At 68.2% G+C, this 56,197-nt stretch carries 56 protein-coding genes (2 of these 56 cut by a window edge); 27 read left to right on the top strand and 29 right to left on the bottom strand.

Translation table 11 applies throughout. From position 1 onward, the window contains the following. A protein-coding gene (locus EV653_RS12160; RefSeq protein WP_134101668.1) for a glycosyltransferase family 4 protein crosses the window boundary here: on the top strand, positions 1–915 show its 3' portion. It extends 186 nt beyond the left edge of the window; the window shows 915 of its 1,101 coding nt (coding positions 187–1,101); the start codon falls outside the window, past its left edge; it ends in the stop codon at positions 913–915. Here the strand turns inward: EV653_RS12160 and EV653_RS12155 are convergent. Both EV653_RS12155 and EV653_RS12150 read right to left on the bottom strand, forming a co-directional pair. Further along, positions 888–1,565, bottom strand: coding sequence for a response regulator transcription factor (locus tag EV653_RS12155; RefSeq protein WP_134101665.1), 678 nt, complete (start codon positions 1,563–1,565; stop codon positions 888–890). The genes EV653_RS12160 and EV653_RS12155 overlap by 28 nt on opposite strands. Positions 1,566–1,628: 63 nt before the next feature. Then, positions 1,629–2,585 carry a cyclase family protein gene (locus EV653_RS12150; RefSeq protein WP_202871562.1) on the bottom strand — a complete coding sequence of 319 codons (957 nt, stop codon included), beginning with the start codon at positions 2,583–2,585 and terminating at the stop codon, positions 1,629–1,631. Between the two features lie 148 nt (positions 2,586–2,733). Between EV653_RS12150 and EV653_RS12145 the strand changes: the two genes are divergently transcribed. The 9 genes from EV653_RS12145 to EV653_RS12105 all read left to right on the top strand — a co-directional run bounded on the left by EV653_RS12145 (position 2,734) and on the right by EV653_RS12105 (position 7,565). Further along, entirely contained in the window at positions 2,734–3,237 is a 504-nt protein-coding gene (locus EV653_RS12145) for a Dps family protein (protein WP_134101662.1), read from the top strand. After that, positions 3,237–3,833, top strand: a complete 597-nt coding sequence (locus EV653_RS12140) for a sulfite oxidase-like oxidoreductase (protein WP_238159683.1) — start codon at positions 3,237–3,239, stop codon at positions 3,831–3,833. The genes EV653_RS12145 and EV653_RS12140 overlap by 1 nt, the downstream gene beginning before the upstream one ends. Then, positions 3,803–4,552 (top strand): ferredoxin reductase, encoded by a 750-nt coding sequence (locus EV653_RS12135; protein ID WP_134101656.1) that lies wholly within the window; start codon positions 3,803–3,805, stop codon positions 4,550–4,552. The genes EV653_RS12140 and EV653_RS12135 overlap by 31 nt, the downstream gene beginning before the upstream one ends. 5 nt (positions 4,553–4,557) lie before the next feature. Then, positions 4,558–4,815, top strand: coding sequence for a DUF6510 family protein (locus EV653_RS12130; protein WP_238159814.1), 258 nt, complete (start codon positions 4,558–4,560; stop codon positions 4,813–4,815). A 52-nt stretch (positions 4,816–4,867) separates the two neighbouring features. Further along, positions 4,868–5,248: a nuclear transport factor 2 family protein gene (locus EV653_RS12125; RefSeq protein ID WP_134101651.1), complete on the top strand. Its 381-nt coding sequence runs from the start codon at positions 4,868–4,870 to the stop codon at positions 5,246–5,248. 138 nt (positions 5,249–5,386) lie between these two features. Further along, positions 5,387–5,632: a hypothetical protein gene (locus tag EV653_RS12120; protein ID WP_134101648.1), complete on the top strand. Its 246-nt coding sequence runs from the start codon at positions 5,387–5,389 to the stop codon at positions 5,630–5,632. A 15-nt stretch (positions 5,633–5,647) separates the two neighbouring features. After that, complete coding sequence (locus EV653_RS12115) at positions 5,648–5,977, top strand: hypothetical protein (RefSeq protein ID WP_134101645.1); 330 nt, start codon at positions 5,648–5,650, stop codon at positions 5,975–5,977. A 268-nt stretch (positions 5,978–6,245) separates the two neighbouring features. Continuing rightward, positions 6,246–6,914 carry an RNA polymerase sigma factor gene (locus EV653_RS12110; protein ID WP_134101642.1) on the top strand — a complete coding sequence of 223 codons (669 nt, stop codon included), beginning with the start codon at positions 6,246–6,248 and terminating at the stop codon, positions 6,912–6,914. A 51-nt stretch (positions 6,915–6,965) separates the two neighbouring features. Further along, positions 6,966–7,565, top strand: a complete 600-nt coding sequence (locus EV653_RS12105; protein WP_134101640.1) for a molybdopterin-dependent oxidoreductase — start codon at positions 6,966–6,968, stop codon at positions 7,563–7,565. Between the two features lie 9 nt (positions 7,566–7,574). Here EV653_RS12105 and EV653_RS12100 read toward each other — a convergent pair whose 3' ends face one another. The 3 genes from EV653_RS12100 to EV653_RS12090 form a co-directional block, all read right to left on the bottom strand. Further along, on the bottom strand, positions 7,575–8,438 hold the full coding sequence (locus EV653_RS12100) for an alpha/beta fold hydrolase (protein ID WP_134101636.1): 864 nt from the start codon (positions 8,436–8,438) through the stop codon (positions 7,575–7,577). 149 nt (positions 8,439–8,587) lie between these two features. Then, complete coding sequence (locus EV653_RS12095; protein WP_134101633.1) at positions 8,588–9,361, bottom strand: SDR family NAD(P)-dependent oxidoreductase; 774 nt, start codon at positions 9,359–9,361, stop codon at positions 8,588–8,590. A 76-nt stretch (positions 9,362–9,437) separates the two neighbouring features. Then, the gene (locus EV653_RS12090; protein WP_134101630.1) at positions 9,438–10,487 is read right to left on the bottom strand and encodes a GNAT family N-acetyltransferase; all 1,050 of its coding nucleotides are present in this window, start codon (positions 10,485–10,487) and stop codon (positions 9,438–9,440) included. A 164-nt stretch (positions 10,488–10,651) separates the two neighbouring features. Between EV653_RS12090 and EV653_RS12085 the strand changes: the two genes are divergently transcribed. Next, complete coding sequence (locus EV653_RS12085; RefSeq protein ID WP_202871561.1) at positions 10,652–11,290, top strand: TetR/AcrR family transcriptional regulator; 639 nt, start codon at positions 10,652–10,654, stop codon at positions 11,288–11,290. Between the two features lie 50 nt (positions 11,291–11,340). Here the strand turns inward: EV653_RS12085 and EV653_RS12080 are convergent, their stop codons facing one another. From EV653_RS12080 to EV653_RS12070, 3 genes are all read right to left on the bottom strand, one after another. Next, the gene (locus EV653_RS12080) at positions 11,341–12,570 is read right to left on the bottom strand and encodes an MFS transporter (RefSeq protein ID WP_134101627.1); all 1,230 of its coding nucleotides are present in this window, start codon (positions 12,568–12,570) and stop codon (positions 11,341–11,343) included. Positions 12,571–12,736: 166 nt separating this feature from the next. Then, complete coding sequence (locus EV653_RS12075; RefSeq protein WP_134101624.1) at positions 12,737–15,760, bottom strand: ATP-binding protein; 3,024 nt, start codon at positions 15,758–15,760, stop codon at positions 12,737–12,739. Between the two features lie 17 nt (positions 15,761–15,777). Continuing rightward, positions 15,778–16,917 (bottom strand): class I SAM-dependent methyltransferase, encoded by a 1,140-nt coding sequence (locus EV653_RS12070; RefSeq protein WP_166679369.1) that lies wholly within the window; start codon positions 16,915–16,917, stop codon positions 15,778–15,780. Between the two features lie 124 nt (positions 16,918–17,041). On the opposite strand from EV653_RS12070, the gene EV653_RS12065 reads away from it, so the two are divergent. From EV653_RS12065 to EV653_RS12025, 9 genes are all read left to right on the top strand, one after another. Beyond that, entirely contained in the window at positions 17,042–18,520 is a 1,479-nt protein-coding gene (locus EV653_RS12065) for an amidase (RefSeq protein WP_134101619.1), read from the top strand. Between the two features lie 62 nt (positions 18,521–18,582). Further along, complete coding sequence (locus tag EV653_RS12060) at positions 18,583–19,635, top strand: Acg family FMN-binding oxidoreductase (protein ID WP_134101616.1); 1,053 nt, start codon at positions 18,583–18,585, stop codon at positions 19,633–19,635. A gap of 72 nt (positions 19,636–19,707) precedes the next feature. Then, positions 19,708–20,463: an FAD:protein FMN transferase gene (locus tag EV653_RS12055; RefSeq protein WP_134101614.1), complete on the top strand. Its 756-nt coding sequence runs from the start codon at positions 19,708–19,710 to the stop codon at positions 20,461–20,463. Then, on the top strand, positions 20,463–21,119 hold the full coding sequence (locus tag EV653_RS12050) for a response regulator transcription factor (RefSeq protein WP_134101611.1): 657 nt from the start codon (positions 20,463–20,465) through the stop codon (positions 21,117–21,119). The genes EV653_RS12055 and EV653_RS12050 overlap by 1 nt, the downstream gene beginning before the upstream one ends. Further along, positions 21,116–22,348, top strand: coding sequence for a sensor histidine kinase (locus EV653_RS12045; RefSeq protein ID WP_134101608.1), 1,233 nt, complete (start codon positions 21,116–21,118; stop codon positions 22,346–22,348). Before EV653_RS12050 ends, EV653_RS12045 begins: the two co-directional genes overlap by 4 nt. 23 nt (positions 22,349–22,371) lie before the next feature. Then, complete coding sequence (locus EV653_RS12040; protein ID WP_134101606.1) at positions 22,372–23,793, top strand: ferredoxin reductase family protein; 1,422 nt, start codon at positions 22,372–22,374, stop codon at positions 23,791–23,793. A 13-nt stretch (positions 23,794–23,806) separates the two neighbouring features. Further along, entirely contained in the window at positions 23,807–24,343 is a 537-nt protein-coding gene (locus tag EV653_RS12035) for an FMN-binding protein (RefSeq protein ID WP_238159682.1), read from the top strand. Then, the gene (locus tag EV653_RS12030; protein WP_134101603.1) at positions 24,340–24,792 is read left to right on the top strand and encodes an FMN-binding protein; all 453 of its coding nucleotides are present in this window, start codon (positions 24,340–24,342) and stop codon (positions 24,790–24,792) included. Before EV653_RS12035 ends, EV653_RS12030 begins: the two co-directional genes overlap by 4 nt. A 73-nt stretch (positions 24,793–24,865) precedes the next feature. Beyond that, a complete protein-coding gene (locus tag EV653_RS12025; protein ID WP_134101600.1) occupies positions 24,866–25,360 on the top strand; it encodes a DUF2231 domain-containing protein in 495 nt (164 codons plus the stop codon). 14 nt (positions 25,361–25,374) lie between these two features. On the opposite strand, the gene EV653_RS12020 is transcribed toward EV653_RS12025, so the two are convergent. Further along, positions 25,375–26,241 (bottom strand): universal stress protein, encoded by an 867-nt coding sequence (locus EV653_RS12020; protein WP_166679368.1) that lies wholly within the window; start codon positions 26,239–26,241, stop codon positions 25,375–25,377. Between the two features lie 302 nt (positions 26,242–26,543). Here EV653_RS12020 and EV653_RS12015 point away from each other — a divergent pair, with 302 nt between their 5' ends. From EV653_RS12015 to EV653_RS12000, 4 genes are all read left to right on the top strand, one after another. Further along, positions 26,544–27,455, top strand: a complete 912-nt coding sequence (locus tag EV653_RS12015; RefSeq protein ID WP_134101595.1) for a universal stress protein — start codon at positions 26,544–26,546, stop codon at positions 27,453–27,455. Positions 27,456–27,469: 14 nt separating this feature from the next. Next, on the top strand, positions 27,470–28,009 hold the full coding sequence (locus EV653_RS12010; RefSeq protein ID WP_202871560.1) for a flavodoxin family protein: 540 nt from the start codon (positions 27,470–27,472) through the stop codon (positions 28,007–28,009). Beyond that, positions 28,009–28,260 carry an SHOCT domain-containing protein gene (locus EV653_RS12005; RefSeq protein WP_134101593.1) on the top strand — a complete coding sequence of 84 codons (252 nt, stop codon included), beginning with the start codon at positions 28,009–28,011 and terminating at the stop codon, positions 28,258–28,260. The genes EV653_RS12010 and EV653_RS12005 overlap by 1 nt, the downstream gene beginning before the upstream one ends. Before the next feature lie 201 nt (positions 28,261–28,461). After that, positions 28,462–29,115 (top strand): response regulator, encoded by a 654-nt coding sequence (locus EV653_RS12000; RefSeq protein ID WP_134101590.1) that lies wholly within the window; start codon positions 28,462–28,464, stop codon positions 29,113–29,115. 1 nt (position 29,116) lies between these two features. On the opposite strand, the gene EV653_RS11995 is transcribed toward EV653_RS12000, so the two are convergent. The 9 genes from EV653_RS11995 to EV653_RS11955 all read right to left on the bottom strand — a co-directional run bounded on the left by EV653_RS11995 (position 29,117) and on the right by EV653_RS11955 (position 39,880). Beyond that, positions 29,117–29,671: a flavodoxin domain-containing protein gene (locus EV653_RS11995; protein ID WP_134101587.1), complete on the bottom strand. Its 555-nt coding sequence runs from the start codon at positions 29,669–29,671 to the stop codon at positions 29,117–29,119. Further along, the gene (locus tag EV653_RS11990; protein WP_134101584.1) at positions 29,671–30,006 is read right to left on the bottom strand and encodes a hypothetical protein; all 336 of its coding nucleotides are present in this window, start codon (positions 30,004–30,006) and stop codon (positions 29,671–29,673) included. Before EV653_RS11990 ends, EV653_RS11995 begins: the two co-directional genes overlap by 1 nt. Then, on the bottom strand, positions 30,003–30,974 hold the full coding sequence (locus EV653_RS11985; protein ID WP_166679367.1) for an Acg family FMN-binding oxidoreductase: 972 nt from the start codon (positions 30,972–30,974) through the stop codon (positions 30,003–30,005). The genes EV653_RS11990 and EV653_RS11985 overlap by 4 nt, the downstream gene beginning before the upstream one ends. Before the next feature lie 88 nt (positions 30,975–31,062). Continuing rightward, positions 31,063–32,802 (bottom strand): GAF domain-containing sensor histidine kinase, encoded by a 1,740-nt coding sequence (locus tag EV653_RS11980; protein WP_202871559.1) that lies wholly within the window; start codon positions 32,800–32,802, stop codon positions 31,063–31,065. A gap of 36 nt (positions 32,803–32,838) precedes the next feature. After that, on the bottom strand, positions 32,839–33,282 hold the full coding sequence (locus EV653_RS11975; protein WP_134101579.1) for a pyridoxamine 5'-phosphate oxidase family protein: 444 nt from the start codon (positions 33,280–33,282) through the stop codon (positions 32,839–32,841). Positions 33,283–33,411: 129 nt separating this feature from the next. Beyond that, positions 33,412–35,103, bottom strand: coding sequence for a SulP family inorganic anion transporter (locus EV653_RS11970; RefSeq protein WP_134101577.1), 1,692 nt, complete (start codon positions 35,101–35,103; stop codon positions 33,412–33,414). A gap of 368 nt (positions 35,104–35,471) precedes the next feature. Further along, positions 35,472–35,732 carry a hypothetical protein gene (locus tag EV653_RS11965; RefSeq protein ID WP_134101574.1) on the bottom strand — a complete coding sequence of 87 codons (261 nt, stop codon included), beginning with the start codon at positions 35,730–35,732 and terminating at the stop codon, positions 35,472–35,474. Positions 35,733–35,848: 116 nt separating this feature from the next. Further along, positions 35,849–37,156 carry a cation:proton antiporter gene (locus EV653_RS11960; protein WP_134101571.1) on the bottom strand — a complete coding sequence of 436 codons (1,308 nt, stop codon included), beginning with the start codon at positions 37,154–37,156 and terminating at the stop codon, positions 35,849–35,851. 99 nt (positions 37,157–37,255) lie between these two features. After that, positions 37,256–39,880, bottom strand: a complete 2,625-nt coding sequence (locus tag EV653_RS11955) for a helix-turn-helix transcriptional regulator (protein WP_238159681.1) — start codon at positions 39,878–39,880, stop codon at positions 37,256–37,258. 464 nt (positions 39,881–40,344) lie between these two features. Here EV653_RS11955 and EV653_RS11950 point away from each other — a divergent pair, with 464 nt between their 5' ends. Then, positions 40,345–40,914 carry a hypothetical protein gene (locus EV653_RS11950; RefSeq protein ID WP_134101566.1) on the top strand — a complete coding sequence of 190 codons (570 nt, stop codon included), beginning with the start codon at positions 40,345–40,347 and terminating at the stop codon, positions 40,912–40,914. A gap of 125 nt (positions 40,915–41,039) precedes the next feature. Here the strand turns inward: EV653_RS11950 and EV653_RS11945 are convergent, their stop codons facing one another. The 5 genes from EV653_RS11945 to EV653_RS11930 form a co-directional block, all read right to left on the bottom strand. Further along, entirely contained in the window at positions 41,040–41,489 is a 450-nt protein-coding gene (locus EV653_RS11945) for a DUF7144 family membrane protein (RefSeq protein ID WP_202871558.1), read from the bottom strand. Between the two features lie 104 nt (positions 41,490–41,593). Further along, entirely contained in the window at positions 41,594–42,091 is a 498-nt protein-coding gene (locus tag EV653_RS11940) for a hypothetical protein (RefSeq protein WP_134101563.1), read from the bottom strand. 135 nt (positions 42,092–42,226) lie between these two features. Beyond that, entirely contained in the window at positions 42,227–43,051 is an 825-nt protein-coding gene (locus EV653_RS11935; RefSeq protein WP_166679366.1) for a bestrophin-like domain, read from the bottom strand. Between the two features lie 32 nt (positions 43,052–43,083). Beyond that, positions 43,084–44,388 carry a hypothetical protein gene (locus EV653_RS41090; protein WP_166679365.1) on the bottom strand — a complete coding sequence of 435 codons (1,305 nt, stop codon included), beginning with the start codon at positions 44,386–44,388 and terminating at the stop codon, positions 43,084–43,086. Between the two features lie 88 nt (positions 44,389–44,476). Next, complete coding sequence (locus EV653_RS11930; protein WP_134101557.1) at positions 44,477–44,776, bottom strand: hypothetical protein; 300 nt, start codon at positions 44,774–44,776, stop codon at positions 44,477–44,479. Between the two features lie 236 nt (positions 44,777–45,012). Here EV653_RS11930 and EV653_RS11925 point away from each other — a divergent pair, with 236 nt between their 5' ends. Then, positions 45,013–45,513: a DUF1269 domain-containing protein gene (locus EV653_RS11925; RefSeq protein WP_166679364.1), complete on the top strand. Its 501-nt coding sequence runs from the start codon at positions 45,013–45,015 to the stop codon at positions 45,511–45,513. A gap of 111 nt (positions 45,514–45,624) precedes the next feature. After that, the gene (locus EV653_RS11920) at positions 45,625–46,296 is read left to right on the top strand and encodes a GAP family protein (RefSeq protein ID WP_134101552.1); all 672 of its coding nucleotides are present in this window, start codon (positions 45,625–45,627) and stop codon (positions 46,294–46,296) included. Here EV653_RS11920 and EV653_RS11915 read toward each other — a convergent pair. The 6 genes from EV653_RS11915 to EV653_RS11890 form a co-directional block, all read right to left on the bottom strand. After that, the gene (locus tag EV653_RS11915) at positions 46,293–47,282 is read right to left on the bottom strand and encodes an HAD family hydrolase (RefSeq protein ID WP_202871557.1); all 990 of its coding nucleotides are present in this window, start codon (positions 47,280–47,282) and stop codon (positions 46,293–46,295) included. The genes EV653_RS11920 and EV653_RS11915 overlap by 4 nt on opposite strands. A gap of 10 nt (positions 47,283–47,292) precedes the next feature. After that, a complete protein-coding gene (locus EV653_RS11910) occupies positions 47,293–49,647 on the bottom strand; it encodes an arylsulfatase (RefSeq protein ID WP_134101549.1) in 2,355 nt (784 codons plus the stop codon). Positions 49,648–49,787: 140 nt separating this feature from the next. Next, the gene (locus tag EV653_RS11905; protein WP_238159680.1) at positions 49,788–51,560 is read right to left on the bottom strand and encodes a SulP family inorganic anion transporter; all 1,773 of its coding nucleotides are present in this window, start codon (positions 51,558–51,560) and stop codon (positions 49,788–49,790) included. Between the two features lie 18 nt (positions 51,561–51,578). Further along, on the bottom strand, positions 51,579–52,511 hold the full coding sequence (locus EV653_RS11900) for a polyphosphate kinase 2 family protein (protein WP_134101547.1): 933 nt from the start codon (positions 52,509–52,511) through the stop codon (positions 51,579–51,581). Between the two features lie 99 nt (positions 52,512–52,610). Further along, positions 52,611–55,397 (bottom strand): cation-translocating P-type ATPase, encoded by a 2,787-nt coding sequence (locus tag EV653_RS11895; protein ID WP_134101544.1) that lies wholly within the window; start codon positions 55,395–55,397, stop codon positions 52,611–52,613. 36 nt (positions 55,398–55,433) lie between these two features. Continuing rightward, positions 55,434–56,197, bottom strand: partial view of a SulP family inorganic anion transporter gene (locus EV653_RS11890; RefSeq protein WP_134101541.1) — the 3' portion only. The gene runs 970 nt beyond the window's last position; 764 of the gene's 1,734 nt are visible here — the last part of the coding sequence; the start codon falls outside the window, past its right edge; the stop codon is at positions 55,434–55,436.

Here is a 56,197-nt window from a genome sequence, read left to right as displayed (position 1 = left end):
CTCGGCGCCGCGGTCGATCGGCTGCGGTCCTCGTTGCCGGGCTTCGATGTCGTGCATTGCCACAGTTCGTTGGTGTCGCCATTGGCCTGGCAGGCGGCGCGGCTGGCTCACCGGCCGTTCCTGACGCTGCACTCGTTGCCCAGCGCCTCGACGCCCTGGCCGTTGGCGCGCATCGACCGGTACGTCGGCAACGCGCAATGGTCCGCTGTCAGCGAGGCGGTCGCGGAGGTGTTGAGGCAGCTCCTTCCCGAGCGGCCGATCGGCGTACTGCACAACGGCGTCGACCCGGCGCTGTGGCGTCAATATCGTCGTACCGCTCATCCGTTGACGATCGTGAGCACGATGAGGCTGGTGCGCCGCAAGCGACCGCTGGCGACCTTGCGGATCCTCGAGCAGATCCGCGCGGCCGTGCCGTCCGCGGTTGAGCTTCGCGCCGTCGTCGTCGGCGACGGACCACAGACGGCCGCCGCCGCACGAGCTGTACGGCGGCGTGGTCTCAGCGGATGGGTCGACCTGCCGGGGCGGATGACCCGCTGCGAGATCCAGCAGCTGTATGCCTCGGCGGACGTGTACCTCGCGCCCGCGGAGCTCGAGTCGTTCGGGGTGGCAGCGCTCGAAGCCCGATGCGCCGGTCTCGCGGTGGTGGCGATGGCTTCGGGCGGGGTCGGAGAGTTCGTCCGGCCTGGGATCGAGGGCCAGTTGGTGCACAGCGACGCCGAGATGGCCGCAGCCGCAGCCGCCTTGCTGAGCGACCCGGCGGAGCTCTCGCGAATCCAGTCCTTCAACCACGACAACAATCCGGCGATGACGTGGACGAACGTGCTGGCCCAGCACCTGACGGCGTACTCGACGTCAACCTGGTCCCGGCCTGTTGAGGTGCGTGAGACTCAGCCGCCATCGGCGTCGAGGCGGTAGCCCATGCCGCGGATGGTTTCGAAGGCGTTGCGGCCGAACGGGGCGTCCAGTTTCAGGCGGAGGTAGCGGATGTAGACCTCGACGACGTTCGGGTCGCCGTCGAAGGCCGGGTCCCAGACGTTCTCCAGGATCTGGGCCTTGCTGACCGTCTCGCCCCGGTGACGCATCAGGTAGGCGAGCAGGCCGTACTCGCGCGGCGTCAGCACGACCTCCTGGCCGGCGCGTTCCACGCGACGCTTGACCGGGTCGAGGGTGAGGTCGCCGGCGGTCATGACGACCGGTCGTTCGGGGGCTCCACGCCGGATCAGCGCGCGGAGACGGGCGACCAGAATCAGGAAACTGAACGGCTTGGTGAGGTAGTCGTCGGCTCCGAGGTCGAAGGCGTCGGTCTGGTCGTACTCACCGTCCTTGGCGGTCAGCATCAGCACCGGCGCCCAGACGCCGCGTTCGCGGATCTCTTCGAGCACCTTGTAGCCGTTGAGCTTGGGCAACATGATGTCCAGCACGATGACGTCGTACGCGTTCTCGGTGGCGGCCCAGACGGCGTCCTCTCCGTTGTGAACCACCTCCACCACGAAGCCGTCCTCAGTCAACCCGTGCCGAACCGTCTCGGCCAGGGGGACCTCGTCCTCGACAATCAGTACCCGCATCGTCCCAGTGTCGAGCATCGTTACTGAGAGCAAGCTGAGCACATCCCGTTCAGCCAGGGACCGTTAGAACGTGGCGATTGGGTTGACCGGGCTGCCGGAGGTGCCGGCGAAGCGGATCGGGGCGACTGTTAGGTGGAAGTCCCACTGGTTGAGCTCGGTGGCTGTGGTGGCGCATGCCTCGAGGTCGCAGTTGTCGAGGAGCCACAGGCCCATCGCGGCGAGGCCTACGGTGTGGACCGGCATCGCCAAATCGTCGTACCCCGACGGCTGGACGTCCTGAGGAGTGTCGGCGCCGATCAGAGCGACCTCCCGGTCCTGCAGCCACGGCAGGCAGGACGCGTGCCAGCCGGCCTGGGTGAAATCGCCGGTCGGACCGGTCTCGTGCCGGGCTCGGCCGTAGCCGGTGCGCAGGAGGACCGCGTCGCCGGGCCGCACTCGCACGCCCTGCCGGCGCTCGGCCTCCTCGAGATCCTCCGGATACACGCCCTGGCCGGCCTCCAGCCACGGCACCTCGCGCACCTTCGCGATGTCCAGCAGGACGCCGCGGGTAACGATCCCGTTCGCGGCCGCCGTGACGGCCGCCCAGGCCGATCCCGTCGTGGCGTCGACCAACGAGTGCGACCGCCCGTTGTACATCTGGCCGTCCCAGAAGATGTGGCAGGGCGAGTCGAGGTGGGTGATCGTGTTGCCGTGGAAGAGGATGCCGAGCCGCTCGTTCGAATAGCCCCAGTGCCGGTCGTTGCGGAATCCGGGCAACGGCATGTTCTCGGCGCCTGGCAAGTCGGCGAAGCACGGGCACGACGTCGTCGACCGCTCCATCTCTTCCGGTACGGCGACCTCCCACGCGCACGAGACGCTCCGGCCGTGGCGCACAGCGCGCGCCGCCGCCAGCCGGACGTCGTCGGTGATGTGGTTCAGAGTGCCGAGCTCGTCGTCGTCGCCCCACCGGCCCCAGTTCGACAGCGTGTCGAAGTACCCGAGCACGTCGTCCTGAGTTGGCATCGGTTCCGCTGCCGTCATCGCACCTCCGGTCACACCCGTCCGAGCACCGACGCTCGCTGACTGGCATAACACCAGATCAGCAGGTCAGGCCAGACAGCTCGTGAAATCGATCGATTGGTCCGGGTAGCGAGGAAAGGTCGGGCGGCGGCTCCGACACTGGAGAAGTATGACTACGGAATCTGTTGCTAATTCGGTGCAGTTGCCGCCCCTGGACAATCCCCACGAGCGGGCGGCGGTCGGTGCAGAGCTGCAGGTGCTCCTGCAGGATCTGATCGATCTGTCGCTGATCGGGAAGCAGTTGCACTGGAGTGTGGTCGGACCGGTCGCGCGAAGCGTGCATCTGTTCATCGATGAGCTGGTCGGGGAGTGGCGCGAGCTCGCCGATGTCGTCGCCGAGCGTGCGGTGACGTTGGGTTCGGTCCCGGACGGCCAGAGCTCGGCGGTCGCGGCTGGGTCACGTGTCGAGCCTGTCGTGGTGCGGTCGATGCCGGATCACGCGGTGGTCTGGGAGCTGGGCCGTCGGGCGGCGGCAGTGGCGGAGCGGATTCGCGCGCGGCTCGGGTCGATCGGCGCCGCGGATCTGGTGACGCAGGACGTACTGATCAAGGTGGTCGGGACTTTGGAGAAGCAGCAGTGGCTGCTGCGTGTGCAGCTCGGTGAGAAGGCCTGATGGCTGTCACCAGGGGTTTCATAGGCCGACGGGCCGCAGAGTCTTCGCGGGTGCCGCCCGGCCAGTACGTCACGCGCGATTTTCCGGTGTTGTCGGCCGGCCCGACGCCGTACACGCCCCTGGACACGTGGGACTTCACGATCCGTGGAGCGGTAGACAAGCCGGTGTCGTGGTCGTGGGCCGAATTCCAGCAGCTGCCGCATGAGAAGTTCACCGTCGACATCCACTGCGTGACGAAGTGGACCAGGCTGGACATGGCCTGGTCGGGCGTGCCTCTCGACACCTTCCTCGATGCGGTGCCGACACAGGCGACGTATGCGCTGGCCTTCTCCGACGGCGGCTACACCACCAACATCCCGCTGGCGGACCTACGAGGCGGAAAGGCCTGGATTGTCGACGAGTACGACGGGCGGCCGCTCGAGCCCGAGCACGGCGGGCCGGCACGCCTGCTGGTGCCGCATCTGTACTTCTGGAAGAGCGCGAAATGGATCCGTGGCGTGGAGCTGCGGACCACAGATCAGCCGGGGTTCTGGGAGATGTTCGGCTATCACAACTATGGAGACCCGTGGAAAGAGCAGCGCTACTACGGCGACTGACGTGGCAGACCGGCACGGTGATCTCGACGATTTCGGAGACCCCGCGGGTGAAGACCATCGTCCTCGCCGTAGCCGATTGGTCCGGGCACCGTGCAGGTCAGCACATCGATGTGCGATTGACGGCACCCGACGGGTATCAGACAGAGCGGAGCTATTCGATCGCGTCGGCGCCGGAGGACGACCACCTGTCGATCACGGTCGAGCGACTCGACGATGGTGAGGTGTCGCCGTACCTGGTGGACGAGCTGCGAGAAGGCGATGAACTCGAGTTCCGTGGTCCGGTCGGGGGACATTTCGTCTGGGACGACGACCTCGGTGGTCCGTTGTTCTTGGTCGCCGGGGGATCTGGCGTGGTCCCCTTGCGGGCGATGCTTAGGCATCACCAGGCCATCGGTAGCAAGGTGCCTGTTCGTGTGCTCTGCTCGGCCCGCTCGCTCGAGCTGCTGATCTATCGGGACGAACTGAAGGAGCTGGCGGCCGACGATCTCATCGACATCTCGATCACGTTGACCCGTGAGCCCCCGAGGAGCTGGCGCGGTTATCGTAGGCGGATCGACCCGGCGATGTTGTCCACGACCGGATGGGCAACCAGAAAAGAGCCGCTCACCTATATCTGTGGACCGACCGCATTCGTCGAGACGGCAGCGGCCGGCCTGGTGGCACTGGGCCACGACGCACGACGGATCCGGACCGAACGCTTCGGCGGGACAGGGGTGTGACGAAGATGGAACCTCTCGATGGCAATGCCATGGCGGGCGTCCTGCGCGACCTCTTCGGGCGCGACATGACCACGATGGGCTACGAGTGCCCGGGTTGCCGTCGCACCGGGGTCGTGGCGGAGATGGCGGTGTACATGTCAGGACCGGGCACGGTGGCCCGTTGCAGGGACTGCGACACCATCCTCCTGATGCTCACCGAACGCCGCGGAATGTACTGCATCGACCTGCCCGGAATGCCACAGCCGGTTCTTCCGCCGGTCTGATGCCGGCGTCGCCCTGTGACACGACCTTCACCCTCACCTTGAAAGGCCCCTGATGACCATCCAGACCCCGCCCGACCCGACCGCCGCCGAGCTGGCGAAGCACCTGCCGGCGGCGATCACGAGGTACCTGCGTGAGGCCGATCCGCAGCACAAGGCGAATGCTCACGACCTCCTGTCGGCGTTCGCGGCCGACGCCACCGTGGTCGACAACGGCAACACCTACACCGGTCACGACGAGATCCACCGCTGGCGCGAGACCGAGGCCAGCGAATACACCTACACCGTCGAGATCAGCCACGTCGAGAAGCTGAACGACACCCAGTACGCGGTCGCCAACCATCTGGAGGGCGACTTCCCCGGTGGCGTCGTCGACGTCATCTACCGCTTCACCCTCGCCGACGGCCTCATCACCAGGCTGGAGATCGCTCCCTGAGTCCTCAGCTTCGTCGATAGGTCTGCCGGACGGACTTCGAACCGGCGAGTAAGATCCGCGGCCATCCGGGCACTAACGGATATCCAGCAGGGGCCGACGGCGCCCGGGACTACTGATCACAGGTAGAGGTGGAAGGTCATGACGGGGTGGCCTGAGGGGCTGGAGCGGTTGCTGACCACCGATCCGCGGGACGTCGGGTGTGACACGGCGAGGGCTGTTCTGCACGTCTATGTCGAGCTACTCGCCGCCGGAATCGACGCTGCCGAGCACTATCCCGGAGTGGCGTCGCACCTTGCCGCCTGTGATGCCTGCGCGGAAGCTGCCGACGGACTGTTGGCCGCCGTGCAGGACGAGGGCCTTCACGGCGGCCCCCAACCAGGATGAGAGGTCGTGGACGCGATGAACGAACTGTTACGGGGAATCCAGGCTGAGGACGGCGCAGCGGTGGCTGTAGCCGACATCCCCAAGGCGGTGACTGCCGCTCGGCTGGTGTACGGCGACGGCGCGACTCAGCTCTTCACCGTCGACGGGCGGACCACCTACTCCGAGCGAGGCGGTGACAGCGCGGGGGAGTGGTACGTCGACGACGACGGCCGGTTCTGTTCGTTCTGGCCGCCTTCGTACCGAGCCTGCTACGTACTTCGCTGGATGGTCGAGGACGGCCGCATCGTCGGGCTCAGATTCACCGGCCTTCGTGACGGCGTGACGTTCGACGGCCGCTATCAGTAACTCCTGAGCAAATCGGACTATATAGACCAATTGGTGCCCCAGTGCTCCGACCTTGAGGCCGAGATCAACGTGCTGTTGATCGGGCTCTGGCCGGGATGGTCTGTGGTGGTAATCACCTTCTACCGTTGATGATTGCCACTGGTATCGACTTGACCAGGGGATACGTGTGTCCGTCGGAGGGGGTCGCTCGGATGCCGAGTGGACGGAGTACAAAATGGACTGTATCGTCCATATTGTTGTTTCACCGTCCGATGATCGCCGGAGATCCATGAAGAGCGAAGGTTCCGAGTCGTTGCCGCAGGTGCGGGTTGTCTCCCCGGAGGTGGCGCGAGAGAACCGTGCCTGGGTCGACGACCTGAGCAGCAACGGGGACCGGCGTGAGTTCGCGAGCCGACGGTTGTACGAGGTTCTCCTGCGCGCCGCACGGGCGGAGGTCGGGCGGCGGGCGGCGAGGTTGCGACTCGTCGGTCCGGAGGTGGACGACATCGCGCACCAAGCAGCCGCTGATGCCTTGCTGGCGATCTGCGGCAAGGTCGAGACGTTCCGCGGTGATTGCAAGTTCACTACTTGGGCGTACAAGTTCGTGATCTTCGACGTGGCGGCGAAGGTGAACCGGCACTTCTGGCAGCGCTCCGGCGTTGCCTTCGACGACGACGACTGGGACCGTCTGCCGGCGCGGCTGGGGATCGAGCCGGAGGCGCATGCCGAGAGCCGGGAGCTGATGCAGGCCGTGCATCGGGCCGTCGACGAGAATCTGACCGCGAAGCAGCGGATCGTCTTCGTCGCGCTGGTGCTGAACGGGATGCCTACCGACGTACTGGCCGATCAGCTCGGCGCGACCCAGAATGCAATTTACAAGATGATGTTCGATGCCCGCCGTAAGCTGCGCACCGCCTTGGTCGATGCCGGCTATCTGGCGGAGCAGCAGATCGCCTGAGCAACCTCGGCCGACGGGCGGGATCAGAGATCTGCAGGCGAGGAGGGTGAGATGGGAATCGTCAACCGCGGATTCCACGGCAGAGGGGGAGCCGATGAGCCCAGACTTCCACCTGGCCAGCACCTCACCGACGACTTCCCGGTGCTGTCAGCGAGCGTGACTCCGCTGATCCCCAAGGACAAGTGGGAGTTCACGGTCACCTCCGAGACCGGCGTGCAACGGACCTGGCGGTGGCAGGATCTGCTCGCACTGCCCTCTGAATCGGTGGTCGCCGACATCCACTGCGTCACAAGGTGGTCCAAGTTCGGCACACGCTGGGAAGGCGTTCCCGTCGATGCGTTCCTGGACGACGTCATCACCGCGGCGACCCATGTCACGGCGACCTCGTACGGCGGCTACACGACCAACCTGCCGTTGGCCGAGCTCCGCGACGGGAAGGCATGGATCGTCTATCGGTACGACGGACAGGACCTCGCGGCGCTGCATGGCGGTCCTGCCCGGCTGCTGGTCCCGCACCTGTACTTCTGGAAGTCGGCCAAATGGCTGAACGGACTGCAGCTGTCGTTGCGGGACGAGCCGGGCTTCTGGGAGCGAGCCGGCTACCACAATCACGGCGATCCCTGGCGCGAGCAACGCTACGAATTCGACTGACCGTGCCGGCTATCCAAAGGTTGCGTCGTAGAAACTGTTGATCCCGTCAACGATCTCTTGCAGGCAGTCCTCCGTCGCAAAGTGTCCGGAGTTCAGGCGGATCAGCTTCGCGTCGGGGAGATCGCGCAGGTACGCCTCTCCACCGGCTGGGGTGAAGAAGATGTCTCCCTGCCCCCAGAAGATCAGCGTTCTCGGCTGTTCGCGGCGCAGTCGCCGCTGCCAAGCGGCGTAGCGGGCGGTGTTCGTCCGGTAGTCGTAGAAGAGATCCAGTTGCACTCTGCGTGCGTCCGGCCGGGCCAGGAAATGCAGATCCAGGTTCCAGTTGTCCGGGCTGATCTTCGTCGGATCGGCGTGGCCGGTCAGATAGATGGCTTTCACTGCTTCCGGTTCGAGCAACGCCTCGAGCCGCGCTTCGGTCTCGGTATTGCGGTTGGCCCAGAGGCCGTCACGCATCCCGTCCCAGATCTCGGTGAGACCCGCCTCGTACACGTTGGCATTCTGGATGACCTGCCACCGCAGCCAGTCCGGATGAAGCGAGATCAGCCGGTTCCCGATCGGGCCACCGTGGCCGTGCATGTACAGCCCCATCGGTCCGGTGAAGTCGATGGCGAGCAATGCCTCGTCGACGATCTCTGTGAGGTGGTCGAAGGTGTAGTCCCAGTCGTCCGGATCAGGCATCTCCGTATTCCCGAATCCGGGGTAGTCGATCGAGACCAGGTGGAACCTGTCGGCGAGTGCCGGCATCAAGTTCCGGAACTGGTGGGACGACGAGGGGAATCCGCCCAGCAGCAGGAGTTTCGGTGCTCCTGGCTTCCCCGCCTCGCGGTAGAAGACCTCCAGCCCACCGGCCGACACGGTCCGAAAACTCGTCATGGGTGTTCCACCCTCATTCGACAGGGACGGGAGCGAGCGCTCGCTCGTCGGCAAGATCGGTCTGCAATCACCGTCGGCCCCCGGCCGGCCCCGTAGGTGCTCCTGCAGATCTCAAGAGCAACCACCGGCCAGGTTCGCCTATTCGGCCGTCAGTTGCGCCCGGCCATCACGCCGCCGTCGACGTTCAGAATCGCGCCGGTGATCCAGCTGGCTTCCGGCGAGAGGAGGAAGACGATCGACGAGGCAATGTCCTGGGCTGTGCCGACCCGTCCCAGGGGGTGGAAGCTGTCGAACCCCTTCACGGCTTCCTCGAGCTGGTCAGCAGGGATGAAGCCCTCGTACAACGGCGTGGCCACCACCGCCGGCGCCACCGCGTTGACGCGAATGCCGTCGGCCGCGAGTTCCATGGCCAGGTTGTGGGTCAGGGCGTGCAATCCGGCTTTCGCCATCGAGTACCCGGTCGCCGGCGTCGCCGCCACCGCCTGATGGGCCCACATGCTGCCGATGTTGACGATCGCACCACCGGAGCCCGCCGCCTTCATGCCTCGTACGACGGTCTGGGTCAGGAAGAAGGTTGCCCGATTGAGCTCCAGATACGCGTCGTAGTTCTCGGGGCTGTAGTCGAGGAAATCCTTGGGGATGAAGAACCCGGCCGCGTTGACCAGCAGCGTCGCGTCGCCATGCTCGGCGGCGAGTTGCCCCTGCACATCGTCGACCTGCTTGCGATCTGCGAGGTCGGCGGTGATTCCCCAGGCCTTGCTCTTCTCGCCGAGTTCGGCGACCGTCTGATCGACCCTGTCCTGCTGACGCCCGACGATGACGACGTTGCCTCCCTGCCCGGCGACGTCAACCGCGGTCTGTTTACCCATGCCGCTGCTCCCACCGATGACGATGAGCTTGCGGCCTTCGAAGTACCCGGTCATGAGCTTTCCCCTCGATCCGTGCCGGGCCGGAGTGGCCCGGACTGTCTCTGTTTGTGTGCCGATCGAGGGCCCGGCCTTACCGGTTCCGGGAATCTTGCGGAGTGTGAGATGTACCAGGCTTCGCTGCGGGGTCGGCGTCGTCAGTGGTCCCGAACAGGTAGTGAGACAAGGTCGAATGCTCGTTCGCGGGCATCATCGGCTCGGTAGGTAGCCCCCGTCCCTCCAGTTCGTCCCAGGTCGAGTCGGCGATGCGCCAGAGCTGACGCGCAATGTGTCCGGCGACGCCGGCATGGGGCGAGTTGGGGTGCGGTCGCGTCGGCGAACTCCATTGCCGAATCGCCAAGGCCCGAGCCAGCTCGGTGGTGCCCTCGGCGCCATGAACCTGCTCCAGGCCGGCCACGACCTTCGTCTCCCAGGACTCGTGCTCGGCCAGTAGCCGTTCGGCCTCTCGCCAGGTCTCGGCGGCGCTGAGATCCAGGAAGCGCGCATCGCCGTACGCTCGACCTTTGAGTACCCGCAGCGCCTGCTCGAACTGTCTCAGATTCTCGAGCAGGACCGCGGCGTCTTCACCGGACGATGCCCTGGCCGCGGTCAGCAAGACGTCAGCAACAGCTGCCGCATGCTGCGCGGCAACGGCCGCGAACTGGTCTGTGCTGCGACGTCTGTCGAATCCGTCCATGCTTGGATCCTGAGAACGCGCGGCGAGGTCTCTGAGCCTGCCGTGCTGCGCATGGACGAGCTGCTGCAGCGGGGCAGAGTGATCCGCCTGCTGTTTCCCGCCCGCCGGGGCACCGGAGCGCGGCTGGATCGGCGGGTGCAACGGATCGAGGACCACGACGTACTCCGGATGTCCCTGAAGGAATCGCTCGACAGCAGGGCAGTAGTTCGTGACCCGGACACCCGCGGCGATGAGGTCGTCGAGGACTGCCGTGATCAGAGTTGTGGCGAGGCCACGGCCCCGCTGATCTTCAGTGATCTCGGTATGACCGAGGACACGCCGGGACCCGAGTACACGGAAGTCGAGGGTCCCTACGGTCGTGCCTGCCTCCAGTAGTTCGTACCTTCGCAGTTCATCGTTCTCGACGACGACCAGGTCGTGCTCGGAGTCGTTCACCAGGGTTCTCATCGCTGTGGTTCCTTCCTGCCGACCGGGCGCCGGCGTGCCTGCACCTCACGAAGGTTGGTGTCGGCCCCGGCGCGGGTACTTACGCGTCGAGCGGGATCGGCGTCGCACATCCGGTGTCTCGACAAGCGGCAGCATTCGTTGCCCGGCCCCGATAAGCTCGTTGCGTGCCCGGGACAGTGAACGATCTCGATCGCCGCCTCACCGCACGCGGTGCGGCCACGAGAGCCCGGATCGTGTCCGCTGCCGACGAGCTCATGTCTCTGAAGGGCGCGGCGGCGACCACGCTCGACGAAGTGACCGCCGCGAGTGGGACGAGCAAGTCGCAGTTCTACCGGCATTTCGGCGACAAGAGCGCCTTGGTCCAGGCGGTCATCGCCTTGCGGGGCGAGCGTGTGCTCGAGCGTGAGGAGCAGTATCTCCGCAGGGTCGACTCGTTGAATGGCCTCGACCGGTGGTGCAGGGCGATCCTCCAGCGAGTGACCGCACGCCGCGGGACGCGAGGCTGCGAACTTGGCTCACTGTCGACCGAACTGTCCGACCAGGACGAGTCTGCACGCATCGATCTCGAGGCGCACCTCACGTCCTGGATCTCGCTGCTGACCGCGGCGCTGGAGCGGATGAAGTCCAACGGCACACTCTCCGAGGACGCCGATCCACAGACGCTGGCGACGGGGATCATGGCCGCACTCCAAGGTGGCTATGTTCTTGCCCAGGCGGCCCGCGATCCCGGACCGATGCAGATCGCACTCGACCTGGCGATGGGCTCGGTCCGGGCGCACGCGAAGTCGGCCGACGACAAGTAGGCAATGAGCTGCACATGCCCAGGGGTTTGGGCTTGCCGCTCAGTTCGCAATCACTGCCGTTCTTGGTCGCTGTCGGTGTGCGGGTTGCGCGCAGCAAAGGCAGTCAGCAGGGTGGCGATCATCGCAAGTCCGGCGTACCCGCGGGCGATCTCCGGGACGGTGAAGATGGTGGACAGACGGGCGGAGATGAGGCTGGGGACGGTCGCGCCGCTGTAGCTGAGGAGATAGATCACGGCGAAGATGGGGGCCCGGTCGGGCAGGGTACTGCCGAAGAGCAGGCCCCGGGTTGCGGCGCTGATGGCGATGCCTTGAGCGGCTCCCGCGACGATCGTTGCCGCGATGAACAACGGCAATGCGCCGGTGGTGATCGCTGTGATCAGGCCGATCCATCCGGCCAGGAAGGCGGTCATGCCGATGCGCTGACCTGCCGCCGATGAGAACCGGCCGCCAAGGGGAGCGCCCAAAGCGCTGGAGCCCATGTAGGCGGCGAAGACCAGTCCCAGGACGAGTGAGTTGCTGGTGTGCAGTTGATCCGCGACCAGTGCGGGGACGAAAGCCTGGTAGAAGGCCCCGGTTGCCCAGGTCGCCAGGAAGAGGCCGGCCGCGACGGGGAGTAGATGCCTGACTCGGACCGGAACGCGAACGCTGGGGCGCAATGAGTGCCACCCGCCCGGCGTCGGAGTCACTGTCTCAGGGCTGATGACGACGAGTGCGGCAGATAGCAGGAGCAGGCCGATGACGAGCAGATAGACGAGATCGCGTGGCCACGGGCCGAACTGGACCAAGGCCCCGGAGGTGATGGCGCCTACGGCGAGACCGAGCATCACTGTCTGGCTGGAAGCAACGGAGGCCAGCCAGGTCGGCCTGGTCGGTGCCGTGTCGACGATGTAGGCGGTGAGGCTGCTGCTGGCCAGCCCGGCGCCGAAGCCCATCAGGAGCCGGGCCGCGATAAGCATGCCGATGTCGTGCACGCTCAAGAGCAACAGGCATGCCACTGCGAGAAGTTCCAGGCTGGTGACGGCGACCGGCCGTCGGCCCAGGTGATTGGACAATCGGCCCAGGAACAAGAGTGTGCTGAGAGTAGCGGCGGAGTAGGCGACGACGGTCAGTGAGATGTCGGCGTTGGTGAACCCTTCCTGGGCTCGGTAGATGTTGAACAGCGGGATTGTCGAGCCCACCGCGGCAAATACTGCCGTGAGGGAGATCACCGCGGCGGCGAACGCCAGTCGGAGTGTTCTGTCGTGGCGGCCCAGGTTGATCACCGGTGCCAGGTTCTGCATCGAGCCGTGCCTCTCTCCAGTTCCGGGCACCGCAAAGATCCCGGCGGCTCCGGATCGTGTCTCTCCCCGAGAAGGCCCGATGAATGGCGTCCTCGTCCATCTCATCAGCGTCGATCTGTCGCGCCGTCTTACCGACTACGCACAAGCGAATGCGCGGGCACCCGGGTTAGCTCAGGCGCCAGGTGGTCGGGTGGGTGGGGGAGTAGGTGCAGGTTGTGCCGAGTTGGACCGAGGCGCGGAGGTGGGCGGCCAAGGCGGGGTGGCTTTGGTCGAGTTTGGTCAATGTGTCGCGGACCCGGGCGCTGACGGTTTTACGGGCTCGTTCCGTCTCATCGCCGAGGCGTCTGGCGCGTCCGCCCAGGCCGGTTGCCGCGCTGAGTTCATGGACAAGGGCGTCGCGCTCGGCGGACAACTTCTCGGCTCGAACAGCGTCGCCGTATGCGTCAGCCTGATCGAGTTGCTCGGCCAGATCGGCGAGCCGGGCCTTGTACTGCGCCCTGGCGGTCGCGTCGAGGACCGGATCGCCGCCGGTGTGGGGCACCTCCGACCCGACCAGGGTCGACACGTGTACGTCGTTGCCCTGAGCACCTATCAGGACGGCGAGGTCGCCCAGTCCCTTGGAGTCGGGCAGCTGGACGTGTACTCCGTCGTACGCGAGCTGCCAGATCCCATTCGTGGGCCGGAATTCGTTGTCTGAGGCAACGGAGCTGGCGAGTGCGGCGAGTTCCTGCTCGGTGATCCGGGCCCAGCCGGCGGCACCGAGCCGTTCGTGCAGGGCGAGGGCGGACTGGAAATGCTTCTCGGCCGAGTCGGTGTCGCCGAGCGCTGCGGCGAGTGTGCCGAGGTGGTGGTCGACAGCGGCGTGGTACGACGCGCAGCCGCCGACCACGACGTCGGTTCCGGCGTACGGGCGCAGCCGGTCGTAGGTCCAGACCCGCTGGGCGGTTGTGCCGATCGCGGAGAAGACAACCGCCGCAGCCGCGAGCCCTTCGAGGCCGGTCCAGACGGCGACATCGAGCACGCTGAAGTCGCCCAGCGCGTCGGCGGCGGCGTCGAGTTCGCCACGGACCGCGAGCGGCCAGGCCTTGAGGAGGGGGAACATGGGCCAGAGAGGATCGGCCGGATCGAGATCGCTCGGCGGTTCGGGGACGCCGAGGGCGACCAGCGCCCAGCGGGAGGTGCAGAAGCAGCCGATCGCGTCCGGTACGCCGATGGCGAGGCCCAGTTCGAGCGCTTCCTCGCCGAGTCTGGCTGCCTCGTCGGCGTGGCCGGCGAGCTGTGCGAAAGTGGCGCGCCTGGTCAGCGCGCCCCACCGGCCGCGGGCGTGGCCGAGCCGCTCCGCGAGCGTGATGTAAGTGAGGAGCTCGTCGCGTCCCGTTGGATCACCCAGCTCCAGGAGCGCCGCCGCACGTAACTGGTGGGCTTGGGCAACCAGATCTGCGTCGTGCGCCGCAGTCGCCGCGTCGAGCATGGCGTCGATCAGCGGCAGGCGTCGTCTCGCAGTGCCCGGAGTCCACTGCGAGTCGTGCTGCGCGAGTCTCGCCTCGGCAAGCGCCTGGCTGTCGCCTGCCGCCGCGGCCAGCTCGACAGCTCGCTCCGCCGCTGCGGCAACCGTCTCATCGGGTACTGCGATCGAGCCGTGGCGGAGCATGCGGGCTCTAGCGCCGTACACCCGCGATTGCAGACTCAGCGATCCGTCCACTGCTTCCAGCCGGGCAGCGGCCTCCTCGAGGAGATCCAACAAGTCGGCTCTGTGGGCACCAGATCTCTGACCCAGTGACTCGAGGCCGAGCGCGGCACGCGCGAGGACGATGGCATCATCCGCTGTTCGTGCGCTCACGGCCGCGGCGAGGTAGTGCGTCCGTGCCTCGTCCCCGCGCCCGGCGCGAGCGTGTGCGTCGGCCAGTTCGACGAGGAGGGCACCGCGCGAAGGATCCCACGGTACGTCGGCCCCCTCGGCGTCGATCATCTTGAGAGCGCGCCGATAGTGTCCGCAGGCGTCGTCGTGGCCGAGCCGCGCGGAAGCCTCCCGGGCCGCGAGGACGGAGTACTCGACGGCCTTTCGTCGGACCCGTGATCCGGCCGCCAGCAAATGGGCGGCCACTCGCGCCGCACTGCCGGGGCGTTCCTGCAGAGCCAGCCCGAGCGCCAGGTCGATCTCGGTTCGAGTCATGGCGCCGAGGCTGCCGAGGATCGTCTCGCGGTACAGATCGTGGGCAAGCCTCGGCCGCTCGTGTTCGCCGGCGACCACGCCGGCCCGGCGCGCTTCGTCCAGCAGGCTGTTCAGCTCGATCTCGTTGCCGGCAGCACCGATCCGGACGAGCAGCTCGGTGTCGACCTCGCCGCCGGCGACGGCCACACGTTCGAGCACGTGAATGCAATCGGTCGACAGTCGGGCCAGTCGACGGCGCAACGTCTCCGCGATGCCGGCCGGTATCGGCGGCCGCTGGTCCGGTGTGCCCTGGGCGACCATCAGCCGAGCCAGCTCGCCGACGAAGAACGGGTTGCCCCCGCTGCGTTCCCAGACCTGATCACCGAGCTCCGACCCGTCCGGTCCGACGATCGAAGTGACCAGTTCGCGGACCTGCTCGGCGCCGAGGCCACCGAGTCGTAGGTGCTGGGCGGTGGCTGATACCGCCAGCAGGTCGTCGGACGCCTCGGTGTCGCGGTACGCGCCGGCAAGTACCAGTCTGCTGCCGGCCAGGGCGCGCGCCAGGAACCCGAGCAACCGCAGCGAAGCTGCATCCGCCCAGTGCAGGTCGTCGAGGACCACCAGGATCGGCCGCTCGGCCGCCAGCGCCGACAGGCATTGCCCGACCGCCTCGAACACGCTGAACTCCGCGTCGGCGGCCGCGCCGGGATCCATCGCCGTGCCATGGCCGTCGGTCGCCGGAGGCTCGACGAGGCGGCGGGCCTCGCCGAGGTCGGCGGGCGGTACACAGGTGGCACGTAAGACCTGCGCCCACGGCCAGTACGGCGGGGCGCCGGGACGGTCCCAGCAGACACCGCGCAGGACGGTCCAGTCCGGCCCTGCCCGATCGGTCAGCTCGGCCAGGACCGCGGTCTTGCCGATCCCGGCCTCCCCGCTGATCATCAGGAACTGCCCGTGGCCGGAAGCCGCGTCCCGGAGTACGGCGGTGGCCGCGGCCAGCACCGGCCCCCGGCCGACCAGCCGGACCCGTGGGTTCATAACGTCATGATCGGTCGTCAGGGCCGTAGCTCCAACACCAGGTTCAGCGGCGCCGGCACCTCGAGCCTGCGGACTCGGGTGAATCCCGCGTCGGCGGCCAGGGCACGGAGCTTCTTCTCGCCAGCCTGGCCGCCGAGCGGCTCGGAGGATGTCGCACTCTCCTGCGAGACGGCGTTCGGGGTGCAGGCGAGCGTCGAAACCGCGTAGAACATCCGGCCGGTCGGGGTGAGATTGTCCTGTACGTCGTCGGCGCCCAGCGGCTCGAAGAGCAGGACGCTCCCGGAGGCGGCGACCGCGGACCTGGCCCGGACGAGTGCGCCGAGCGGGTCACCGATGTCGTGCAGGGAGTCGAAGAACGTGATCAGGCTGTAGTCGGAAACCGGTAGCTCAGCCGCGGCGGCGACCTCGAAGCGGACGTTGTCCGGACCGGCCTGCTCACGTGCGTGCGCGATGGACGCGTCATGGTAATCGATGCCGAGCACCTGCGCCGCCGGGTACAGCTTCGCGATTGCCGTCGTCGGGAAGCCGTAGCCACAGCCGACGTCGACCACGGTGCCACCGTGGGAGAGCGCCTCGACCGTCTCCGGCATCGCGCTGATCGTCGCCCCGATGAGCTCGTCGGGCAGCACGATCTGGGTGAAGGCGTCGGTACCGTGCCAGTGCTCAGCTGTGCGCTGGTGCCAGCCGAATCCCCGCCCGGAGGTGAAGGCCTCACTGAACGCGCCGAATCCTTCGCCCATCGACGACAGCATCGTGGCGCAGGCGTCGACGAGTGCGCCTCCGGGACCGTAGTGGATTGCTGCCGCGACGGGAGCGGGCAGGGTGAAGGTCTCGCCGGCGGCGTCGTACTCGAGGTAGCCACCGGCTGCCTGGGCCCGCAGCCATTCACGGACCAGCGCGGGGTGGACCCGGACCTTGGCCGCGACCTCGCGGTCGGTCAGCGGGCCGGCGTCGGCGAGTGCTGCCCAGAGCCCGCTGCGTGTGCCGAGAGCGGTGAGCAGGACCCCCAGCGCGGCACCGAGTTCGGTAACGATCTTGCCCATCTCGGCCTCGACCGCGGCGTCGTCGACGACCGCGGCCGTCCCATCCTGCGCCGTGCCATCCTGCGCCGTCCGGTCCTGTGCTGTCTCGTCCTGCACTGTACTGATGGTGCTCATGATGCGACTCCTGGTGTCCGCCGGTCGGGTGCCGGCTCCTACCTGGAGGGCGCGAGATCCCGTCTGGCGGCCCGCGAGCCGGGATCTCGCGCCTCCCGGGTAGGACCGTCGATGAGGAGCCGACATGATCACACCACTCGCGGACGAGCTCGGCGAGCTCGACGCTGTCGCCCAGGCGGACCTGGTCCGTCGCGGCGAGGTCACGCCGTACGAGCTCATCTCGGCTGCGATCGAGCGCATCGAGGACCTCGATCCGACGCTCAACGCGGTCATCACACCCTTGTACGACGAGGCGCTCGAGGCGGCTCGGACTCTGCCAGTCAGGCCGGTCGGGCCGGTCGGGCCGCTGTCCGGCGTACCGTTCCTGGCGAAGGATCTGGTCGTCGAGATTGCCGGGGCTCCGTTCAGCGAGGGCTCGCGTTTCGTCCGTGGCTTGGTGTCGCAGGTCGACTCCGAGCTCGTACGCCGGTGGCGGCGCGCCGGCCTGGTGGTTCTCGGAAAGACCAATACGCCGGAGTTCGGCATGGTCCCGGCCTGCGAGCCGCTCGCGTTCGGGCCGACGCGCAACCCGTGGGACCCGAGCCGGTCGACGAGCGGGTCGAGCGGCGGTTCGGCGGCGGCGGTCGCGGCGCGGATGGTGCCGATGGCGCACGGCAACGATCTCGGTGGCTCGATCCGCTACCCCGCCTCGGCGTGCGGGTTGTTCGGCCTCAAGCCGACCAGGGCTCGTAATCCGCTCGGCCCGGAGTACGGCGACGCGATCAGCGGTTGGGCCTGCGAGCACGCGCTGACCCGCTCGGTCCGCGACAGTGCGGTGCTTCTGGACGCCACGGCAGGTCCGATGCAGGGCGATCCGTATGGGCTGCCGTCGCCGGGACGCCCGTTCGCGGCGGAGGTCGGCGCCGATCCGGAGCGACTGCGGATCGGGTACACCGCCCGGACCGCCGACGGGCGCCCGGCGCACCCGGACTGTGTCGCGGCGCTGGAGGACGCGGGGGAGTTGTGCGCGTCGCTTGGCCACGACCTGGTGGAGACCGAGTTGCCCGGCTCGATCTCCGAGGTGGGTACGGCGATCGGCACGGTCTTCGATGCCGCGACAGCCTGGATCGTCGAGTACTGGATCCGGCGTCTCGGCCGCGTTCCGTCCGACGATGAGCTCGAGCCGTTGACCCGGGCCTACTGGGACCGAGGCCGCCAGGTGTCCGCGGCCGCCTATCTGCTGGCGATCGAGGACTGCCAGGCCTTCGCCCGCGTCGTGGCGCAGTGGCTGACCGGGATCGACGTGTGGCTGACCCCGACCATGTCGATGCCTCCGGCAACGATAGGCGAGATCACCTCGACTGCGGAGGATCCGCTCCGCGCCGCCCGGGCCGGCGGCCGGACGGTCGGGTACGCCGGAGTGGTCGCCAACCTGACCGGCAACCCGGCGATGTCCGTCCCCCTGTACTGGAACGAGTCCGGCCTGCCGATCGGCGTACATTTCCTCGGCCGCTACGGCGATGAGGGGACCCTGTTCCGCCTCGCCGCCCAACTCGAGTCCGCCCGCCCCTGGGCGCATCGACGCCCTGCGGTCACGGTCCGGACGGGTCTTTCGGCCCTATGAGGCTTGGAACGATTGGTGTTCGCTCGAAGGGCGTGAGCTTGTCGGAGCGAAGGAGATGCAACATGCAGTACGTCGCACCTGGACAGCAGGAAAGGCCCGCCGAGGTGGGCGGGGCCGGGTCGTCCACCGGTTCCAGGAGCATGAACGAGCTGCCGGACGCCGACCGGGACGCGCTGTTGCGTGCTGCCGTGGCGGCGCCGTCGATGCACAACACCCAGCCGTGGCGGTTCCGGTTCGTGGGGCTGACGGTGGAGGTGTACCGCGATCGCGAGCGTGAGCTGCCGGCCGAGGATCCGTCCCGGCGGATGCTGTTCATCTCGCTGGGAGCGGCGATCTTCAACCTGCGGGTTGCCGCTGCGGTCCGGGGGATGGGCTCCGAGGTCCGTCATCTCGTCGATCAGCGGCGGCCCGATCTGGTCGCGGTGGTCGAGCTGGGCGGACGCGCTAACGAGTCGATGATGGCGCTGGCGCCGTACATAGCTGGACGCCGGACGAATCGCGAGCCGTTCACCGACCAACGTCTGCCCGCACAGCTCCGCGTGGAGCTGGACCTGTGTGCACGGGTGGAGGGCGCCGTCCTGCAATGGATCGATACGCCGGTCCGGCAATGGTGGTTGCGAATGGCGACTAACGACGCGGTGGCAGCCGACGACGACGACCGGGCGAGAAGCGCGGAGCGGCGGCGTTGGGTCGGTGGGGTCCGGGAGAGCGACGGCGTACCGTCCAGTGCGCTGCGTCCGCGGGCCGCTGTGGGCAACCCAGTGGTTCGCGATCTGGCGGCCACGCCGACCGATGCGGCACGGCCGGTGGCTGCTTTCGAGCAGGAGCCTCAGCTGGCGGTACTCGCGACCCGGTACGACGGACCGATCGAGTGGCTGCGCGCGGGACAGGCGCTGGAGCATGTGTTGCTCGAGGCAACTGCGCGTGGGGTGTCGACTTCGTTGCTGAACCAGGCCATCGAGCACGAGGAGCTTCGAGGGCAGATCAACGATCCACTGGGTCCGTGGCAGCGCCCGCAGGTCGTGATCAGGTTCGGCTACGGCCCGGCCGTTCCGCCGACGCCGCGCCGCTCGATCGACGACGTACTGGTCGACGACGTATTGATCGCCGACTGAAGGCGCCAGAGCGGTCACCCGGCGGCGGGGCGACACGAGCCGCCTGGTGGAGCTCGACGTACCGTTGCGGGCATGGTGTCGCGGCGGAGCTGGGTCGAGCAGATCATGGGGCTGCCGATCAGTGTGCTCGCTCGTGGAGACGGCGCTGATTCGGCCGAGGCGGAGGCTGCGGTGCGGGCGGTCTTTGCCGAACTGGTCGAGGTTGATCGCGTGTTCTCGCCGTACAAGGCCGACAGTGCGGTGAGCCTGCTGGCCCGGGGCGAGGTGGCTTGGGATCGTGTTGATCCGGTCGTGCGGGACGTTGCCGAGCGGTGCGATACCGCGCGGGAGCTGACCGGTGGCCTGTTCGACGCTCGAGTGCCCGGCGGCACGTGGGATCCTTCGGGGCTGGTGAAGGGGTGGTCGGTCGAGCGTGCCGGCGCGCGGTTGTGGGAGGTCGACGACGTGGACTGGTGCCTGAACGCGGGCGGTGACGTGCTCGTGGTGTGTCCGAGCGACGAGCCGTTCACCGTCGGCATCCAGGACCCGCGCGACCCGGGCCAGGTGCTTGCCACCGTGGCGCGGACCGCGGGAGCGGTGGCGACGAGTGGTACGGCGGCGCGCGGCGCGCACCTGTACGACTCGCGATCGGGTGATCCGGTGGAGACCCGGTGGGCGTCGGTGTCGGTGACCGGGCCGTCCTTGGAGTACGCCGACGTACTCGCCACGGCCGCGTTCGTTGCCGCGGACGACTGGCCCGAGGTCCTGGCGGTGTTGCCCGGCTACGAAGGTCTGGGGATCCTTGCCGACGGCAATCTCTTCGCGACTCCCGGCTGGGGAGGCCGGTGATGGCGAGGATCCTGCTGGTCGAGGACGACGCCGACCTGGCTGGTCTGCTCGAGCGGGTGCTCACCGACGAGGGGTACGACGTGACGCGGGCCGGCGACGGACATACCGGCCTGCACCTGGCGCTGACCCAGCCGGTCGACGCGATGATCGTCGATCGTGGTCTGCCGGCGGTGGAGGGTCTGGATCTGATCGCGCGGCTGCGCAGCCGTGGTGTCAGCACTCCGATCCTGGTGCTGTCTGCGCGCAGGACCACTGCGGACCGGGTCGAGGGACTGGATGCCGGAGCCGAGGACTACGTCACCAAGCCGTTCGAGTTGAGCGAGTTGCTCGCCCGCGTCCGCGCGTTGCTCCGGCGCCATCTGGATCACGCTGTCGAGCTCGCCGTACCAGGTGGTTGGCTCGATCTGGCAAGCCGCACAGTACGGCGCGATGACGGTGGGAGCGTGGAGTTGTCGGAGCGGGAGGCCGCGCTGCTCGGGTTGCTGGCGGCACGGCCCACGGCTGTGTTCAGCCGCGCCGACCTGCTCGATCGTGTCTTCGGCGAAGCGGAGTCGGAAACGGTCGTGGACACCTATGTGCACTACTGCCGGCGGAAGCTCGGGCGGGGTGTGATCAGCACGGTACGTGGCCTCGGTTACCGGTTGGGGAAGTCATGAGCGGACGGCCGATCGGTGACGAGGTGCTGGTCCGGCGCGCTGCCCGCGGTGTCGCCGTACAGGCTGCCGCGTTGGTCGCAGTGGCGATGCTGCTGTTGATCGCGCTGGTCACGCTGGTGTTCGTCCGCGGGCAGACGGGTGCGGCCGACGACCTGCTCCGGTCCGCGATCGCCACTGCGGACGACGTCGGTGATCCGCCTGCAGGCACCTGGCTGGTGATGACCGGTCCATCGGGCGCGGTCGCGTCGCCGGGGCTGCCGGACGAGCTTCTGCCCGAGCTCGCGTCGCTGCGGGCACGAGCCACTAGCCAGGTTCAGTTCATCACGGTGGAGAACGAGGAAGGCGAGTACCGCATCGCCACCGGTCTCACCAACGGCAAGCCGGTGCAGGCCGTCCTGAATCTGGCAACGGCTCACAAGGAGCGGACGCGTCTGCTGCAGGCGACCGGTTTCGCAGCGGTGCTCGGTCTGCTGCTGGCCGGACTGCTCGGCGTTCTGATCGGGCGACGTGCGGTGCGGCCACTCGCGCAGGCCTTGACGCTGCAGCGCGCGTTCGTCGCCGACGCCGGTCATGAGCTGCGTACGCCGTTGACGCTGCTGAGCACGCGAGCGCAGGTGCTGGGCCGGGCGTTGCGCCGCAGCGGTGCGAGCGCGGACGTGCTGGACGATGCTGACGGCGTGGTCGACGACACCCGCCGGCTGGCCGAGGTGGTCGACGATCTGCTGGCTGCGGCGGACCCGCGGAGCGCCGCGGAGTACGAACCGGTTGACCTGGTCGATGTTGCCCGGGGCGTGGCCGACACCGCGGGGGCGCACGCCGAGCAGGCCGGCGTACGGCTGAGTTGGGACAGTGATCGTGACTCTGCGCCTGCCCTTGGATCACCCAGCGCGATCAGGCGCGCCACGATCGCCCTCGTCGACAATGCGATCGACCACACGCCACGCGACGGCGCGGTGCGGATCACGGTACGGCGGCAGCGTGGCGAGGTGATCCTCGCGGTCAGTGACACGGGTCCCGGGATCGGCCCGGAGGCGGCGCAGCGGGTCCTCCGAAGGTTCGACTCGGGCGGCCACCGTGCCGGGCGGCCACACTACGGGCTCGGGCTGGCCCTCGCGCACGACGTGGCGAACCGGCTCGGCGGTCGGCTCCGGCTGGCGCCGAGCGAGGTCGGGGCGACGTTCGAGCTCGTGCTGCCCGCGCTCGAGAATGCCGGTCCAAGGAACGGCTAAGAATCGGCGGTCATCGTCGGAGCATGACGTACCGCGATTCCACGCCGGCCGTGAACCGGCCGCGGATCGCGCATGTACGCCGCCGGCCGCGCCGTACGCCGTCCTGGTGGCGCGACGTCGCCGGAGTGCTTTGCTGGGCGAGCGTGCTGGTCGTGATCGCACTGTGGGTGTCCGGACGCGGCCTGCAATTGCTCGCGAGCGGACCGGCTGACCTGTTCACGTCGCTGGGCCGGCTGTCCGGACTGGTCGCTGCGGACCTGTTGTTGGTGCAGGTGTTCCTGATGGCCAGAGTGCCGATGATCGAGCGGAGCTACGGTCAGGACGAGTTGGCGCGCCGCCACCGGCTGGTCGGTTTCTGGTCGTTCAACCTCCTGCTGGTGCACATCGCGTTGATCCTCGTCGGGTACACGCTGCGCGATCACGACAATCTGGTCCGGGAGACGTGGAACGTTGTCACGACGTACGGCGGGATGCTGCTGGCCGCCGCGGCGAGCGTGGCGCTCACGTTGGTCGTCGTCACGTCACTGCGGGCGGCGCGGAAGGCGTTGCGGTACGAGTCGTGGCACCTGCTGCACCTGTACGCGTACATCGGGGTCGGGCTGTCCATACCGCATGAGATCTGGACCGGTGCGGACTTCACCTCCTCGCGGATGGCGCGCCTGTACTGGTGGTCGGCGTACGGGGTGGCCCTCGGTGCGATCGTGCTGTTCCGGTTCGCGCTGCCGTTGTGGCGGACGTTGCGGCACGGGCTGACCGTGCGCGAGGTGGTCCACGAGGCGCCTGGCGTGGTGACGGTGCTGCTCGGCGGGCGTGGGCTGCATCGGATGCCGGTCCGGGCCGGGCAGTACTTCGTCTTCCGGTTCCTCGACGGTCCGGGATGGTCACGGGGCAACCCGTACTCGTTGTCGGCGTCCCCGGCGCCGGACCGGCTCCGGGTGACCGCCAAAGCGGCCGGTGACGGCAGCAGTCGCCTGGCGCGGCTGCGGCCCGGCACACGGGTCGCCGTTGAGGGTCCCTACGGCCGGCTGACCGCCGAGCGGCGGGTGACCGACCGGGTGGCGATGTTTGCCTGCGGCATCGGTATCACGCCGCTGCGCGCTCTGCTGGAGGAGCTGGACTATCGGCCGGGCGACGCGGTCCTCGTCTACCGGGCGCACAGCGCCGAGGACCTGGTGTTCCGCGACGAGCTGGAACAGCTCGCGGTGCGACGCGGGATCACCCTGCAGTACGTGCTCGGGCCTCGGCAGCGGAAGCGCGTGTCGTGGCTTCCGGAGAGCGCGAAGACCTGGTCCGACGCGGATGCGATGTGGGATCTCGTGCCCGGGATCGAGCGGTACGACGTCTATGTCTGCGGTCCGGACCAGTGGATGGACGCAGTGTGTGCGGCTGCGCTCGAGCTCGGGCTGCCGGCCAACCAGTTGCATCAGGAGCGGTTCTCGTGGTGAAGGGAGTGCGTGCGTGAGGCGTGGGATCAAGCTGCTGATGACGGTGGCGACCACGGCGGTGGTCGCCGTCGCGTTCCGAGCGAGCGTCCAGCCGCAACACCCGGTCAGTGGATCTGCCGCAGTGGTCAGCTCCGAGCCACCGGGGCAGACGTCCGGCCGTGTCTCGCCACCGTCGAGCAGGAGCCGCGCACGAACCTCTGCGCCGCGGCCCAAGCCGACAGCCCACACCTCGACCCCACAACCGACGAGACCAGCTGCCACGTCGGTTGTCGTGGCAGGTGGCGTCGTCGACACGCAGTACGGCCCGGTGCAGGTCGGGATCACTGTGCGCGGCGGGCGGATCAGCAAGGTGCACACTCTGCAACACCCGAGCGGTGACGGGCAGACGGACCAGATCAACGGCTACGCGGTACCCCAGCTCAACCAGGAGACGATGGCCGCACAGAGCGCGCAGATCGACACGGTGTCGGGAGCAACCTTCACCTCGGAGGGCTATCGCCAGTCACTGCAGTCCGCACTGGACGCCGCGCACAAGGCCGGAGCGCGATGACGGCGCATTCGGAGCGGCTGCGGCGCAATCTCCTGGTCGGCGGAGGAACCGGCGTACTGCTCGTCGTGCTCTTCCTGTTTCCGACGAGCCGGAACCACGTCTCGAGCCGGCCCGTTGTGACGGCGACGCCCGGCGTTGTCAGCACGTCGTCGGGGACCGGCGATCTGACGGCGAACGGTACGTCGGAAGGCACGCGGTACGGGCCGGTGCAGGTGCGGATCACGATCCGGAGCCACCGGCTGGTCGGTGTGAACGCACTGGTGTATCCGTCGTCCGGCGGCCGCGACCGCGAGATCAGCTCGTTCGCGCTACCTCAGCTGGAGCAGGAGGCGATCTCCGCACAGAGCGCCCACATCGACACGGTGTCAGGGGCAACGTTCACCTCGGACGGCTACCGCCGTTCGCTGCAGTCAGCCTTGGACGCCGCACACTTCCGGGCCGCCGGCTGAGGCTTTCCAAGAATTCCCCAAGATCGCGCTGCCAGCCTGGGCGTTCCGAACCGCTCCGACCTGAAGGAACGTGATGCAGACAGTCAACGGGCTCCCCGCCCACGTCCTCCTCGTGCACGCCATCGTGGTTCTGCTACCGCTGTCCGCGGCCCTCCTGGCGCTCACCGCGCTGTGGCCCGCGGCCAGGCGCCGGCTCGCCGGTCCGAACGCGATCCTGTCGCTGCTGGTGGTTGTGTTGGTGCCGATCACGACGAGTGCCGGCGAGTGGCTGGAGCACCGACTGACACCCACCCCGCTCATCCACCGGCACACCGAGCTCGGCGACACGGCCATCTACGCGGCGGTCGCGGTGGCGGCCGTGCTGGCAGTCCTCGTGTGGTGGCGACAGCGCGAGAGCGGCGGACGGACGCCGGCCAAGCGCACCTTTCTCGCGCCGGCCTCGGGTGCGGTCACCGCAACGCTGACGGTCGTCGCCGTGCTGGTCTCGGCCGCGGCCGTGTACGACGTCGTACGCATCGGCGACTCCGGCGCGAAGGCGAGCTGGAACGACTGGGCCGCACACCGCTGACGCATTCCGGGAGGTCAGAACTCCGGGTGATGGATGACGGCGACCGGGCACTGTGAGTGGTAGAGCAGCCCGCGGGCGACCGACCCCATCCGCAGCTCGGAGAATGCGGTCCGGCCGACGCCTCCGACGACGACCAGGTCCGCGTCCTTGGACTCGCGGGACAGGACGAGGACGGGGTGGTCGGTGACGCCACGATGCTGGATCGGGACGTCGGGGTACTTCACGGTCCAGCCCTCGAGGGTGTCGGTCAGCAACTCGTCGGCAGTGTCGATCCACGGCTGCTGACTCTGGTCGAACCAGTTGTTTGGATCCGGATAGTTCTGGCGTACCTCGATCGCGTGGACGCCGTGAATCTCGGCGTCGGTCGCGTCGGCCAGCTCGAAGGCGAATCGGAGCGCGTCCTGGCATTCCGGGGATCCGTCGATGCCGACGACGATGCGCCCGTGCCGAGGCGCCGCGGGGTCCCAGGTGTCGGGTACGACGATCAGCGGGACCGCGGTCGCGAGCGCCGTACATGCCTGCGAGGTGGACCCGAGGACGAGCTCGGCGAAGCCGCCCATGCCGCGCCGGCCGACGACCAGCGCCTGCGATCGCTCGGCGAGCTGCAGGAGAACCTGGGCCGGATGCCCGTGCCGCACTTCGAGTGACGCGCTCCCGAACCCGATCCGCTCGAGTTCCTGGAGCGCGTCGTCGATCACCTCCGTGCCGTCATCCGGTTCGGTCGGCAGCGGACCGACGGGCACCGGACGCTCGTCGTCCATCACGTACACCGCGTGCAGCGACGCTCCGTGCAACACGGCGTACGACGCCGCCCAGGTGAGCGCGATCAGTCCGTCACGCGATCCGTCGATCCCGACCAGCACAGGCAGTTCGGTAGACATGGAAACCTCCCGGGGCTCGTCTTCCATCATCCGGCCGCGGCGGGAGGGCAGGCAGCGGCATACGGCCTGGGTTCCGCAGGACGTTTGGTCCTGCGCGTGAGGTGACAACGGCTCTGACCGTTGTCGTCGCGAGCGGTGAGGATCGAGGTGTCGGAAACCAGTGAAAGGACGACACCATGAGTGCCACGCAGCACCGGCAGAACTTCCAGGCTCCGGGGATCGAGCTGCGGTGACCTGATCCGTCCTGGACCACGCGACGTGCCCGCCGGCCGTCGTCCCTGCGCAATCCTGAGGTGAGAACAATGAGTGACTGGAACCGGACCGGACCCGTCGTGGTCGAGGTCGACGGAAGCGCGGAGAACCGTCGTGTGGTGGACTATGCATCCGCCGAAGCGCTTCGGGTGGGTGCGGAGCTGGTTCTCGTCGCTCCGTACTCGGCGCACGGCTCGTACTCGCCGATGATGCCGGGGTACGCCCCGAAGTCGCCGGCCGAGCTGGCCGACGAAGCGGTCCGGGCCGCGGTCGCACATGTGCGTCACCATGACGGGTACGCGACCGAGCTGGCCGCGGTCACCGAGGAGGGCTCGCGGCTGCGGGTTCTGGCCCAGGCAGCGCGGAAGGCGCGGATGCTGGTGGTCGGAAGATCGCGCAGCCGCGGTCCGCAGCGGCTGGTGCACACCCAGGCCAACCTCACGCTGGCCGCCCGCGCCGGCTGCCCTGTGGTCGTCGTGCCGATGTCGTGGAAGGCCTGCCTGGCCGACCGGAAGGTTGCCGTCGGCATCGATGGTACGGCGTTGTCGAGCGAGGCACTTGAGTTCGCCTTCGGCGTCGCGGCCGGGCGCGAAGGCGACCTGATCGTCGTCCATGCCGGAGCGCCGTCCGAGCCCGCCTGCTCCGACGAGGATCCGGAGTGCTCCTGGCTCAGCCGGGCGGACTACATGTTGTCCGAGACCCTGGCGCCGTGGACCAGCCGGTTCCCGGCCGTCCAGGTCACGCGTTTCCTGAGCAGTCGGCAGCCTGCGGCCGCCCTCGTGCACGAGAGCGCCGACGTCGGTCTGGTCGTTGTCGGCGCGCACAGCGGCGCGTTGTCGAACGACCCGGTCGCCCGGCGCTCGGTCGCTGCGATGACGTGTCCGATCGCGATCGTGCCCCACCACCTGACAGACACGGAACGGGCCGGCCTGCACGCGCAGACCGCCGTACCGACGCATTGATCGGAGGCAACACCATGTCCGGGACAGTTCGTGCGCTGATCGTGTACGAGTCCATGTTCGGCAACACCGAGCGGATCGCGCGCGCGATCCGCGACGGTCTTCGGCAGTACGTGCCGGCCGAGACGGTCGCCGTGAATCAGGCGCCCAGCGCCGTACCCGAGGGGGTTCGGTTGCTGGTCGTCGGAGGACCGACGCACGCGTTCTCGATGAGCCGCTTGTCCACCCGTCAGGAGGCGTTCAAGCAGGGCGACCTGGTGACGCCGATCGACGTCGGCATCCGTGAGTGGTTGGCGGCGCTGGAGCCCGCCGGACGCGCGGACGCGCCACAGGCGGCGACGTTCGACACCCGGATCGCCAAGGTACGCCGGTTGCCGGGATCGGCGGCACGGTCGGCGGCAAAGGTCCTGCGCCGGATGGGTTTCCGGCTGCTGAGCACGGACAGCTTCTTCGTGAACGAGACGACCGGCCCGATCCGGGACGTCGAGATCGAACGTGCGCAGCGGTGGGGCGAGGAACTCGGCCGGCTGCTCACCAGTTCGGCCAAGGTCGCCTGATGATGCACTCCACGGCGGGCACCCTGTTCTGGTCGATGACGCTGCCGGTCCTGTGGATCCTGGTCCTGGGCGGCTCGGTGTGGGCCGCGGTCCGGCTGATTCGTCATCCCGGTCACCAGGCAGGTCGGCAGCCGCCGAGCCTGCCGTCGCCGCTGGAGATCCTCGAGCGCCGTTTCGTCGCCGGCGAGATCGGTCGCGAGGACTTCGATGAAGCTCGCGCCCGCCTCCGCGAGCACGAGCTGGACATATGAACCCAACAGACGGAGGGACTCACCGGACCGGTGAGCCCCTCCGTCCCGTCGTGGGGAGGTTCGGAAGTCCCGGACCGCCGGCCTGCCGAAGGTCCCGGAGAGCCCGGGACCCTGGTCCCTGGCGGGTAGCGTGGTCGCGGCGAGATGCTGGGGCGAGCGCTCGACCGGGCGGGTACGGCGCGTGACACCAAGGAGACGGTGATGACGATCAAGGTGTTCCTGCTCGACGACCACGAAGTGGTCCGGCTGGGACTGCACCAGCTGCTCGACGCGGAGCCCGACATCGAGGTCGTCGGCGATGCGGGGACGGCTGCGGAAGCGATCGCGCGGATCCCCGCCGTACGTCCCGATGTCGCCGTCCTGGATGTGCGGCTACCCGACGGCGACGGCATCACCGTCTGCCGGGAGGTCCGTTCGCAGATGGATGAGCCGCCCGCCTGTCTGATGCTGACGTCGTTCTCCGACGACGAGGCGCTGTTCACCGCGATCATGGCCGGCGCCGCCGGATATCTGCTGAAGCAGATCCACGGTCAGGCGTTGGTCGATGCCGTACGCCGTCTCGCGGCCGGCGAATCGCTGCTGGACCCGTCGATGACCGCCAAGGTCCTGGATCGTCTGCGCCATCCGGTCGAGGCGGAGGACCCGAGGTACGCGACGTTGACCGAGCAGGAACGCCGGATCCTGGCCGAGATCGCCGAAGGCAAGACCAACCGCCAGATCGCCCAGTCGCTGTTCCTGGCCGAGAAGACCGTGAAGAACTACGTCTCCTCCCTGCTACGCAAGCTCAACCTCGAACGCCGGACCGAAGCCGCCGTCTTCGCGATCGAGCACACGAAGAATCACCCGCAGGGCTGACTCAGCCGAGGAAGTTCCCGGCTGGTGGCGTGGCGACAGGCCGATGCCAGCTGCTGCGTTCCGTGGCGTCGAGGGCCGCGCTGATGTCGGCGGCCCAGGCGCGGACCTTGACCCAGTCGCGCGAGTCGCCGGCCAGGTCGCCGGCCGCGAGACGACGGGCCAGGAAGCCTTTGGCGGTGGCACGTTCGAGACGGCCCGGGAAGGTCACCGCGGGCGTCGCGCCGATCTTGTGCGCCAGGTGCCGAACGGCCGGTGGCATCGTCTCGTCCTGATCCTTGTCGGGGCCGACAGGGCCGCTGTGGAACAACCACACCTGGCGTGCGCGAAGCTCGTCGACGTGGTGCCGCAGGAACCGCACAGCCTCCTTCCGCCAGCGCCGGATGTACAGCGCGCTGCCGACCACGACAGCGTCGTACGGCTCGATGCCCTTCACGGTGGTGACGTCGAGGACATCCACGTCGTGCCCATGGTTGCGCAGTTCGTCGCCGATCACCTCGGCGATGTCTGCGGTCGCACCCATCTTGCTGGCGTAGGCGACCAGCACTTTCTTGGCCATCAGAGCCTCCTGGCAGCGACTCGGGTCAGGGAGCGCAGTGCGGCGACCTTCTGCGCGACCTCGAGGTACGAGTCGGGCGGATGAACTGTCCTGTACAGGTCGTCACGGAGCACTTCGAGGGCGTCGAGCAGTTGCTCGATCTCGGTGACGATCACCTTGTCGGGCGGTTGCCGCGAGGTCAGTGCCGGGACGATGTGCGCGCGGAAGGCGGTGATCGTGTGCAGAGCTTCGGCCAGGCGCCGCTCCTCGAGGAACCAGTCGTTGTACTGGCTGGCTTCGGCGATGTTCTCGAGGTCGGCCTCCCAGCGGTCGACCTCCTCGCGCAGTGCGGTCATGACTCCTCCTTCGGCAGGAAGTCGGCGACCGGTCGCCGAGCGGTGCCGCTGTGGCTCCGGCTGCGGCCGAATCGGATGATCATGTGGGCATGGCCCGGTCGCTCGGTCAGGCGCTGCACTTTCCTGCGCAACTCGTCGAACTCGAGCGGCTGGTTGAGGAAGGACGCGCTGACGCCGGCCCGGGTCGCGGCCAGCAGCACGCGCTCGAGGGCGGCACCGGCGGTGACCTGGTCGGCCGGTTCGTCGAAGTCGGTGGAGAGTACGGCGAGCTCGGGGTGCTCCTCGAACCGTCGCTCGTCGCGGAGCCGATCGGCCGGCCGGGTACCCATGTCCCGCACAGCCGCGGGATAACTGGTCGATCGCGGTCCGAGGGCCGCGCTGGGCACACCGTCGGCGACACGATCGCCGCCGACCCAATGGGCGCGTTCGGCCCGCCGGTGCCAGTCGTGAACCTCGCGCAGGTCGCTCTCGAGCACCAGATCGAGGACGGCGTGAACCTCGCTGTCGCCGAGCCAGGTGAGCTGGGCGCCCTCGCCGTACGCCGCCTGCATGAGCTTGACCCGCACGTCGTCGGCCAGCGGCGTGGCGTCGGCCGGGTGGCGGTCGGTGTGGCGGTACGGGATCTGCGCGGCCAGGTCACACAGTTCGTCGTTGCGGGCCTCGGTGGGCTCGATGACGATGCGGGCCAGCAGATCGGGTTCCTCCGGGTACGGTGCCAGCCCGAACCAGGTGCCGTACCCGAGGGTCTCGGCCGCACACCGCAGGTTGAACGCCGCGGCGCCGGCGGCGATCCGCATCGCCCGGCCGGTCGGGTCCTCGGCGGGCAGCTTGCGCGATCCGTCCACGAAGATGTCGATCACGCGGCCGTCGACCTCGAACCGCCACGGCTGGGTGTTGTGCATGCTCGGCGCGGCGATGGCCGCCGCGAGCAGGACCTCTACGTCCTCGGTCGGCAGTTGCTCGGACACTGGGGGCTCCTCCCACTGGTTCTCCCTTTCAGGTTCGCCGGTGAGAGGCAGCTTGCGCCGCGGGCAAGAGTCCCGACTTGCCGGGCCGTTAGTCAGTTGGTGCGGTGAGTTCCACGACGGTGCCGTGCGGTTGGTTGTCGCGGACGCGCACGGTGCCTCCGAGCGCCTGCGCACGCTCGGTCAGGTTGCGCAGGCCGCTCCTGCGGGTGCTGGCGCGGATGCCGGTGCCGTCGTCGGAGATTCGCGCGACGACGTGCCCGCCGTCAACGGTGATCTCGACGGTCACCTCTGATGCTTGGGCATGGCGGACGACGTTCGACAATGATTCCCGCACGGTGGCGAGGATCTGCGGTCGTACCGCTGCGGGGACGACGGTGTCGATCGGGCCGGTGCAGATCAGCTTGGGCCGGAAGCTCAGCGGCTCGGAGTACTCCGCGACGAGCGTCTGCACGTCACTCCGCAGCGAGCTGGAATCGGGAGTCTGCTGGAGCTCGAAGATCGCGGCCCGGAGGTCGTGGATGGTGGCGTCGATGTCCTCGACCGCGCGGCTGAGTCGTTGCTGATGCTCGGGCCGGACGAGTCGGTGCATGCCTTGCAGTTGCAGGCCGGTCGCGAACAGCCGTTGGATCACCAGGTCATGCAGGTCGCGGGCGATCCGGTCACGGTCCTCGAGTACGGCGAGCATGTCGCGGTCCCGTTGCGCCCGCGCACGGTCGAGGGCGAGGGTGGCCTGCCCGGCGAACATCCGCACCAGGCCGGCGCCTTCGGCGACGCGGGAGTTCGCGCCCTGCTCGACGGCGACAGCCAGCAGGCCGCCGGTGCCGGTATTACCGGGAGGCAGCGGGGCCATCGTGGTCCGCGCGAGCGTGACGCCCTCGGGGAACTCGGACAGCCCGCCGCCGTCCTTCAGGAACTGCGCGAGGTCCTCGATCACGATCTGCTCGCCGGTGCCTGACGTGGCGCGGCCGATGACCGGCAGGTCGGCGGGGATGCGGCGTCCGACGTACCGGGTGAACTGCGGCGGACCGTCGACGGCGCGAACGACCAGCTCGTCGCCGTCGGCAAGCAGTACGGCGGCGACCTGGGCGCCGGAGACCTCGCAGGAGCGCTTCGCGATGAGTCGCAGCGCCTGGTCGGTGTCGAAGTCGCCGAGCATCAGCTGGGTGATCTCCGCGGTGACCTCGTGCCAGCGCCGGCGTTGCTCGGTATCGGCGTACAGCCGGGCGTTGTCGATCACGACGCCGGCGGCGGTGGCCAGGGCCGTGACGGTGTGTTCGTCGTCCTCGGTGAAGTCTGCGCCGCCGGTCTTCTCGGTCAGGTAAAGGTTGCCGAAGGCGTGTTCGCGGGTGCGGATCGGGACGCCGAGGAAGCTCTTCATCGGCGGGTGGTTGTTCGGGAAGCCGTACGACCTGGGGTGCTGGGCGAGGTCGTGGAGGCGGATCGGTTCGGGGTGTTCGATCAGGAGTCCGAGGATGCCGTGGCCTTCGGGGTACGGGCCGATGGCGGCGATCTCCTGGTCGGTCACGCCGTGGGTGATGAAGCGGACGAGCCGTTTGCCGTCGGGGCCGACGACGCCGAGTGCGCCGTACCGGGCTCCGGCGAGTTCGCAGGCGGCGGTGACGATGCGGTCCAGGGTGCTGTTCAGGTCGAGGTCCGCGCCGATGCCGACGACTGCGTCGAGGAGGGCCCGCAGGCGTTCCTGGTAGTCCATGATCTCGTCGACGCGTCCGAGCAGTTCCTGCAGCAGGGCATCGAGGCGCACGCGGGACAGACCGGCGTACTCCAGCGCCCCCTCGTCCCAGCTACCCCGCCCCGCCCCATCGGCCACACGACAACCCTACGCATCGTCATCGGGTGCTGTGAACTATTGCGATCGAGGACGCTGAGCCCAAGGAAGCAGCCGGCGGCCCTCGACAGACTCGATGCCGAGGCGGACAAGTTGCGGGTCGTCCATCGGAAGCCACGAGTGCAAGGGCAGCCGGTGCCGCAGCTCGGCGCCCTCGTCGGCCGAGACGACCGACAGGTGCCCGATAGCCGTCACAGTCCAACCCACGTGACGCTCGAGATCCGTGTCGTCGGCCTCGAACGCGACCACATCGCCCCGCTCGGCCGCCCGGAACTTTTCGCCCTCACCCGTGTTCAACACGATCGTGTCGTCGTCGAGCACGAAGTTCACCAACCGGATCGCCGGCAGACCGGCGTACGTGTAGACCAGCCGCCCGAGCGGAACCGACGCGAGCAACCGCAGACAATCCGCGGCGCTGAGGATCTGCAGCCGGGACCTGTCGAACTGTTGCACGGTGCTCATGGTGCGCCTCCAGACAGCGGACACAACCGTCCACCCGTCCACAGTCAGCTGCCGGCAGCCGTGCCAGTAGGGCCAAAAGTCCCTACCTTCCGGACACCCTCCCGGCCAACCCCTACACCCCTTACCCGCTTACCGATCCGGGACATCGCCGCGATGGCCGACCGCCCAGGTCTCCGCTTCGTTGAGTGCCTTTGCGGTCGATTCCCCGACCAGCTCGCTGGCCTCGAAGACCCGGACCGGTCCGGAGACGTCCACCCGGTCGGTACGACGCAGCAGCTCGGCAAGGCCGTGGTCGACGCCGCTGAGGTACAGCCGGCCGCCTACCGCGTGCAGGGCGGCGGCGTAGTCGGCCAGAACCTTCACGAAGGTTGCACCGACTGCCGTCCGGCCACGAAGCCGGAGTACGACGGCGGGTGCCTCGGCGCCGGCCGGATCGGGCAGGTGGACACCGAGAGTGCGGGAACCCGCGTAGAGCAGGCTGCCGTACACGTCGAGCACAATCGTCTGATGGCTCGACAGCACCTCGGGTGCCGGGTGCTCGATCCACCGGCCGTCGCCGGCCGGCTTCAGTTCGACGACCTTGAGATCCATCGCTCCCTGGTTGAGCTGGAGCAGCAGCGACAGCGTCACGCCGATTCCGACGGCGGCGGCGACCGGAAGGAACAAGGTCGCGAAGAAGGTCGAGACGATCGCGATCTGCGACGTCGGGCCGGTGCGCAGGATCGTCCTCAGTTCGCCCGGCCGGAGCGAACCGGCGGCCGCGAAGACGAGTACTGCGGCCAGGGTCGGCATCGCGACAAGGCCGACCACGCCGGAGAAGGCCGCGAGGATGACCAGCATCCACAGTCCTGAAAAGATCGCGGCCCATCTGGTGCGGCCGCCGACTGCCTGGTTGAGGGCGGTCTGGCCGACGGAACCGCCGACCGGTTGACCGCGGAAGAACCCGGCCGCGAGGTTGCCGACGCCCTGGGCGATGAAGTCCCGGTTCGGGTTCGAGACGGTTGCGTCGCGGTTGGGTGCGGCTTCGGCGACCCCACTGCCCTGGACGAGAACGATGGCTGCGACGGCCAGCGCGCCGGTCACCAGTGAGAACGACAACAGCCCGAGGCTCGGGAGGTGCGGCAGCGGAACACCGCGCGGAATCTGCCCGACGTCCTCCACCCGTGCCACCGAATCGGCGCCGACGATCATCACGATCGCGGTCGGGACAACCAGCGCGACCAGTGCGCTCACCGCCCGAAGCCTCGTCCGGGACAGGCCGAAGAGGATTCCGAGGGCCGTCAGCCCGGCCAGCAGGGATGCGACGTCGATCCGCGACGGATGGAGTACGACGTCCAGCGCCTTGGCCAGCGGGAATTCTCCACTGGCCTGCGCGCCGGTGAGGTCGGGGATCTGGCCGAAGAAGATGTTGGCCGAGATCCCGGTCAGGAAGCCGATCATGACCGAGTGCGACACGAACCGCGTGTAACGCCCCAGCCGTGCGATCCCCGCCAGGACCATCACCACGCCGGCGATGATCGTCAGCAGGACCAGGGCATCCGGCCGGTCTCCAGGTTCCACCCGTTCCAGTGCCGACCCGGCCGCCAGCGACGCCGCCGTGGTCGTGGTGATCACCATCAGCCGGGTACTTGACGTCAGCCCGCCCGCGACCGGACCGGCGAAACTCGCATACAGGCCATGGATCGGGTTCACCCCGACGAGTACCGCGCACGCCATGCCGTCCGGCACGCTGCTGATCGCGCCCGGCAGACCGGCGACCACATCGGCACGCAGGTCCGGCCGCTCCGACCGCAGGTAACGGAGTACGGGATGTGCGCCCACGTCGGGGTGCCTCCTTCACGAGGGCCTGTCCCGGCGCGGTCCGTCGGTGCCGCGTCCGCTCCGGAGGACTCTCAGGACGAGCACTCCGCACGCCAAGACTGGTTGTCGAGCGTAGGGACCGGCGACCTCCGGGACCTCATCCCGGCGGGACGAGCCGGGCGGACGGGACGAGTTCGTCCACCAGGGATGAGGCAAAGTGGTCCGGGCGGTCCTAGCGTCGACAGTGCAGGCGGAGCGTGCGATCACGGACGGGGCATCGATCCGCACCCTCACCGTCGCCGGCTCTTGACGTCATCCTCTGAGGGGCGGCTGGCGCCAAGAGCCGAAACCATCCGGGGACCGCACGATCGCGCGTGTCCTGGGAGTCCTCATTCCGGCGCGAAGTCCTCGGCCTGAGGCGGATCGTCGATCGCCGCGCGGCGCGCGGCTGCGCTGTCGAGGATCTCCGCGGCCACGGTGTCGGGCGAGCGGCCGAGATATTCCGCCAGCACGAGCAGCAGCATGCGTGCCTCGGTCAGCTCGATCTGGTGTTGCTCGGCCAGTACACCGACTGCCTGCTCTCTGAGCGCGGCGGTCTCCACGCTGTCGATCAATGAAGGATCGACCTCATCGCCGGGCTCGGAGCCCATGGTTTGAAGCCTTCTGACTCTTCGCGTCGCCGCGGCATTCCCGGAACTGAACGGGACCACCGTACCCCCAAACGGTGAACCCAATCCCGGGCGGTGTTGCCGGCCGTGCCCAGCGGTCATGGCTGGTCGCTTCGGAAGGGTGTCGGAGGTTGCGGATAGTTATGGGCGGGGCGTCGTGATCGGGGGCCGGCGCTCTGGTCTTCGTCAGCCTGTTCGCCGTGGACGTAGCGGCGTCCGAGCGGGCCGGCCGTGACACCGTGGAGGACCACGCTCAAGAGCACCGTGAGCGCGACGACGGCGACGGCTCGCTCGACCACCGGGATGTCGCCGAGCTGCTCGATCGCCAGGAGCGCGAACACCACCGATGCCAGACCGCGCGGGCCGAACCATCCCATGAACACAACGGTCCTGCGGTCCAGACCCGTTCCGAGCAGCGACAGGGCGACCGGAGCCATCCGGACCACGGTCAGACTCAGTACGGCGTACGCGAGGAGCGTCAGGTCGAAGTTGTGAAGGGCGATCGGCACCAGCGCGGCTCCGAAGAGGAACCAGGCGGCGAGTGCCAGGACCTCACCGAGGAGCTCCGGTAGCTCGACGGCGGTGTCCGCGTCGACAACTTCCTGGTCCAGTGCGGCCCTGAAGGCGATGCCGGCGACGAACGCTGCGATGAAGCCGTTGCCGCTGAACGCGACGGCGAGCGCGAAGCTGCTGAGGGCGGCCGCAAGTGTGCCGAGGCGCCGTGCGCCCGTACCCATCCAATGGCGCCGGGGACCGACCGTCAGCAGCCAGGCGCTTCCTGCCCCGATCACCAGGCCGACGAGGAGACCGACGGCCAGCTCGAGCAACGCTCCGCCGCCGTGGTCGGCGGCGCCGTCGTGACTGTCTATCCCGAGTTGTCCCGCGGCGACAGCCAGCGTGAACGTGACGACAGGTGTGACGATGCCGTCGTTGAGACCGCTCTCCACATTGAGTGCGCGACGCAGGCGCAAGGGGATCCGGCGATCGTTGATCACCTGGGCACTGAGTGCAGCGTCAGTGGGCGCCAGCGTGGCGCCCACGAAGCCTGCAAGCGCCCAGGTGAAATCGTCGAAGAGCCAGGCGGCCAGCAATGAGCCCAGGATCACGGACACCGGAAGGCCGAACGCCAGCAGACGGCCAGGCAGGCGAATGTCTCGTTTCAGTCGTGACACGTTGACTCGGGCGGCATCCGAGAACAACAGCAGCGCCAGCGTCAGTTCCGCGATCCGGTGGATGGACGGCGCCTCGACGTCCACTGAGAGAAGGCCACTGTCGGGATTGCCCAGCGCGTAGCCGGCGACGGTGAACACGAGCGGGCCGGTGATGTTCAGGCGGGCCAGGAGATCCGACGTCACTGCCCAGACAAGGACGAGGAGCGCGAGGACCGCGAAGGTCGCCTCTGTCACCTCTCACCTCCGGGGGACCGGCGGACCCTTCAAGCTAATGCGGCGGGTTCTCCACGGCTTCATACCAGCAGGATGACGGTGCGAATACTGCCCTGCTCGTCAGGTCTCAGGGCGTTGGGGCAGCAGTCCCAGCTCCCATGCTCGCCGTACTGCCTCATTGCGCCGGGAGGCGCTCAGCTTGCGCAGGATGCTCCGCACGTGGCTGCGAACCGTGTTGACCGAGACGTGCATGGTGTTGGCGATCTCTTCGGTCGTCAGCAGTTCGGCGAGGTACTCCAGCACCTCGTGCTCCTTGCTGCTCAAGGTGACGGTGACGACCAGGTCGTAGCGTGTCCGCCGACTCGCTTGATCCGCCGCACCGTCGTGCTCCGGTGCCGGCGTGCGGAGCCAGGCGTGACGCCGCATCAGTTCGCCGGTCGGCTGGAGCAACTTCCGCAGTCGTGGCGGCGCGTCCGAGAACGGACGGCGGAGGTGCTCGGGCGCGGCCAGCCTCAAGGCGTGCTCCACCTGGAGGCCGCTCCTGCCGGAGTCACCGGCTCGGATCGACTCCGCGGCTTGAACCAGCCACCTGTCGACCTGCGTCGCCAGGGATGTGGCCCGCTGCCTGAGCTGGGACGGCAGGGGAGGGCCCTGCTCGCCGGTCTCGGTCGCCGCCCGCCGCAGTACCAGGATCGATTCGACCTGGGCGCGGCCAGGAGACTCCTCGATCACGGCGATTGCTTCATGTGGCAGGTGCTGGGCCACGAGAATCTTCGCCTCGTCCACCACGAGCAACTGGCCGAGCCAGTCGTCGATCCCAGCACCGTAGCTGTCGGCGGCCGCCGTCAGCTCAGCCTGGGCCAGCTCGGCGTCCCCTTCGGACCGGAGAACTCTTGCGCGGACCAAAGCCTCGAAGACGGCCAGAACTCGCGCATCGAACGTCGGTTCGGCATTCCTGGCGCGATGCACCAGGTCCCGGGCCGACGTGACGTCGGCCTGGTCGGCACTCACCCAGGCCTGGGCCACGATCGCCGACTGCGGCTCATCCAGGTGACCCTCGGACTCGGCCAGCGTGGTCGCCTGCTGCGCGAGCTCGCCGGCGCGACGCAGATGTCCCCACACCGCCTCCACCAGCGCGGCCATCCCCAAGACGTCCGCGAGGGCCTCGTGCAGACCGGCGTCGTCGGCGATCGCGATCGCCTCGGCGAACGCCTCCGAGGCTCCGCGGAGGTCCCCTCGCTGGAGGAGTGCCCGGCCTTTGCATCCGGCAACGAGTATCTTCACCTCCGGATGCAGGGCGCTCGATCCCGCCGATGCCGCGGTGACGGCCGCCTCGGCGGCGAGCGTGGCGTCCAGCGCCGGGTTGACATCCGCCTCGAGACTTGTACAGATCGCTTGCAGCACGGTGATTGCCAGATCGTCGAAGTGGGTCCGATGCGGGACATCCTGGTCCAGGCTGCTCCGGGCCTTGCCCAGTTCCGCGGCGCACAGGTCGACATCGAACTCTGCCAGCGCCCGGGCGGCCCGGACGACCGCGGCACCCGCTCCGTCCAGGTCGTCGGGAAGGTCGGCGACCAACCCTGTCAGTAGCTCACGTCGCCGGCCGACAAGTAGCTTCGCGAAGTCGAGGTCCTCCACGAGATACCGTGACGCTTCGCCCCAGTCCCCGGCCGTGATGGCGTGGCGGACCGCCGTCAACCGGGGCCCGTTCTGCGCGAACCAGCCGGCGGCGGTGCGGTGAAGCTCGGGGACCAGAGCTGGTTGCTCGAACATCAACTGCGCCCGGAGGAACTCCCGGAAGAGTGACTGGTAGCTGTAACAGTCGTCGGTCCCGGGAACCGGCTGGATGAACGCGTTGCCGTGCGACATGAACTCCAACGACCGCCGGTCGCACACGCGACCTGTCAACGCCTCGGCCAGGGCGGGCCAGAGCTTGTCGACGATGCAGGTCCGGAGCAGGAAGTCCCGCTGCATCGGGGGCTGCGCCTGCAGTACCTCGGTCATCAGGAACTCCGAGACGTTCCCGACATCGCCACGGAACCCCCGGATGGCCTGGGCGGTGTCGGCCGTTCCGGCCAGGTTCATCGCCGCGAACGCCAGGCCGGCGGGCCAGCCATCCGTCCTTGCCCAGAGTTCTGCCACCTCGGCCGGCGCCAGATCAAGATTCTCCTGCCGCATCAAACGAGCCGTCTCCTCCGCCGTGAAGGCAAGGTCGGCCGCACGAATCTCGGTCAAGGTCTCCGCCAGCCGATAACTGTAGAGCGGCAACGGTGGGTCGGTGCGGGTCAACAGGACGATCCGTATCCTTGCGGCATCGTCGCGGATGATGCGGTCGAGGCTGTCCCCGAGCTCGGGCGTGAGGTTGAGGTCGCCGCAATCGACCACGAGGACCAGCGCAGGATCTGCGGCGAGGGCGGCACCTCTGCGATGGAGACCGTCGAGTGCTGACTGCATCGAGGCCGCGGACTGTTCGTCGGCAGCGTCCACGGCGAGGTGCCTGACCGGGCCGGGCCAGGTGCCGAGGGCCTCCCACAAGAGCAGGAGCATCGTCTTTCCGAAGCCCGCGGGCGCACAGACAAGCGTCAGCGGACGTCGTACTCCCTGGCTCACCAAGTCCAGAAGACGCTGCCGTGCCACCGTCCTCGAGAGGATCGCCGACGGTCCGGCCACGGGCAGCTGCCCGTGCTCGCGAATCGGGGTCCAGCGATGTGCACGCCCCTCGTCTGCCTGCTGCCCCCCCGACATATCCCCTCCCGGCGCTTGGTACTAGGACTGTTCGACGAGACGGTGGCGGTGATTTCACCGCGGATTCCAGGTCGGGACGTCACTGAATCGTCGGATCTGCCCATGCTGCCCCAGGACCGGCGGCGGTAGCTCACCCCGCAGGGATGAGGCGTGCCCGATCGTTGCCGGGACCAGACGCACAACCGCTTGCGGTCGCAAGCCCCGGAGCCGTTCTCACCCCGGCAGGAGGAGGCCAGGACAGGTCGGTCCATGCATCCTGACGCTCTGAGCTCGGTGGCGAAAGACGCGATCGAGAACCGGGGCAAAGGACTGAGAACGTGAGCGACAGGATGCGGTCTTCCGGCGCCGATGGATCCGATCCCAGCACAGTCCGCAGTCGCGGCCGAACTGTCCGGACGTGGTGCGTCGACCTGGCCGTCACAGCCGGGCTCGTCTGTGCGATTGCCAGCTGGGGACTGGGGCGCGTGATCATCAGTGTGGTCGTCGTCGCGATGGTGACAGGAGTCGTCGCGTCGTCCACATGGGAAGGGCATGGCCGGCCCGCGGTGCTCAGGGTCGTCCGGATCACCCTCGCCATCGCGCTGATCATCCCGGCCGCCGTGGGCCTGATTGCAGTCCTCGGCTTCGCCGGCGTCTTGATCGTGGCGATACTGACGGTCACCACACCGGCTCTCACCGCGCGCATCCGGGCCCGACGGCGGGTGCAGGGGAATGGTTCTGCCGTGCGGCCGGAGCCGGCGATACTCCGCGACCCCGTGTCGTCGCCCGGTGACGATCCTGCGGCCGCCCCGGCGCGAGAGCTCAGTTCCCTCCACGACATCGAGTTGTGCCTGCTGTGGCGCCGGAGCTTCCTGCTGCTGGAGACCGCCCCGACAGCCGCAGTGCGCGTGTCCGTCGTCGAACTGCGGCAGCAGTACCTCGACGAGCTCCACCGGCGGTCTCCCGAGGGATTCGCGGCCTGGCTCGCCTCCGGCGCACGAGCATCCGGCAACCCGTTTCCGTACGTCGACGATCCCCGGCGCCGGGCAGGCTGAGTCCACGACGCAGCGGGGCCGCCCCCCGGCTGTCGGCGCGCAGTGAACCGGCCCGCTCGTGGATCGCGAGCGGGCCGGTGCCGTTTCCGGGTGGCTTCAGAGCGCTTGGCGTTCCTCACCACCCGTCACATGGTGGAATCGCGGACATCGCGTCCGTGCACGGCCAGCGCCCAGATGACGAAGATGTCGATGGCGATGATCGTCAGTGCCCAGAACGGGTAGTACGGGATGAAGGTGAAGTTGGCCAGAGCACTCAGCCCCGCCAGGATGATCCCCACCACCCGGGCCCAGGTCTGGCCCGCCATGACCGCGAAACCTGCCACCATCACCAGGATGCCGCCCAGGAGATGGATCCAGCCCCACGCGGTGGCGTCGAACTGGAACAGGTAGTTACGGGTGGCTACGTAGAACTCGTTCTCGAAGAGGGCCACCAGGCCGGCAAAAAGCTGGAAGCCTCCCGACAGGACCATCATGACGCCGGCGAACAGGATGAACCCGACTGCCCAGCCGCTGACCTCGTGTGCCTCGCCCGCGCTTTCGTAATGCGATGCTGCTGCCCCTTGTGCCACTGTCATTCACTCCCGTGATCGGACCGTTCCGCCGCAGCGGAGGATGAGACCAGGCTGGCCAATCGCCCGGGGCGCGGCATCATCCGCAGGGGACGAGCCGTAGCTCCTGGTCAGATCTGGACGCTGACCGGGAAGGTGGCGATCCAGGCGATGGTGATCACGAAGACGAGGCAGCCGATCCCGACGAGAATCCAGCGCAGGCGGCGGCCGGCGATCTTGGTGCTCATCCCGGCGAAGACCAGGACGACGGCATACAGAACGACGGTGAGCACATAGTTGCTGGCCGTCTGGAGGTCGCGGAGCACCTGGGCCGTGGCGGCGTCGGCGGCGGTGTCGAGCCGTTCGGCCTCCTGCTTCGACGCGAGCTGGTACTGCGGCATGGCGAAGGGCGTCGGCGGCGCATCCGGGTTGGTGGACGGCCGGCTCGCCATCCAGGCGTTGAACGCGGGCCGGAACTCCGCGCGGAAACGGTGGGCGTAGAAATCGGCGACATCGGCCTCACCTCGGCGATCCGCATCCGCCCAGGCGATGAAGGTGGCAACATCCACCTGGCTCTGGGACTGGGCCCGTCCTTGGGCGCGGGCAGCGTCGATCCTGATCGCGTTCATCCGGCCGGCGACCTTCGCCTGTTCGCCGTTCCACCTGGTGGCCTGGTAGCTGCTCCAGGAGGTGCCGAGCGCGCGAGCACCAGCAGGACGGTCACGAGCACCTCCTGCCGGGTGCGGCCGTGCGCGGACCGCTCGTCAGCGCCGGCTGCCGTCATCCGCACACGGAAGGGTCACGTCGAGCCCGAGCAGCTTGACCTGCGAGTCGATCAGGCCGACCGTCCGCTCCATCGCCGTCGGCTGCAGCCTGCCCACGCCTTCGCCGTGCGGATGGTCGAAGAACACGAGCAGGAACAGCAGCAGGGTGATGACCACCGTCACGCTGCCCATCAGGACGCCCTGGGTAAGCGCGCGCTCGCGTGGGTCGGCGAAGAACAGCAGGTACACGAAGATCACCACGGAGATCACCGACAGGACCAGCCACACCGGCGTCGGGATGATCCCCTCCGCCCCGTGCACCCTGTCGATGCGCGCCTGTTCGCGATCGGCGGTCTGGTCCATCCACCGGTCGTACGCCGACTGCTCGGTCGGAGTTTTCGGATCGACGGTCGAGATCGTCCGGAACATCTCCACGCCCCACGGGTTGACGGAGTTGCCCAGTGTGCCGGTGTTCAACGCATTCCACTCGACCCCGGCCACGGACCGTGCGTAGCAGCTCAGCTCACCGGTGAGCTCCGTACGGGCCTTGCCGGGCAAGAACTGTGCCGTCTGAAGCTGCTGCGCCACGATCGTCGCCTCCGACTCGGCGCCCGCTCGCGACTGGTCGTACGACGTGAACGACAAGAAGATGATGAAACCGAGCAGCACGGAGAACCCGGTGGCCAGCACGCCGAAGACACCCGAAGCGCGGTCACCGTCACTGAAGTAGCTGCCCTCGGGCGCCCGCCTGCGCACGAGAAGCATTGCAGTGACGGTGACCGCGGTCGAGACGACCATGACCACGGCGGCCCAGACGATGTTCATGTGCGCCTGCCTGCCGCCGCTCTCACAGCCGGCTAGTTCGCGGTGCCGGCGACGGCTTCGGCCGGTGGGACGGGACGGGAGGGGGTCGCTGCCCGGCCGGCGCCGACCAGGAGCTGCACGATGATCAGCAACACAGCCACGAGTGCGAGCGACCAGAACAGCCTGCCCTGCGAGATGTTGTTGCCCCAGAGCAGGACGACGGCGCCCAACAGGCCGATGACCACGCGCAACCAGCGGGCGTTGCCCGCAACCCATCGGCCGGCGGTGCCGACCGGGCCGTTGGCCAGGGCCGCGCCGATACCTTCCAAACCATCGCGGACCGCTGCGCGGACGGCGGAGCCCGACTTGTTGGGTCCCGCGAACCAGCCGATGACCATGATCGCCAGGCCCAGCCGGAAGAAGACCTGCCGGCCACGCTCGAGGTAGGACAGCAGCGTGTCGTAGAAGACCGCGCTCGCCGGGCCGAACGTCGTCCCCGACAGTGCGTCGATGAACAGCTGCCGTCCGACGGACAGCGCCAGCGCGATCAACAACGCGTTCGCCGCCAGCGCCGCCCCGATGATCACCGTCGTCCGGGGACGTCGGCGCGAGAGCACCAGAGCCAGCAGATAGAGCCCGGCCACCACCACGATCAGCCACTGCGCCACCGGGTTCGCGAACGCATAGATCGTTCGCATCTGCTTCACCTGGGGCGCTTCCACCAACACGATCTGCTTGTCGACGTCGGGGACAGGCACGTTCTTCAGGATGGTCAGGCCCCGATCGATCAGGCGTTGCTTGACCTGGTCGATGACCTGGGAGACATCGAGGACGATCTGTTCACCCTGCAGCGAGACGGCTCCGGTCTGGTCGCCCTTCAGGATGCGCTGGAGGGACTGCTGGGCGCGGGTGTTTGCCGCCGTCCAGAGGTCGGCGAACTGGTCCGACGCGAGGAACTCCCGGACCTGGCGGTCGATCAGGCTGTTGATCGCGCCCGACAGCGGCCCGACGAGTTGCTGCAAACGCGGACGGTCGGTGATGACACCGGAGAACACGTTGTTGAGGAGCGCCTCGATGTCGACCTCTTGCTGGATCGTGTCGGTGACCTTCGTGGCGATGGCGTCCTGCACCTCCGGCGAGTTCACCAGCGGGCCGACGGTGTCGACGTAGCGTGTGGTGTCGTTCAGCGTGCGTTGCCCCCAGTACGCGATCGCCGCCGGTGTGGTCAGCAATGCCGCCAGCACCAAGCAGACGATCACCGCCGCAGCACGCCCCTTCGACGGCCGCCTCGCCTCAGGCGTCCGGGCGGACTCGCTGTTTTCTGCACGACCGGACAGCGTGGGGTCTGGAACAGCCATGCCGTGCCTCCTCGCGGGTCGGGTCAGGGGATCGATCGTCTCCGCCGCGGGCGAACGGAACCTCACCCCACGCGGATGAACCTCGATGTCAGGCCTGGACGCCGCTCGGGTAGCCGGGGGCCTGGCGGCGCTGGGTCCAGCCGGCGCCCCAATGGATGACGTCGAGGATCCCGGCGAAGACGACCCAGAACCAGTCGAAGCCGTGCAGGCCGCCGCCCGTGTAGAGGATGACGTACATCAGCGTCGCGAAGGGAAGGAAGATGATGCCGAGCAACGGCCAGAACCACGAGTCGAAGGCGGCGTCCACCAGTTTGGGGCGCGCCACCCAGACGAACAACAGCCCCAGACGTGGAAAGACCCCGGCGAACAAGGCGAAGAAGCACCCCATGTCGTTCCTTTCGCGCTCCTGGTCGCCCTCCGAGGGCGACAGCCGACTTGGATCGTTGCGCGAGCGCCGAGGGTGAGCATCATCCGCGCGGGGTGAGCCGGCCCGGGAGGGCCCGCCGCCCGGCGCACCTAGTCCGCCCGGGGTGAGGCTTTCCACCCGGGGCCGACGCAATGGTGAGGGCGAGAAGTCCGTCGGACCGCGCGCGGTCGCGGTCGCCCGATCCAGAGGAGAGACCCGTGGGATCTGACAGCAAGGCACCAGTCTGTCTGTACATCGCCGCGTATTCGGACGCAGGGGCAGCACAAGGTGACTGGGACGCCATCAAGCAAGCCGCTTCGGACGATGTGATCAAGGTCGAGGGGCTCGTCCTCGTCAGCCGCGACGCCGACGGCAAGATCCACGTCGACGACGATTTCCACACGGCCAGGAAGGGTGCGATGTGGGGTGCCGTCGGGGGTGCCGTCGTCGGGCTGATCTTCCCGCCCAGCCTGCTGGCGGGGGCAGCTGTGGGTGCGGGTGCCGGACTCGGTATCGGCGGTCTGAAGTCCCACCGGGAGAAGAAGGCGATCAAGGCTGACGTCGAAGACGCTCTGCCGCCCGACAGTTCGGGCATCGTCGCGCTGTTCGAAGCGACGTGGGTCACGGATGTGGACAAGGCGCTGTCGCATGCCGCCAAGGTCACCAAGGAGGAGGTCGACGCGGACAGTGCCGAGGAGGTCAAGAAGGCCGCCTCGTAATCCGGCACGCCGACCCTCGGCCATCACCAGGAGCCTCAAGGAGCCACGAGGAGCCACCAGGAGCACCGCCATGAAGGACTACCCGCGGATCGGCGGCGAGGAGGGCACGGTATGGGCGGTGTACTCGGGGACATCCTTCCCCTCGCGCTGGGCGTCGCGATCAGCCCGATCCCCATCATCGCAGCGATCCTCATGCTGCTGTCGCCGAACGCGACCGCCACCGGCGTCGCGTTCCTCGGCGGCTGGATCGCCGGGATCGTGGTGGCGATCGTCGCCTTCACCTTGCTGTCCACTGTCCTGCCCGAGGACGATCCGGACGCGTCGCATCCGATCCAGGGCACGATCCGGATCGTCCTGGGCGTGCTTCTGATCGTGTTGGCCGCCGCCCAGTGGCGGGACCGTCCACGCGGTCACGCGGCGCCCGAGTTGCCGAAATGGATGTCGGCCATCGACACCCTGACCCCGGTCAAGGGCATCGGCCTCGGTCTGCTGCTGTCCGCGCTGAACCCCAAGAACCTCATCATGGCCGCCGGGGCAGGCATCGCGATCGGGGCCGGCGGCCTCAGCGCTAGCCAGACCGTCGTCGTCATCGTCGTCTACACGGCGATCGCCGCGGCTACCGTCGCGGTGCCTGTCATCGCCTACCTCGCCGCCGCCGACCGGATGGCCCAGCCGCTCGAGAATCTGCGCGAACGGCTGGTCCGGGACAACAAGGTCGTGATGGCGGTCCTTCTCCTCGTCATCGGTGTGGTCATGATCGGCAAGGGGATCGGAAGCTTCTAGCCGCCGCGGACAGAGCCTCGGCTTTCGTCGGCGAAGATCGTTGCCCAGTCGTTCTTCATGCTGACCACCGTCCAGTCCTGGGCGCGGGCCCGCTCGATCGACGTCTCGGCCCCGGCGGTGTAGCTGAACTCGCGGTCTGCGTCGTCGTGCAGGATCAGCAACCGCAGGCCCGGGCGGGACGGACGGCCGGCGTACCCGAGCATCGGGATGTCGCCGTTGGAGTTGCCGGCGGCAACGACCGGTCGCCGGCCGATCCGGCTCCAGATGCGTACCGGCTTCATCGGGCCGTCGTCGAAGCCGTCCAGCTTCGCCTGGTAGACGACCGAGCCGCCGGTGTCGTCACCGCGGTACCGGAGCCCGGCCGAGGTGCCGATGATGCGCTCGGCGGGGATGCCGTACACCTCCTCGGTGATCGGTCGCATGAAGTCGCGGTCGCCTCCGGACGCGATGTAGGTCGTGAACCCGTGGGCCTCCAGGTAGCGCAACAGTTCGACCATCGGGAGGTAGGTGCACTCCCGGAGCAGCCGTCCGAAGGTCGGGTGGCGCGTCGTCCGGAGGAAGCGCTCGGCAATCTCTGCGTAGGTCTCGACGCTCATGTCGGCGAACGCCTGGAGGATGCCGTCCAGGAGCACCGTCAGCTCACTGTCGTCGCCCTGGTAGTGCTTGGTGATCACATGCCCGAGCCAGGCGTAGTCCTGGTCCCGGGCGGCCTGCCACGGCTGATGTGCGCGAAGACCTGGATCCTGTTCGGCTCTCTCCGCGAGCTGCTGCAGGATGAACCCGAGTTCGACCGGCATCGGCTTCTCGCACCACAGCGTCCCGTCGTTGTCGAACACAGCGATCCGCTCGGAGGGCGGGACGTACTGCGCTCCGCCCTCCTGCACCGCTCGGTCGACGTAGTCCACGATCGCCTGCCGGGCCGGGGTGTCCTGCCAGGACGTCAGCAGGGCATCCGGCCGCACAGCTCCCTTGTAATCCGTCGTCACAGCCGATCTCCTACTCGCGCATCAGCATCAGGGCGGCTTCACGTTCGAGGTCGAGGTATGGCTCGCCGCTGACGTCGACGGCCACCCGGTTGATCGTGCCGCCGGTGAAGTGGTGCGGCGGCTCGCCCGGGTAGTCGTCGGTGATCGGCTCGCCGTTGTGCCTGCCGACGTACAGACCCGCGCCGGCGATGGCGAAAGCTCCGAGCTGGGTCTTGATGCTGCCCTCGCCGACCTTCTCGTCCCCGTGGTAGAGCGAGAGGGTGCCGGTCGCGCCGTCGCGTTGCATCCCTTGTTTCTCGAACGCGGCCGACAGGAGCAAGTTCGTGCCGGTGGGAATGTCCTTCGTTCCGACAACCTGCTGCTCGACCGCACCGACGAAGCTGTTCACGTAGTGCAGCCGGTTGTTCTTCACGTACAGCGCGTGGCCGCCGAACCTGGCGCCCATGGCGAACAGAACGCCTTCGGCCCCCGGGGCGGGAATGTCGACCAGCGCGCCGATCGCGAACGACCGGTTCCGGGTGTTGACCGCCTGCCACTCCGAGACCGGGGCCGTGTCCGGGTAGTACACGTAGCGGTTCTTGGCCGCCGTGAGCTGGGGCCGCGCGGTGCCGAGGATCTCCACCGCGGAGCGGTCGTCGAGCGGGAAGGCGTTGTTCGCGCCGGCCTCGGCGTACCAGCCGTTCACCAGTTCGCGCAGTTTGTCCGGTTCCGCTGCCGCGAGGTTCTTGGTCTCCGACCGGTCGGTCTCGACGTGGTAGAGCTCCCACTCGTCGGCGTTGAAGTCGCCCCAGCCGGCGATGGTCGGGTGGGTGGTGACCGCCTTCCAACCCTCGTGGTAGATCGCGCGGGATCCCAGCATCGAGTAGAACTGGGTCCGCCGTCCGGAGTCGGCGCTCGCGTCGTCCATGCTGGCCCGCATGCTCATCCCGTCGATGTCGGACTGGGTGTGTCCCTTGATCGTGTCCGGGGCTTCGACGCCCAGGACGTCGAGGATCGTCGGGACGATGTCGATCGCGTGGTGGTACTGGTGGCGGAGCTCGCCACGCGCCGGAGCACCCGCCGGCCACGAGATGATGCACGGGTCCGCGGTGCCACCGGTGAACTCGTAGCGCTTCCACATCTTGAACGGGGTGTTGAAGGCCATCGCCCAGCCGTTCGGGTAGTGGTTGTAGGTCTTCGTGCCACCCAGGTCGTCGAGCTTGGCCAGGTTCTCCGCCAGATCGTCCTCGATCCCATTGGCGAACTTCATCTCGTTGACCGAGCCGTTGGGGCCGCCTTCGCCGCTCGCACCGTTGTCGGACACGACCACGACCATGGTGTTCTCGAGCTGATCGGTCTGCTCGAGGTACCCGAGCAACCGGCCGATGTGGTCGTCGGCGTGGGCGAGGAATCCGGCGTACACCTCGGCCATCCTGGCGAAGAGGCGTCGCTCGTCGGCGTTCAGCGAGTCCCACGGACGGGTGTAGTCCAGCGCCGGGAACGGTTGGTGGTCCGGGCCGCTGCGCGATTCGGGGGTGCCGATCGGGTTCACCGGAGGCAGTTCGGTGTCGTCCGGCACCAGACCGAGCTTCTTCTGGCGGGCCAGGGTCTCTTCCCGCATCGCCTCGTACCCCTGGTCGAAGCGGCCGGCGAACTTGTCGATCCACTCCTTCGGCGCGTGGTGCGGCGCGTGACAGGCACCGGGTGCGTAGTACAGGAAGAACGGCTTCTCCGGAGCGATCGCCTTGGCGTCCTTGATGAACTCGATCGCCTTGTCGGTGATGTCGTCGGTGAGGTGGTAGCCCTGTTCGGGTGAGCGCGGCTGCTCGACCGGGTGGTTGTCGTAGACCAGGTCGGGATACCACTGGTTCGTCTCGGCGCCCAGGAAGCCGTACCACCGTTCGAAGCCCCGGCCCGTCGGCCAGTTGCGGCGCGTCGACGCGAGGTTCATCTCGTCGGTCGGGCACAGGTGCCACTTGCCCACCATGTAGGTGTTCCAGCCACGCTCGCCGAGGATCTCCGGCAGCATCCCGTTCTCCGGCGGGATCGTGCCGCTCGCGTTCGGGAACCCGATCGCGGCCTCGGTGATGCAGGCCATGCTGTTGCGCGTGTGATTGCGGCCGGTCAGCAGACTCGAGCGGGTCGGTGAACACAACGCGGTCGTGTGCCATTGCGTGAACCGCACCCCGCGCGCCGCGATCGCGTCGATGTTGGGCGTTTCGATCGGTCCGCCGTAGCAGCTCATGGCCGAGTAGCCGACGTCGTCCAGCACGATGTAGACGACGTTCGGCGAGCCGTCCGGCGCCTTCGGCGGCTCGAACGGCGACCAATCCGGTACGGAGTCACGAATATCGACATTGATCACTCCGTTGAACTGCGCAGGCATGACGTCGTCCCCTCGTTGCTGGTTGCTGCTGGCACGCTCACCGGCATCGGCGAACTGACAGCAGAAGATGTCTGTCCAGCCTTGATCCAGGCCGCTCCCGGGTCGTCACCCCCGACGGATGAACCGGCTCGCAGGTCGGCTTACCGACGGGATCCCTCGCCGCCGGGCCCCGGCTGAGGAGTGCGCCAGGTGGCGCCTGTCTGCCGGATGTACTCCGCGACCGCCGCGTCGAGCGTCGGCAGGAAGTGCGCAGGGTTGATCGTGCGGGTGAGCTCGTACCGCTCGATCTTCGAGCGGACCGGGTCCTTCATCTCCGCGAAGACCAGGGACACGCCGCGCTCGTTGAGCCAGGCGTCCAGCTCCTGCAGCATGTCGGAGGCCGTGGTGTCGACGTCGGTGATCGGCTCCGCGGCAACGATGATCCACCGGACCTCGGGATCGCCCGTGGCGATCTCCCGCACCTTCTCACCGAACATCCGCGCGTTCGCGAAGATCAGGGGTGCGTCGAAACGGTAGACGACCAGACCGCGGAGGAGTTCGGCGCCGGGATAGCTCTTGGTGTCGTGCAGCCCGGCGATTCCCGCCACCCGGCCGAGCTCGGCCTGGTGCGGCCACCAGGCGCGGCGGAAGACGTTCAGGATGGACAGGCCGACGGCGATGAGAATGCCGGGCAGCACGCCCAGCAGGGCCACGCCGAGCAGCGCGATGATCGACAGCCCGAACTCGGTCCGCCGCTGATGCCACAGCCGGCGCGTGCCGGCGATATCGGCGAGCGACAGCGCGGCGGCGATGACGATCGCGCCCAGGGTCGGCTGCGGTACGTACTGCATCAGGGAGGTGGCGACGACCAGGACCACGGTGATCGTGGCGGCGCCGACGATGCCGGTCACCTGGGACCGGGAACCGGCCTGCTCGGCGACGGCCGTGCGGGACCCGCTGGTGCTGACCGGGAAGCCCTGGAAGAACCCGGCCGCGATGTTGGCGGCGCCGATGCCGACCATCTCCTGGTTCCCGCGGACCTGGTCGCCCCTGCGAGCAGCGAACGCCGATGCTGTCGACATCGTGTCGGCGAGCGCGACGACGGCGATGGCCAGCGCGCCGACGAACAGCGGCGGCAGGTCGCCCCAGCCGACCCCCGGAACGGTGAACGGCGGGAAGCCCTGGGGGAGCTTGCCGACCGTGTCGACGTCGTGGGACTGCAGGTCGAACGCGCTGACCACGATGGAGGCGAGCACCACGATGATCAGGACGCTGGGCAGCTTGGGCAGCAACCGGTTCAGCAGCAGGATGCCGACGAGCGAACCCACCCCGAGGACTGCGGCCGTCGCGTTGGCTTTGCCGTCGGCGAGCCCCGACAGGAACGCGTGTGCCTCGGCCAGCAGCCCGTCGGCGTCGACCTTGAACCCGAACAGCTTGGCCAATTGACCGATCACGATGGTCAGCGCGAGCCCGTTCATGTAGCCGATCTGGGTCGGCTTCGACAGCAGGTCCGCGACGAACCCGAACCGGGCCAGCCCGGCGATCGTCATCACCACGCCGACCATGATCGCCAGCATCGACGCGAGCGCGACGGCTCGGGCAGGGTCACCGTTGGCCAGCAGGAGCGGCGCTATCGTCGCCGCGATCATCGGGCCCAGCGACGAGTCGGGGCCGAGGACCAGGACTCTGGACGGCCCGAAGACGGCGTACCCGAGCAGGCACAGGATCGAGGTATAGAGGCCGGTCACCGGCGGCAGTCCGGCGAGCTCGGCGTACGCCATCCCTTGCGGTACCAGCAGCGCGGACAGGACCAGGCCGGCAACGATGTCCTTGGGCAGCCACGCCCGCTGGTACGACCGGGCCACGGCCGCACCGGGCACGTACTTCTGCCACGAAGGCGGATGGATCGCCGGATGGTCGCCGTCGTGAGCCACCGTCGTCCTCTCCTCGGTCTACGCGTCGTGTTCGAACGGATCGGCCGGCGCGCCCGCCGGGGCCTGTGCCTCGAGGTCGCGCTTGATCTCCTGCAGCGCTGCGCGGGCCTTCTTCCCGACCGTGGGATAGCGCGGATCGATCTCGATCAAGGTGTTCGCGATCACGGCGCCCGCGGCGATCCGCCCGTACCACTTGCGGTCGGCGGGAATCACGTACCAGGGCGCCCAGTCGGTGCTGGTCCTGGACAGCATCGTCGAGAACGCGCGCTGGTAGTCGTCCCAGTAGTCGCGCTCGCGGATGTCGGCCGCGGAGAACTTCCAGTTCTTGTCGCGCAGGTCGATCCGGCGCAGGAAGCGGCTGCGCTGCTCCTCCTTGGACAGGTTCAGGAAGAGCTTCACGATCTTGATGCCGTTGTCGTTGAGGGTCCGTTCCCACTCGTTGATCTCGCGATAGCGCCGTTTCCACAGCCCTTTGCGGGAGCCGGGCGGGAGTTTCTGACGGCCGAGGAGTTCCTCGTGCACGCGGACGACCAGTACTTCCTCGTAATGCGATCGGTTGAAGATGCCGATCTGACCGCGAGCCGGTAGGCGCAACCCGTAGCGCCAGAGATAGTCGTGATCCAGCTCCTCGCTGGAGGGCACCTTGAAACTGCTCACGGCCACACCCTGCGGATTCACTCCGGTCATGACGTGGCGGATGGTGCCGTCCTTGCCCGCGGCATCGAGTGCCTGCAGCACCACCAGCACACCGTGGGTGTGCTGCGCGTACAGCCGGGACTGGTACTCGGCCAGGAGCTCGATGCCCTGGTTCAGCAGCTTGCGGCCGCGCTTCTTGGAACCGATCGTGCCCCTGAAGTCCGGCTCGAAGTCCTTGGCCAGGTCGACCTTCGAGCCCGGCTCGACCCGGAACGGCTCGATGAAGTCGGCGATCCGCTGCTCGCGAGATGTCATGCGTTGTCTCCTGCCTTCGCACTCACCGGCCGACACCAGTCGACCGCCGGACCGAACCTTGTGCATCACCCCGTGCGGACGAGCCGTGACGCCGGGGACCTAGGCTCCGGGCGCGCTCCGGGCACGAGCCGGCGCCACGGCGTGCTCCGTCCCGAGCGCCGTACGATGCGTCTGCCTGCGCCTCCTGACCACCTTGTCCAGCTCGACGACGATCGGGAGGAGCGCGGCCAGGCCGACGCAGGTGAGCCACTGTCGCGGCGACAGCGAGACCGTGAGCAGCCCACTCTGGAGCGTCGGGAGCTGGGTCGCCAGGAAGAGCAGGACGACGGGGATCAGGCCGATCGCCAGGGCCTTCACGATCGGTGCTGTCACGCCGCTGGTCGGGTCGCGACGGTTCACCACGGCGTTGAACGTGGTCCCCAGCCCCATCACCACGAACGTCATCGTCATCGACACGGTGCCGTGCGTCGTACTCGGCTCGTCCGGCCCCGCGACCAGCGGCAGCAGGGTGGCGACGAACAGCACCAGGGCATAGCAGATCCACCTGATCACGGCGCTCCGGTTCGTGATCGGTACGCCGGCGTCGCGCGGTGGACGATGCATGACGTCGGGATCACCGGGGTCGACGGCGATGATCACGACACCGACGGCGGTGGCGAAGAACAACAGGAACAGCACCATCGGCGGAGTCATCGCGACCCCGTCGTTGATATCGAACACGGTGGCGGCGAGGAAGAGGAAGACCAGCGACAGCAGTTGCGTCATCTGGTAGCGCACGTACGAGACGACCTTGTCGTAGATGCGCCGCCCGATCTCCACTGCGTGGACGAGGGTGCCGAAGTTGTCGTCGGTGAGCACCATCCGCGCGGCCTGCTTGGTGACCTCGCTGCCGCTTCCCATCGCCACCCCGATGTCGGCCTGTTTGAGGGCAGCCGCATCGTTGACCGCGTCGCCGGTCATCGCCACGATCATGCCCTGCTCCTGCATGACCCGGGCGAGCCGCAGCTTGTCCTGAGGGGTGACCCGTCCGAACACATGCAATGCGGGCATCTGGTCCTTGAGCTGCTCGTCGGTGAGCGCCACCAGCTCCGTGCCGCTGATCGCTCCCGGACCGAGGCCCAGCTCCGCGCCGATCGCCTGAGCCGTGACCACATGGTCACCGGTGATCATGCGTACGTCGATGCCGGCGGTGAGCGCCGTACCGACCGCGCTCCTGGCCTCCGCACGCAGCGGGTCGATGATTCCCGCCAGCCCGACGAACGACAGCCCCTGGGTCAAGGACATCGGATCGTCGGTCATCGTCGTCAGCTCGTGGTCGGCGACAAGGCGGGCCGCGAACGCGAGGATGCGCAGACCCTTGCGGCCCATCCGTTCGTTGGCCGCCGCGATGCCGGCCTGCGAGTCCGCGATCGGGACCTGCGAGCCGCTGAGTGGTCCGCCCGCCTGGCTGCAGCGCGCGAGGACGACGTCCGGTGCGCCCTTGATCAGCTCGATGACCTGCTCGACGCCGTCGACGGTCACCCGGTGGAACGTCGCCATGAACTTGTACTCGGAATCGAACGGGACCTCCGACAGCCGCGGGTAGCTGCGCCGTGTCTCGTCCGCGTCGATGCCGAGCTTCGCGGCCAGCACCACCAGCGCCGCCTCGGTGGGGTCGCCGATCACCGACCCGTCGTCGCCGACGACCGCGTCGCTGTCGAGGGCCAGCCCGAGACCGAGCCGGGTGAAGTCGGGCACCGGGCCGCCTGCCACCGAACGGATCGCGCCGCTGGTGCGGTATCCCTCTCCGCCGACGGTGAACCACGTCCCGTTCACGTACAACGTCGAGACCATCATCTGGTTCAACGTGAGCGTCCCGGTCTTGTCGGTGTTGATCACGCTGGTCGCGCCGAGAGTCTCGACGTCGGTGAGGTTCTTCACCACGGCTTTCGCCTCGGCCAGCTGCTTCGCACCGAGCGAGAGCAGGCCCGAGACGAACGCCGGCATGCCGGTCGGTATCGCCGAGATGGCCATCGCGGTGCCGAGCAGCAGCAGGTCCTTGGCCGGCGTCCCACGGATCAGGCCGACGACCACGATCAACGCAACCGAGCCCCAGGCAACGAGTCCGAGAACCTTCGTCAGCGAGTCGAGCTCGCGCTGGAGCGGTGACCGGGTGCGCGTCACCGAGGTCAGCATCGTCGCGATCCGGCCCATCTGCGTCTGCATTCCGGTCGCGGTGACGACGATCGTGCCGGTGCCCCGGGTCACGGAGGTGCTCTGGAACAACATGTTGGTCCGGTCGCCCAGGCCGACGTCGGACGAGGCGAGCGCCGCGGTGCCCTTGGCGATCGGCGCACTCTCTCCGGTCAGCGCTGCCTCCTGCGCTTCGAGCGTCGCGGACCGGACGATGCGACCGTCCGCGGGCACGATGTCGCCCGCCTCGACCTGCACGATGTCACCCGGAACCACCTGTGTGGCCGCGATCATCGCCACGTCGCCGTCACGGACCACCCGCGCCTGCGGTACCTGCAGGTTCGACAGCGCATCGACGCTCGCCCGTGCCGTCAGCTCCTGACGGGTGCCCAGTCCTACGTTCAGCAGGATGAGCAGGGCAACGATGATGCCGGTCGAGAATTCCCCGATCACCAGGCTGACGACCACGACGGCGACCAGCATGAGGTTCATCGGATCGCGGAGCTGCTGAGCGGCGACGACCCAGAGCGAGGGCGGCTTCTCCGCGGCGATCTGGTTCGGACCGTACGTCGAGAGCCGGCTCGTCGCCTCGGCTCCGGCAAGCCCCGCATCGGCATCGGAACCGGCCGCGGCAACCACGGCCTCGGCCGCCAGGGCGTACGGCTCCGGGTCGACGCCGGTCGCTGAAGACGCTGCCATGCCGATCTCGCTCATGAGTCTCTTCTCCTCTGCAGGGACAATCACGGCGCACTACGGGGCGGGGTCCGCCGGCCCCCGAGCCGTCACAGGCATCGCAGCCGGGTCAGCCCGGTAGGCGCGGAAGGCGTCCGCAAGGGTCGGGAAGATGTTGTCCTCGCCGATCGCGTCCAGCGTCTGGTACGCGCGGAGCGTCGCAAGCAGTTGGGTATCGGGCCGGGCGAGCACGAAGCGGGCTTTGTGAGCCTGGCAGTACGTGACGAGGCTGGCCAGGGTCACGCCGGCCGAGTAGTCGATGTCGTCGATCGCGCCGCAGTCCAGCACAACCCAGCGGACGGGGTCAGGAGCGCCGGAGATCACTGCCTCGAGATCGTCGGCGAAGCGGTTGGCGTTGGCGTAGAAGAGTTCCGCGTCGTACCGGAACACGACGAGGCCGGGCAGGCTCTGCGCCCCTGGCACTGCCGGCTGATAGGTCGGTTCGCCGGCCTGGTTCTGACTGATGACGTAGTCGCCCGGTGAGTACTGCCGCCGGACGAGGTCGAGCAGCGAGAGCAGGACGGCGAGGATGATTCCCTGCTCGACGCCCACGGCGAAGACCGTGATCGTCGTGATGAGAGCCACCACGAACTCGTTCCGGCGTCGCATCCACAGCCGCCGGAAGCCGGGCACGTCGATCAGGCTGACGCCGATGAGGAAGACGATCCCGGCGAGCACCGCCGTGGGCATGTCCGCCAGTAGCCCGGTGAAGAACAGTGTGAACAGCAGCGCGACCGCCGCCATCGTCAGGTTGGCGAGCTGGGTGCGCCCTTTCTGCTCGT

Source organism: Kribbella pratensis (genome assembly GCF_004365355.1).
In the GTDB taxonomy this organism is placed as follows: Bacteria; Actinomycetota; Actinomycetes; order Propionibacteriales; family Kribbellaceae; genus Kribbella.
The sequence above is the reverse complement of the archived record's forward strand: the minus strand, read 5'-3'. Positions and strand labels throughout refer to the sequence as shown.

Coding starts and splice junctions, on each gene's coding strand:
- EV653_RS12155 (WP_134101665.1), bottom strand. CDS start 1,565: ATGCGGGTACTGATTGTCGAGGACGAGGTCCCCCTGGCCGAGACGGTT.
- EV653_RS12150 (WP_202871562.1), bottom strand. CDS start 2,585: ATGACGGCAGCGGAACCGATGCCAACTCAGGACGACGTGCTCGGGTAC.
- EV653_RS12145 (WP_134101662.1), top strand. CDS start 2,734: ATGACTACGGAATCTGTTGCTAATTCGGTGCAGTTGCCGCCCCTGGAC.
- EV653_RS12140 (WP_238159683.1), top strand. CDS start 3,237: ATGGCTGTCACCAGGGGTTTCATAGGCCGACGGGCCGCAGAGTCTTCG.
- EV653_RS12130 (WP_238159814.1), top strand. CDS start 4,558: ATGGAACCTCTCGATGGCAATGCCATGGCGGGCGTCCTGCGCGACCTC.
- EV653_RS12125 (WP_134101651.1), top strand. CDS start 4,868: ATGACCATCCAGACCCCGCCCGACCCGACCGCCGCCGAGCTGGCGAAG.
- EV653_RS12120 (WP_134101648.1), top strand. CDS start 5,387: ATGACGGGGTGGCCTGAGGGGCTGGAGCGGTTGCTGACCACCGATCCG.
- EV653_RS12115 (WP_134101645.1), top strand. CDS start 5,648: ATGAACGAACTGTTACGGGGAATCCAGGCTGAGGACGGCGCAGCGGTG.
- EV653_RS12110 (WP_134101642.1), top strand. CDS start 6,246: ATGAAGAGCGAAGGTTCCGAGTCGTTGCCGCAGGTGCGGGTTGTCTCC.
- EV653_RS12105 (WP_134101640.1), top strand. CDS start 6,966: ATGGGAATCGTCAACCGCGGATTCCACGGCAGAGGGGGAGCCGATGAG.
- EV653_RS12100 (WP_134101636.1), bottom strand. CDS start 8,438: ATGACGAGTTTTCGGACCGTGTCGGCCGGTGGGCTGGAGGTCTTCTAC.
- EV653_RS12095 (WP_134101633.1), bottom strand. CDS start 9,361: ATGACCGGGTACTTCGAAGGCCGCAAGCTCATCGTCATCGGTGGGAGC.
- EV653_RS12090 (WP_134101630.1), bottom strand. CDS start 10,487: ATGAGAACCCTGGTGAACGACTCCGAGCACGACCTGGTCGTCGTCGAG.
- EV653_RS12080 (WP_134101627.1), bottom strand. CDS start 12,570: ATGCAGAACCTGGCACCGGTGATCAACCTGGGCCGCCACGACAGAACA.
- EV653_RS12075 (WP_134101624.1), bottom strand. CDS start 15,760: ATGAACCCACGGGTCCGGCTGGTCGGCCGGGGGCCGGTGCTGGCCGCG.
- EV653_RS12070 (WP_166679369.1), bottom strand. CDS start 16,917: ATGAGCACCATCAGTACAGTGCAGGACGAGACAGCACAGGACCGGACG.
- EV653_RS12065 (WP_134101619.1), top strand. CDS start 17,042: ATGATCACACCACTCGCGGACGAGCTCGGCGAGCTCGACGCTGTCGCC.
- EV653_RS12060 (WP_134101616.1), top strand. CDS start 18,583: ATGCAGTACGTCGCACCTGGACAGCAGGAAAGGCCCGCCGAGGTGGGC.
- EV653_RS12055 (WP_134101614.1), top strand. CDS start 19,708: ATGGTGTCGCGGCGGAGCTGGGTCGAGCAGATCATGGGGCTGCCGATC.
- EV653_RS12050 (WP_134101611.1), top strand. CDS start 20,463: ATGGCGAGGATCCTGCTGGTCGAGGACGACGCCGACCTGGCTGGTCTG.
- EV653_RS12045 (WP_134101608.1), top strand. CDS start 21,116: ATGAGCGGACGGCCGATCGGTGACGAGGTGCTGGTCCGGCGCGCTGCC.
- EV653_RS12040 (WP_134101606.1), top strand. CDS start 22,372: ATGACGTACCGCGATTCCACGCCGGCCGTGAACCGGCCGCGGATCGCG.
- EV653_RS12030 (WP_134101603.1), top strand. CDS start 24,340: ATGACGGCGCATTCGGAGCGGCTGCGGCGCAATCTCCTGGTCGGCGGA.
- EV653_RS12025 (WP_134101600.1), top strand. CDS start 24,866: ATGCAGACAGTCAACGGGCTCCCCGCCCACGTCCTCCTCGTGCACGCC.
- EV653_RS12020 (WP_166679368.1), bottom strand. CDS start 26,241: ATGTCTACCGAACTGCCTGTGCTGGTCGGGATCGACGGATCGCGTGAC.
- EV653_RS12015 (WP_134101595.1), top strand. CDS start 26,544: ATGAGTGACTGGAACCGGACCGGACCCGTCGTGGTCGAGGTCGACGGA.
- EV653_RS12010 (WP_202871560.1), top strand. CDS start 27,470: ATGTCCGGGACAGTTCGTGCGCTGATCGTGTACGAGTCCATGTTCGGC.
- EV653_RS12005 (WP_134101593.1), top strand. CDS start 28,009: ATGATGCACTCCACGGCGGGCACCCTGTTCTGGTCGATGACGCTGCCG.
- EV653_RS12000 (WP_134101590.1), top strand. CDS start 28,462: ATGACGATCAAGGTGTTCCTGCTCGACGACCACGAAGTGGTCCGGCTG.
- EV653_RS11995 (WP_134101587.1), bottom strand. CDS start 29,671: ATGGCCAAGAAAGTGCTGGTCGCCTACGCCAGCAAGATGGGTGCGACC.
- EV653_RS11990 (WP_134101584.1), bottom strand. CDS start 30,006: ATGACCGCACTGCGCGAGGAGGTCGACCGCTGGGAGGCCGACCTCGAG.
- EV653_RS11975 (WP_134101579.1), bottom strand. CDS start 33,282: ATGAGCACCGTGCAACAGTTCGACAGGTCCCGGCTGCAGATCCTCAGC.
- EV653_RS11965 (WP_134101574.1), bottom strand. CDS start 35,732: ATGGGCTCCGAGCCCGGCGATGAGGTCGATCCTTCATTGATCGACAGC.
- EV653_RS11955 (WP_238159681.1), bottom strand. CDS start 39,880: ATGTCGGGGGGGCAGCAGGCAGACGAGGGGCGTGCACATCGCTGGACC.
- EV653_RS11945 (WP_202871558.1), bottom strand. CDS start 41,489: ATGACAGTGGCACAAGGGGCAGCAGCATCGCATTACGAAAGCGCGGGC.
- EV653_RS11940 (WP_134101563.1), bottom strand. CDS start 42,091: ATGAACGCGATCAGGATCGACGCTGCCCGCGCCCAAGGACGGGCCCAG.
- EV653_RS11935 (WP_166679366.1), bottom strand. CDS start 43,051: ATGAACATCGTCTGGGCCGCCGTGGTCATGGTCGTCTCGACCGCGGTC.
- EV653_RS41090 (WP_166679365.1), bottom strand. CDS start 44,388: ATGGCTGTTCCAGACCCCACGCTGTCCGGTCGTGCAGAAAACAGCGAG.
- EV653_RS11930 (WP_134101557.1), bottom strand. CDS start 44,776: ATGGGGTGCTTCTTCGCCTTGTTCGCCGGGGTCTTTCCACGTCTGGGG.
- EV653_RS11920 (WP_134101552.1), top strand. CDS start 45,625: ATGGGCGGTGTACTCGGGGACATCCTTCCCCTCGCGCTGGGCGTCGCG.
- EV653_RS11910 (WP_134101549.1), bottom strand. CDS start 49,647: ATGCCTGCGCAGTTCAACGGAGTGATCAATGTCGATATTCGTGACTCC.
- EV653_RS11900 (WP_134101547.1), bottom strand. CDS start 52,511: ATGACATCTCGCGAGCAGCGGATCGCCGACTTCATCGAGCCGTTCCGG.
- EV653_RS11895 (WP_134101544.1), bottom strand. CDS start 55,397: ATGAGCGAGATCGGCATGGCAGCGTCTTCAGCGACCGGCGTCGACCCG.